The sequence below is a fragment of the Monashia sp. NPDC004114 genome (assembly GCF_053603855.1).
On the sequence record NZ_JBSGGK010000007.1, the window covers coordinates 168,727 to 224,721 of the forward strand.

Annotated in this window: 55 protein-coding genes (2 of these 55 cut by a window edge); 34 read left to right on the forward strand and 21 right to left on the reverse strand. The window is 70.6% G+C overall.

Annotated elements, in window-relative coordinates; all coding sequences use genetic code 11:
- Both mshB and ACWEOW_RS11435 read left to right on the forward strand, forming a co-directional pair.
- On the forward strand, positions 1–292 hold the 3' portion of the coding sequence (gene mshB, locus ACWEOW_RS11430) for an N-acetyl-1-D-myo-inositol-2-amino-2-deoxy-alpha-D-glucopyranoside deacetylase (protein WP_452269310.1). Its footprint begins 587 nt before the window's first position; 292 of the gene's 879 nt are visible here — the last part of the coding sequence; the start codon falls outside the window, past its left edge; the stop codon is at positions 290–292.
- A gap of 105 nt (positions 293–397) precedes the next feature.
- Positions 398–2,125: a VanW family protein gene (locus ACWEOW_RS11435; RefSeq protein WP_452269311.1), complete on the forward strand. Its 1,728-nt coding sequence runs from the start codon at positions 398–400 to the stop codon at positions 2,123–2,125.
- A 127-nt stretch (positions 2,126–2,252) separates the two neighbouring features.
- Here ACWEOW_RS11435 and ACWEOW_RS11440 read toward each other — a convergent pair whose 3' ends face one another.
- Positions 2,253–3,350, reverse strand: coding sequence for a GNAT family N-acetyltransferase (locus ACWEOW_RS11440; protein ID WP_452269312.1), 1,098 nt, complete (start codon positions 3,348–3,350; stop codon positions 2,253–2,255).
- Between the two features lie 66 nt (positions 3,351–3,416).
- Here ACWEOW_RS11440 and fdxA point away from each other — a divergent pair, with 66 nt between their 5' ends.
- The 4 genes from fdxA (at position 3,417) to ACWEOW_RS11460 (ending at position 6,726) form a co-directional block, all read left to right on the forward strand.
- Positions 3,417–3,743: a ferredoxin gene (gene fdxA / locus ACWEOW_RS11445; RefSeq protein WP_452269313.1), complete on the forward strand. Its 327-nt coding sequence runs from the start codon at positions 3,417–3,419 to the stop codon at positions 3,741–3,743.
- A gap of 8 nt (positions 3,744–3,751) precedes the next feature.
- Positions 3,752–4,876, forward strand: a complete 1,125-nt coding sequence (dapC, locus tag ACWEOW_RS11450; protein ID WP_452269314.1) for a succinyldiaminopimelate transaminase — start codon at positions 3,752–3,754, stop codon at positions 4,874–4,876.
- 116 nt (positions 4,877–4,992) lie between these two features.
- Positions 4,993–6,273 carry a citrate synthase gene (locus tag ACWEOW_RS11455; RefSeq protein ID WP_452269315.1) on the forward strand — a complete coding sequence of 427 codons (1,281 nt, stop codon included), beginning with the start codon at positions 4,993–4,995 and terminating at the stop codon, positions 6,271–6,273.
- 102 nt (positions 6,274–6,375) lie between these two features.
- Positions 6,376–6,726, forward strand: a complete 351-nt coding sequence (locus tag ACWEOW_RS11460; RefSeq protein ID WP_452269316.1) for a hypothetical protein — start codon at positions 6,376–6,378, stop codon at positions 6,724–6,726.
- 109 nt (positions 6,727–6,835) lie between these two features.
- Here the strand turns inward: ACWEOW_RS11460 and ACWEOW_RS11465 are convergent, their stop codons facing one another.
- Together ACWEOW_RS11465 and dapD are read right to left on the reverse strand one after the other, a co-directional pair.
- On the reverse strand, positions 6,836–7,711 hold the full coding sequence (locus ACWEOW_RS11465) for a hypothetical protein (protein WP_452269317.1): 876 nt from the start codon (positions 7,709–7,711) through the stop codon (positions 6,836–6,838).
- A 46-nt stretch (positions 7,712–7,757) separates the two neighbouring features.
- Positions 7,758–8,696: a 2,3,4,5-tetrahydropyridine-2,6-dicarboxylate N-succinyltransferase gene (gene dapD / locus ACWEOW_RS11470; protein ID WP_452269318.1), complete on the reverse strand. Its 939-nt coding sequence runs from the start codon at positions 8,694–8,696 to the stop codon at positions 7,758–7,760.
- A gap of 92 nt (positions 8,697–8,788) precedes the next feature.
- On the opposite strand from dapD, the gene dapE reads away from it, so the two are divergent.
- The 4 genes from dapE to ACWEOW_RS11490 are packed head-to-tail and all read left to right on the forward strand — an operon-like array spanning position 8,789 to position 12,710.
- Positions 8,789–9,916 (forward strand): succinyl-diaminopimelate desuccinylase, encoded by a 1,128-nt coding sequence (gene dapE / locus ACWEOW_RS11475; RefSeq protein WP_452269319.1) that lies wholly within the window; start codon positions 8,789–8,791, stop codon positions 9,914–9,916.
- 30 nt (positions 9,917–9,946) lie between these two features.
- Positions 9,947–10,717 carry an LOG family protein gene (locus ACWEOW_RS11480; protein ID WP_452269320.1) on the forward strand — a complete coding sequence of 257 codons (771 nt, stop codon included), beginning with the start codon at positions 9,947–9,949 and terminating at the stop codon, positions 10,715–10,717.
- On the forward strand, positions 10,714–11,499 hold the full coding sequence (locus ACWEOW_RS11485) for a hypothetical protein (protein WP_452269321.1): 786 nt from the start codon (positions 10,714–10,716) through the stop codon (positions 11,497–11,499). Before ACWEOW_RS11480 ends, ACWEOW_RS11485 begins: the two co-directional genes overlap by 4 nt.
- Positions 11,496–12,710, forward strand: a complete 1,215-nt coding sequence (locus tag ACWEOW_RS11490) for a hypothetical protein (RefSeq protein WP_452269322.1) — start codon at positions 11,496–11,498, stop codon at positions 12,708–12,710. The genes ACWEOW_RS11485 and ACWEOW_RS11490 overlap by 4 nt, the downstream gene beginning before the upstream one ends.
- Positions 12,711–12,745: 35 nt before the next feature.
- Here the strand turns inward: ACWEOW_RS11490 and ACWEOW_RS11495 are convergent, their stop codons facing one another.
- Positions 12,746–13,573 (reverse strand): enoyl-CoA hydratase/isomerase family protein, encoded by an 828-nt coding sequence (locus ACWEOW_RS11495; RefSeq protein WP_452269323.1) that lies wholly within the window; start codon positions 13,571–13,573, stop codon positions 12,746–12,748.
- Positions 13,574–13,714: 141 nt separating this feature from the next.
- Between ACWEOW_RS11495 and ACWEOW_RS11500 the strand changes: the two genes are divergently transcribed.
- A complete protein-coding gene (locus ACWEOW_RS11500) occupies positions 13,715–13,888 on the forward strand; it encodes a DUF3117 domain-containing protein (protein ID WP_076262632.1) in 174 nt (57 codons plus the stop codon).
- Positions 13,889–13,950: 62 nt separating this feature from the next.
- Here ACWEOW_RS11500 and ACWEOW_RS11505 read toward each other — a convergent pair whose 3' ends face one another.
- The 6 genes from ACWEOW_RS11505 to ACWEOW_RS11530 form a co-directional block, all read right to left on the reverse strand.
- Positions 13,951–14,676, reverse strand: coding sequence for an AfsR/SARP family transcriptional regulator (locus ACWEOW_RS11505; protein ID WP_452269324.1), 726 nt, complete (start codon positions 14,674–14,676; stop codon positions 13,951–13,953).
- Positions 14,677–14,808: 132 nt separating this feature from the next.
- Entirely contained in the window at positions 14,809–15,552 is a 744-nt protein-coding gene (locus ACWEOW_RS11510; protein ID WP_452269325.1) for a hypothetical protein, read from the reverse strand.
- A gap of 13 nt (positions 15,553–15,565) precedes the next feature.
- Positions 15,566–18,283: a nucleotide-binding protein gene (locus tag ACWEOW_RS11515; RefSeq protein WP_452269326.1), complete on the reverse strand. Its 2,718-nt coding sequence runs from the start codon at positions 18,281–18,283 to the stop codon at positions 15,566–15,568.
- Between the two features lie 87 nt (positions 18,284–18,370).
- A complete protein-coding gene (locus ACWEOW_RS11520; RefSeq protein WP_452269327.1) occupies positions 18,371–18,571 on the reverse strand; it encodes a hypothetical protein in 201 nt (66 codons plus the stop codon).
- Positions 18,572–18,646: 75 nt separating this feature from the next.
- Complete coding sequence (locus ACWEOW_RS11525; protein ID WP_452269328.1) at positions 18,647–18,838, reverse strand: hypothetical protein; 192 nt, start codon at positions 18,836–18,838, stop codon at positions 18,647–18,649.
- A 300-nt stretch (positions 18,839–19,138) separates the two neighbouring features.
- Entirely contained in the window at positions 19,139–19,762 is a 624-nt protein-coding gene (locus ACWEOW_RS11530) for an O-methyltransferase (RefSeq protein ID WP_452269329.1), read from the reverse strand.
- A 94-nt stretch (positions 19,763–19,856) separates the two neighbouring features.
- Between ACWEOW_RS11530 and ACWEOW_RS11535 the strand changes: the two genes are divergently transcribed.
- From ACWEOW_RS11535 to tatB, 5 genes are all read left to right on the forward strand, one after another.
- The gene (locus ACWEOW_RS11535) at positions 19,857–20,360 is read left to right on the forward strand and encodes a hypothetical protein (RefSeq protein ID WP_452269330.1); all 504 of its coding nucleotides are present in this window, start codon (positions 19,857–19,859) and stop codon (positions 20,358–20,360) included.
- 136 nt (positions 20,361–20,496) lie between these two features.
- A complete protein-coding gene (gene sigE, locus ACWEOW_RS11540; protein WP_452269331.1) occupies positions 20,497–21,153 on the forward strand; it encodes an RNA polymerase sigma factor SigE in 657 nt (218 codons plus the stop codon).
- A gap of 18 nt (positions 21,154–21,171) precedes the next feature.
- Entirely contained in the window at positions 21,172–21,843 is a 672-nt protein-coding gene (locus ACWEOW_RS11545) for a hypothetical protein (RefSeq protein WP_452269332.1), read from the forward strand.
- Positions 21,840–23,531 (forward strand): trypsin-like peptidase domain-containing protein, encoded by a 1,692-nt coding sequence (locus ACWEOW_RS11550; protein ID WP_452269333.1) that lies wholly within the window; start codon positions 21,840–21,842, stop codon positions 23,529–23,531. Before ACWEOW_RS11545 ends, ACWEOW_RS11550 begins: the two co-directional genes overlap by 4 nt.
- A gap of 59 nt (positions 23,532–23,590) precedes the next feature.
- A complete protein-coding gene (gene tatB / locus ACWEOW_RS11555) occupies positions 23,591–23,944 on the forward strand; it encodes a Sec-independent protein translocase protein TatB (RefSeq protein WP_452269334.1) in 354 nt (117 codons plus the stop codon).
- A 200-nt stretch (positions 23,945–24,144) separates the two neighbouring features.
- On the opposite strand, the gene ACWEOW_RS11560 is transcribed toward tatB, so the two are convergent.
- From ACWEOW_RS11560 to ACWEOW_RS11575, 4 genes are all read right to left on the reverse strand, one after another.
- Positions 24,145–25,287, reverse strand: coding sequence for an Mrp/NBP35 family ATP-binding protein (locus ACWEOW_RS11560; protein WP_452269335.1), 1,143 nt, complete (start codon positions 25,285–25,287; stop codon positions 24,145–24,147).
- Between the two features lie 152 nt (positions 25,288–25,439).
- On the reverse strand, positions 25,440–26,000 hold the full coding sequence (locus ACWEOW_RS11565) for a DUF1003 domain-containing protein (protein WP_452269336.1): 561 nt from the start codon (positions 25,998–26,000) through the stop codon (positions 25,440–25,442).
- Positions 25,997–27,301, reverse strand: a complete 1,305-nt coding sequence (locus tag ACWEOW_RS11570) for a magnesium transporter MgtE N-terminal domain-containing protein (protein WP_452269337.1) — start codon at positions 27,299–27,301, stop codon at positions 25,997–25,999. Before ACWEOW_RS11570 ends, ACWEOW_RS11565 begins: the two co-directional genes overlap by 4 nt.
- Before the next feature lie 18 nt (positions 27,302–27,319).
- On the reverse strand, positions 27,320–27,934 hold the full coding sequence (locus ACWEOW_RS11575) for a hypothetical protein (protein ID WP_452269338.1): 615 nt from the start codon (positions 27,932–27,934) through the stop codon (positions 27,320–27,322).
- 89 nt (positions 27,935–28,023) lie between these two features.
- Here ACWEOW_RS11575 and ACWEOW_RS11580 point away from each other — a divergent pair, with 89 nt between their 5' ends.
- Positions 28,024–29,097, forward strand: a complete 1,074-nt coding sequence (locus ACWEOW_RS11580; RefSeq protein ID WP_452269339.1) for an HpcH/HpaI aldolase/citrate lyase family protein — start codon at positions 28,024–28,026, stop codon at positions 29,095–29,097.
- Between the two features lie 5 nt (positions 29,098–29,102).
- The gene (locus ACWEOW_RS11585; protein ID WP_452269340.1) at positions 29,103–30,053 is read left to right on the forward strand and encodes an HpcH/HpaI aldolase/citrate lyase family protein; all 951 of its coding nucleotides are present in this window, start codon (positions 29,103–29,105) and stop codon (positions 30,051–30,053) included.
- A 55-nt stretch (positions 30,054–30,108) separates the two neighbouring features.
- On the opposite strand, the gene ACWEOW_RS11590 is transcribed toward ACWEOW_RS11585, so the two are convergent.
- From ACWEOW_RS11590 to ACWEOW_RS11600, 3 genes are all read right to left on the reverse strand, one after another.
- Positions 30,109–30,843 carry a class I SAM-dependent methyltransferase gene (locus tag ACWEOW_RS11590; RefSeq protein ID WP_452269341.1) on the reverse strand — a complete coding sequence of 245 codons (735 nt, stop codon included), beginning with the start codon at positions 30,841–30,843 and terminating at the stop codon, positions 30,109–30,111.
- A gap of 77 nt (positions 30,844–30,920) precedes the next feature.
- A complete protein-coding gene (locus ACWEOW_RS11595; RefSeq protein WP_452269342.1) occupies positions 30,921–31,859 on the reverse strand; it encodes a hypothetical protein in 939 nt (312 codons plus the stop codon).
- Positions 31,856–32,428: an RNA polymerase sigma factor gene (locus ACWEOW_RS11600; protein ID WP_452269343.1), complete on the reverse strand. Its 573-nt coding sequence runs from the start codon at positions 32,426–32,428 to the stop codon at positions 31,856–31,858. Before ACWEOW_RS11600 ends, ACWEOW_RS11595 begins: the two co-directional genes overlap by 4 nt.
- Positions 32,429–32,546: 118 nt before the next feature.
- On the opposite strand from ACWEOW_RS11600, the gene ACWEOW_RS11605 reads away from it, so the two are divergent.
- The 3 genes from ACWEOW_RS11605 (at position 32,547) to ACWEOW_RS11615 (ending at position 35,610) form a co-directional block, all read left to right on the forward strand.
- Entirely contained in the window at positions 32,547–33,401 is an 855-nt protein-coding gene (locus ACWEOW_RS11605; RefSeq protein ID WP_452269344.1) for an extensin family protein, read from the forward strand.
- An 18-nt stretch (positions 33,402–33,419) separates the two neighbouring features.
- Positions 33,420–34,829 (forward strand): proline--tRNA ligase, encoded by a 1,410-nt coding sequence (proS, locus tag ACWEOW_RS11610; protein ID WP_452269345.1) that lies wholly within the window; start codon positions 33,420–33,422, stop codon positions 34,827–34,829.
- A 112-nt stretch (positions 34,830–34,941) separates the two neighbouring features.
- Positions 34,942–35,610, forward strand: a complete 669-nt coding sequence (locus tag ACWEOW_RS11615) for a nitroreductase family protein (RefSeq protein ID WP_452269346.1) — start codon at positions 34,942–34,944, stop codon at positions 35,608–35,610.
- A gap of 110 nt (positions 35,611–35,720) precedes the next feature.
- Here ACWEOW_RS11615 and ACWEOW_RS11620 read toward each other — a convergent pair whose 3' ends face one another.
- On the reverse strand, positions 35,721–36,629 hold the full coding sequence (locus ACWEOW_RS11620) for a serine protein kinase RIO (protein WP_452269347.1): 909 nt from the start codon (positions 36,627–36,629) through the stop codon (positions 35,721–35,723).
- A gap of 245 nt (positions 36,630–36,874) precedes the next feature.
- Here ACWEOW_RS11620 and ACWEOW_RS11625 point away from each other — a divergent pair, with 245 nt between their 5' ends.
- From ACWEOW_RS11625 to ACWEOW_RS11645, 5 genes are all read left to right on the forward strand, one after another.
- On the forward strand, positions 36,875–40,207 hold the full coding sequence (locus ACWEOW_RS11625; protein WP_452269348.1) for a DUF7379 domain-containing protein: 3,333 nt from the start codon (positions 36,875–36,877) through the stop codon (positions 40,205–40,207).
- 58 nt (positions 40,208–40,265) lie between these two features.
- Positions 40,266–41,141 carry a caspase family protein gene (locus ACWEOW_RS11630; RefSeq protein WP_452269349.1) on the forward strand — a complete coding sequence of 292 codons (876 nt, stop codon included), beginning with the start codon at positions 40,266–40,268 and terminating at the stop codon, positions 41,139–41,141.
- A gap of 103 nt (positions 41,142–41,244) precedes the next feature.
- The gene (locus ACWEOW_RS11635) at positions 41,245–42,447 is read left to right on the forward strand and encodes an acyl-CoA dehydrogenase family protein (protein WP_452269350.1); all 1,203 of its coding nucleotides are present in this window, start codon (positions 41,245–41,247) and stop codon (positions 42,445–42,447) included.
- Between the two features lie 40 nt (positions 42,448–42,487).
- On the forward strand, positions 42,488–43,087 hold the full coding sequence (locus ACWEOW_RS11640) for a general stress protein (protein WP_452269351.1): 600 nt from the start codon (positions 42,488–42,490) through the stop codon (positions 43,085–43,087).
- A 168-nt stretch (positions 43,088–43,255) separates the two neighbouring features.
- Entirely contained in the window at positions 43,256–44,380 is a 1,125-nt protein-coding gene (locus tag ACWEOW_RS11645; protein WP_452269352.1) for a hypothetical protein, read from the forward strand.
- Positions 44,381–44,507: 127 nt separating this feature from the next.
- Here the strand turns inward: ACWEOW_RS11645 and ACWEOW_RS11650 are convergent, their stop codons facing one another.
- Positions 44,508–46,052 (reverse strand): aminopeptidase P family protein, encoded by a 1,545-nt coding sequence (locus ACWEOW_RS11650; protein ID WP_452269353.1) that lies wholly within the window; start codon positions 46,050–46,052, stop codon positions 44,508–44,510.
- A 99-nt stretch (positions 46,053–46,151) separates the two neighbouring features.
- On the opposite strand from ACWEOW_RS11650, the gene ACWEOW_RS11655 reads away from it, so the two are divergent.
- The 8 genes from ACWEOW_RS11655 (at position 46,152) to ACWEOW_RS11690 (ending at position 53,514) form a co-directional block, all read left to right on the forward strand.
- Positions 46,152–47,693: a threonine/serine ThrE exporter family protein gene (locus ACWEOW_RS11655; RefSeq protein ID WP_452269354.1), complete on the forward strand. Its 1,542-nt coding sequence runs from the start codon at positions 46,152–46,154 to the stop codon at positions 47,691–47,693.
- A gap of 109 nt (positions 47,694–47,802) precedes the next feature.
- Positions 47,803–48,336, forward strand: a complete 534-nt coding sequence (locus ACWEOW_RS11660; protein WP_452269355.1) for a MaoC family dehydratase — start codon at positions 47,803–47,805, stop codon at positions 48,334–48,336.
- A 168-nt stretch (positions 48,337–48,504) separates the two neighbouring features.
- Positions 48,505–49,452 carry a type IV toxin-antitoxin system AbiEi family antitoxin domain-containing protein gene (locus ACWEOW_RS11665; protein WP_452269356.1) on the forward strand — a complete coding sequence of 316 codons (948 nt, stop codon included), beginning with the start codon at positions 48,505–48,507 and terminating at the stop codon, positions 49,450–49,452.
- A 99-nt stretch (positions 49,453–49,551) separates the two neighbouring features.
- Positions 49,552–50,430, forward strand: a complete 879-nt coding sequence (locus ACWEOW_RS11670; protein ID WP_452269357.1) for a PHP domain-containing protein — start codon at positions 49,552–49,554, stop codon at positions 50,428–50,430.
- A complete protein-coding gene (locus ACWEOW_RS11675; protein WP_452269358.1) occupies positions 50,427–51,041 on the forward strand; it encodes a MarC family protein in 615 nt (204 codons plus the stop codon). The genes ACWEOW_RS11670 and ACWEOW_RS11675 overlap by 4 nt, the downstream gene beginning before the upstream one ends.
- Positions 51,042–51,123: 82 nt before the next feature.
- Positions 51,124–52,011 (forward strand): RecB family exonuclease, encoded by an 888-nt coding sequence (locus ACWEOW_RS11680; RefSeq protein WP_452269359.1) that lies wholly within the window; start codon positions 51,124–51,126, stop codon positions 52,009–52,011.
- A 1-nt stretch (position 52,012) separates the two neighbouring features.
- The gene (locus ACWEOW_RS11685; protein ID WP_452269360.1) at positions 52,013–52,657 is read left to right on the forward strand and encodes a maleylpyruvate isomerase N-terminal domain-containing protein; all 645 of its coding nucleotides are present in this window, start codon (positions 52,013–52,015) and stop codon (positions 52,655–52,657) included.
- 26 nt (positions 52,658–52,683) lie between these two features.
- Complete coding sequence (locus tag ACWEOW_RS11690) at positions 52,684–53,514, forward strand: ParA family protein (RefSeq protein ID WP_452269361.1); 831 nt, start codon at positions 52,684–52,686, stop codon at positions 53,512–53,514.
- A 3-nt stretch (positions 53,515–53,517) separates the two neighbouring features.
- On the opposite strand, the gene ACWEOW_RS11695 is transcribed toward ACWEOW_RS11690, so the two are convergent.
- Both ACWEOW_RS11695 and glmS read right to left on the reverse strand, forming a co-directional pair.
- The gene (locus ACWEOW_RS11695; protein WP_452269362.1) at positions 53,518–54,081 is read right to left on the reverse strand and encodes a pyridoxamine 5'-phosphate oxidase family protein; all 564 of its coding nucleotides are present in this window, start codon (positions 54,079–54,081) and stop codon (positions 53,518–53,520) included.
- 130 nt (positions 54,082–54,211) lie between these two features.
- On the reverse strand, positions 54,212–55,995 hold the 3' portion of the coding sequence (gene glmS / locus ACWEOW_RS11700; RefSeq protein WP_452269363.1) for a glutamine--fructose-6-phosphate transaminase (isomerizing). The gene runs 49 nt beyond the window's last position; only the last 1,784 of its 1,833 coding nucleotides appear in the window; the start codon falls outside the window, past its right edge; its stop codon occupies positions 54,212–54,214.

Sequence of the window (55,995 nt, forward strand, 5' to 3'; positions counted from 1 at the left end):
CGCCCTCCCGGTGGGCGAGCCCCCGCTCGTGCTGCCCGCGGCCAACGACCCGTTCCCGCCGTCGGTCGTGGCCGACGAGCTCGTGTCGCACGTCGTCGAGGACGCCGCTGCCCGCGCGGTCCAGAACGACGCCCTTCGCGCCCACGCCACCCAGGTCATCGTCGCGAGCGAGGACGTCCACGCCCTGTCGAACCGGATCGCCGCCCGCACGACGGCCCGGGAGGGTTTCCGGCAGGTCGACCCCCGCACCTGGGCGGCCACCGGGCAGCGTGGCACGAGCCTGCTTGCCTGAGCCGGCAACGAATCCGTCACGGCCGCTGTGTCGTGAGGTCCGTCGGCCCCATTCTGCGAGGCATCGGGTTACCGTCATGCGACCCGTCCCCTCCCCGGAGATCCCATGCCTGACTCGTGGCAACCTGAGCCCCGTCGAGAGAACCGTTCGACCGCGCTGCGCCTCCTTGTGGCCAGCCTCGTGCTCGGGGGCGGCTATGCGGCCCTGTGCATCTGGGCGTCCGACCACGTGCCCGCCACCGTCACCATCGGCGGCATCCACGTCGGCGGGATGTCGCCCGACCAGGCGGGAGCCGCCATCGAGCGCGGATCGCAGACGCTCCTCAGCACGCCGATCGCACTGAGCGTGCCCGGCCGTGAGGAACCCGTGCAGGTCGTCCCTTCCACGGCGGGCTTCACGATCGACATCCAGCGGTCCCTCGACGGGCTGACCGGTTTCACGCTGAGCCCGACCACGGTGTGGAGCAAGCTGACCGGCTCGGTCGAGGCGCCGCTGCTCACCAGCGTCGACGACGACCGCCTCACGGCATACCTCGGCACCCTGGCCCCGAAGGTGGCGGTCGCCGCCACGGAGGGCAGCGTGTCCTTCCCCGGTGGGACGGTCACCGTCGCGCTGCCTCAGCCCGGCCAGGCTCTCGACGTCGCAGGCACCAAGCTCGCGCTGCGCAAGGCGTTCCCGGACTCGGACTCCGCGACGGCCGCGATGCGTGCCGTCGACCCGGCCGTGAGCCCCGAGACCGTCCAGCAGGTCGCCGACGAGTTCGGGCGGACGGCGATGTCGGGGCCGGTCACCGTCGTGGCCGGCACGGCCAGGGCGCAGCTCAGCCAGGCGGAGTTCGCGCCGATGGTGTCCCTCGAGCCGGACGATGCCGGCAGCCTCCGGCCGGCCTTCGACGAGCTGGGGCTGGCCGCTCTCGTCGCGAAGAAGCTGAACGTCCCCAGCAACGCGGCGCAGGACGCCCGCTGGGTCTTCGCGCCGAACAACGGGCGGCCCCGGTTGGTGCCCTCGGTCGACGGCTCGGCCGTCGACCAGGCCGCGCTCGGCACGCAGGTCGCCGCCGCCATCGGCAGCGGCAACCGGACGGTCACGGTCAAACCGGTCGTGACCAAGCCCAAGCTCACCACCGAGCAGGCCCAGAAGGCCGGCATCACGACCCTCGTCGTCGACTTCAAGTCACCCTTCCCCACGAACGACAAGACCCGCACGAACAACCTTGTCGTCGCCGCACGCACGATCAACGGCACGTACGTGCCTCCCGGCGGCACCTTCAGCCTCAACGGCGTCCTCGGCGAGCGCACGGAGGACAAGGGGTATGCCGACGGGACCGTGATCATCAACGGCCGCCTCACGCGCGGCACCGGTGGCGGTGTGAGCCAGGTGTCCACGGTGATCTACAACATGGCCTACTTCGCGGGCGCCGACATCCTCGAGTTCACCCCGCACGCCTTCTTCATCCCGCGCTACCCCGAGGGGCGTGAGGCCACCGTCTACTGGCCCAGCATCGACAACAAGTGGAAGAACGACACGTCGTTCGGGATGCTCCTGCAGACGTGGGTCGAGGACGGCTACGTGCACGGCCGCGTGTGGAGCACCAAGGTGTGGGACATCACGTCGGTCAAGGGCCCGCGCCGCAATGTCGTCCCGCCGGAGCGGATCGTCATCGACGGCCTCAAGTGCTACCCGCAGCAGCCGAACCCGGGCTTCGTCGTCACCGTCACGCGCCAGTGGTACCGGCCCGGCTCGTCGGTGCTGGTGAAGAAGGAGTCGGTGACGACGCGCTACCGACCCGAGGACGAGATCGTCTGCACGAACCCCAACGCCACCCCGCCGTGACCTCCCGCCATGACCCTGGCCCTCGCCCCGGGCCCGCTTGACCCGCAACACACCGAGCAGTCGCCAACTTCGACGGTTATTTCCATCAGAGTTTGCGGCTGCTCGGTGTGTTGCCGGTCTGGGGCGCTCAGGTTGTGGGGGTGTCGGGCTTGGCCAGGTAGGTGTACTCGTGGTGCAGGGTGAAGCCGAGACGCTCCCAGAAGGCGATGCCGTCCGTGTTGTCGCCCGAGACCTGCAGGTAGATGGCCGGCATGTTGTTCTCGCGGGCGACCATGGCGATGGCTGACACGATCGTCGTGGCCAGGCCCTGGCGGCGGTGCTCCGGGTCTACCCAGAGCCCGAAGATGCCGGCCCAGCCCGGGTGGATCGCCATCCGGGCGATGGCCACGATCCGCCCGCTCTCCGGGTCGCGGACCGACATGAACAGCTGCCCGTCGCTGCCGGACAGCACGGCCTCGGTCACGCCGGGGACGAGCCGGCGCTGCTCGCCGTAGGCCATCAGCCACTCGGTCTGCAGCTGCGAGTCGGCGGTGACCGGCGCCGACTCGGTCGTCAGCGGCGGGATCGCAGACGAGAGGCCGGTCATGACGAGGACGCGCTGCCAGTCGTCCCGACCGCCGCCGACGGCGTATCCGCGCTCGAGCAGGGCGGCGCCAACCGGGTCCTCCTGCACGACGAAGCCCTGGTCGCCGTGCAGCTGGAAGAGCGTGGGAGCCTCGCGCTCGGCATACCAGTTCTCGACGTAGTCGATGGCGCGGTCGAGGGGCAGGCTCGGGTCACCCACGGGCAGAGCGGAGTTCGCGCGACCCGTGAAACCCTGCGAGGAGCGCAGCACCCAGTCGCCGAGACCCGCCCGGTCGGTTGCGACCCAGCCCTTGGCCATGACCTTCTGCAGGTCGTCCGCTGAGACGCGCTTGTGGGCCGGTCCGGCCACGCTCGCCGGCGGAGGGACCTCCTTGGCGGCGATGATGTCCGCGCGGATCAGCTTCACGCGCTCGGTCTTGGTGTCGACGATGAGGAAGTCGCGGTCGCGCGCGATGAGGTCACCCACGAAGTCGGTCGCGCGGGCCTCCTGGCCGGGCTCCAGGAGGTACCGGACGACGACCCGGTTGCCGATCGTCAGGCCCGCGGAGAGGCGGTGCCCGGGGGTGTCGACGAGGGCACCGTCGGCGCCGCTGGAGGGGTCGGTCTCATCGGAGGGGCCGTGCGTGGGCTCGCCGTTCATGTCCGGCATACTAGGCGTTGCAGCAGAATGCACCCGAACGCTCCACCAGCAGGAGGTCCCCTCCCCATGACCTATGTCATTGCCCAGCCTTGCGTCGACCTGAAGGACAGGGCCTGCATCGAGGAGTGTCCGGTCGACTGCATCTACGAAGGGAAGCGGTCCCTCTACATCCACCCCGACGAGTGCGTCGACTGCGGCGCCTGCGAGCCGGTGTGCCCCGTCGAGGCCATCTACTACGAGGACGACGTGCCCGAGCAGTGGGCGGACTACTACAACGCCAACGTCGAGTTCTTCAACGACCTCGGCAGCCCCGGCGGTGCCGCCAAGCTCGGTGTCATCGACAAGGACCACCCGCTCATCGCCGCGCTGCCGCCGCAGGAACACGACGAGTGAGCTGACGGGTGGGCGCCTCGCTGACTCCGCTCGACCTGCCCGAATTCCCCTGGGACCTGCTCGCGCCGTACAAGGCGCGGGCAGCGGCACATCCGGACGGGATCGTCGACCTGTCGGTCGGCACGCCCGTCGACCCGACGCCTGAGCTCGTCCAGTGCGCGCTGGCCGAGGCGGCCGATGCCCCGGGGTACCCCCTCACGGTCGGCACGCCGGAGCTGCGCGAGGCGATCTGCGCCTGGTTCGCGCGGCGGCGCGGCGTGCCGGGACTCGGCATCGACCAGGTGCTGCCGACCATCGGCAGCAAGGAGCTCGTCGCCTGGCTGCCCACCCTGCTCGGTCTGCGCGCCGGCGACGTCGTCGGCATCCCGGCGGTCGCCTACCCGACCTACGACATCGGCGCGCGAATCGCGGGCGCCTCTACGGTCGTGGCCCAGTCGCTGACGAGTCTCGGCCCGCTCACCGAGACGACGACGCCAAAACTGTTGTGGCTCAACAGCCCCGGCAACCCGAACGGCCAGGTGCTCGGAGTGGAGCACCTGTGCAAGGTCGTCCACTGGGCTCGCGAGCACGGCGTCGTCGTTGCGAGCGACGAGTGCTACGCCGAGCTCGACTGGCGCGAGGGGCAGCTCGGCACCACGACGCCGAGCGTGCTGCACCCCGACGTGTGTGACAACGATCATGACGGTCTCCTCGCGGTCTACTCGCTGTCGAAGCAGTCCAACCTCGCCGGCTACCGCGCCGCGTTCGTGGCCGGGGACCGGAGCCTGGTCTCGGCGATCCTCGAGGTGCGCAAGCACGCCGGCATGATCATGCCCGCACCTGTCCAGCACGCGATGGCGGTCGCCCTGGGTGACGACACCCACGTCGCGACGCAGCGGACGGCATACCGTCGTCGGCGCGAGCAGCTGCTCGCCGCGGTCACGCGGGCGGGCCTGCGGGTGGACCACTCCCTGGCCGGCCTCTACATCTGGGCGACCCGCGGGCAGGACTGCTGGACAACGGTTTCCGACTTCGCGGACTTGGGGATCCTCGTCGCGCCGGGCGCTTTCTACGGCCCTGCGGGAGCGCAGCACGTGCGCATCGCTCTCACGGCGACCGACGAGCGTGTCGAGGCCGCCTGCGCCCGGCTCTGAGACCCGCCGAAATCGCCGAATGGGACCACTTTTCTCCGGCGACCCGACGCTGGGGTAACGTCGCTGCCGGATATGTGTCCGGCGACGACGGCCGGAGCGACAGGAGGCGAGGAACAGTGACGAAGGCAGTGGACGCGACTCTCAAGGTTGCAGACAAGGAACTCACCTTCCCCGGTGTCGAGGCCGTCGACGGGAACGACGGGCTGGGCGTGAGCTCGCTGCTGAAGGAGACCGGCCTCGTCACCTACGACGTGGGCTTCGTCAACACGGCGTCGTGCAAGAGCGCCATCACGTACATCGACGGCGACGCCGGAATCCTTCGCTACCGGGGCTACCCGATCGACCAGCTGGCCGAGAAGTCCTCGTTCGTCGAGGTCTGCTACCTGCTCATCTACGGCGAGCTGCCGACCCCCGACCAGCTCAGCACGTTCGAGGACCTCATCCGCCGGCACACGATGCTGCACGAGGACCTTCGCGCCTTCTTCAACGGCTTCCCGCGCGACGCGCACCCGATGCCGGTCCTCAGCTCGGCGGTCTCGGCCCTCGGCACCTTCTACCAGGACAGCCTCGACCCGTTCGACCAGGAGCAGGTCGAGATCTCCACGGTGCGCCTGCTCGCCAAGCTGCCGACGATCGCGGCGATGGCCCACAAGAAGAGCGTCGGCCAGCCGTACATGTACCCCGACAACTCGCTCTCGTTCGTCGAGAACTTCCTCCGGATGACCTTCGGCTACCCCGTCGAGCCCTACCACGTCGACCCCGTCGTGGCCAAGGCCCTGGACCTGCTGTTCATCCTGCACGCCGACCACGAGCAGAACTGCTCGACCTCGACGGTCCGCCTCGTCGGCTCGGCCCACGCGAACCTCTTCAACTCCGTCTCCGCAGGCATCCATGCCCTGTCGGGTCCGCTCCACGGCGGCGCGAACCAGGCCGTGCTCGACATGCTCGGCCAGCTGCACGAGTCGGGCGACGACCCGAAGAAGTTCATGGAGAAGGTGAAGAACAAGGAGGGCGGCGTCCGCCTCATGGGCTTCGGCCACCGGGTCTACAAGAACTACGACCCGCGCGCCGCCATCATCAAGAAGGCAGCCGACGAGATCCTCGAGAAGCTCGGCCAGGACGACCCGCTGCTCGACATCGCCAAGGGCCTCGAGGAGATCGCCCTCGCCGACGACTACTTCGTCGAGCGCAAGCTCTACCCGAACGTCGACTTCTACACCGGTCTCATCTACAAGGCGATGGGCTTCCAGTCCAAGATGTTCACGGTGCTGTTCGCGATCGGCCGCCTGCCCGGCTGGATCGCCCAGTGGCGCGAGATGATGAACGACCCCGAGACCAAGATCGGCCGCCCGCGCCAGATCTACACGGGTCAGGCAGAGCGCAACTACCCGGCCTGACGCGTGTAGATCTGCCGCAGCGCCCTGACGGGACCCGTCCGGCATCACGCCGGTCCCAGGCCCTCGCCCCTCTCGGGCGGGGGGCCCCGGCATGATGGGTGGATGGCGAAGTACCACGTGAACGACGCCGCGGTGGCCCGTTGCCGCGAGCTCATCGACAAGAGGCAGTACGTCCTCGACAGCGACTGGGGCGACGTCCAGCCCGACGCCGAGGCGCAGAACGCCTTCCTCGAGAACCATTCGTGGGAGGACTATGCCGCCTGGCATCTCGGCCTGACGGAGGGCGCGAACGACGGGACGAAGGCGCGCTACGCCTTCGTCTATGGCGACTTGCGCCGGGTTCACCGGACGGCGCTCATCGCCTGCGTCTACCGCGCCTCGGAATGGCGCCACAAGGACGTCGAGCTCGCGGCGCACGACCTGCTGCAGTACCTCGACGGCGCGACTGGCTGATCGGCATACCGCTCGCGCCTCCCTGCCACGATTTGGGGGCCACGGGGCCGGTATGGCGGGGAATCGGGCTCGGGGGCCACCATTTGGGGGCCGCGGCGCCGGTATGGCGTTAGGCGAGGGTGATGGTCACCGTGGTGCTCGGCTGGCCCGCCGACCAGCCGTCGTCGCCGTGGTTCCGGTCCCACTGACGCTCGCCGATGCTGACGGCCGTCGCGCCGTACTGCTGGGCGCGTGCCACGCTCCAGTGGGCGACCGCCCAGGCGGTGGTCTGGTCGGGCGCGGTGACGGTGAGCTGGTGGTCGCCGGTGCGCGTCGAGGTGACGCCCATCTGCTCGGACAGGTCGGACGCCACCTGGCTCGGGGCGACGCTGCTCTTGGCGGCGTCCAGCCGGCAGGTCAGCCCGGCGGGGGAGTGGCCGGTGAGGGTGGAGGCGAGCACCCGGCCTTGACCTTCGTGGTCGCGGTACGCCTCCGGGTAGCCGCTCTTCTGCACCCGCTGGGCGATCTTCGTGATGTCCGCGTGCTCGTAGTCCTGGAACTTGGCGAGGGCGTCGTAGAAGCGGTTGGTCGCGTAGACGGGATCGAGGATCTGCTTCTCGGTGCCCCAGCCCATGCTCGGCCGCTGCTGGAACAGGCCCAGCGAGTCGCGGTCGCCGTATCGCAGGTTGCGGATCTTCGACTCCTGGAACGCGGTGGTCAGGGCGATCGTGGCGGCCCGTGGCGCCATCTCGCGCTTCATCGAGATGGCGGCGACGAGGGCTGCGTTGCCGGTCTGCTCCGGGTCGAAGGTCTCGGTCATGCCGGACGCCGTGATGGTGCACTGCGGGTTGACGACACTCGAGTAGAGGAACCGGGCGGCATACCAGACCCCGGCTCCGACGATGGCGAGCACGACGAGCACCGCGATGCCGCGCCCACGCCGGCGTCGCCCGGGGCTGGCGGCCCGGGCCTCGGCGAGCACGGGGCCCGTTCGGGTGTTCGTCATGAGGTCCTCTGGTCGGCTGGGACGTCAGCCGCGCGGACGGCTTCGGTCAGTCGTTGGCGTGCAGTGCGGCGTTCAGGGCGATTCCGGAGCCGGTGCGGGAACGAGCCTCGACGGCACCGGTCACGCTGTTGCGGATGAACAGGATGTTGCTGGATCCCGACAGGTCCCTGGCCTTGACCACCGACCCGTCGGGGAGCCTCACCTTGGTCCCCGCCGTCACGTAGAGCCCCGCCTCGACGACGCAGTCGTCACCGAGGGCGATGCCGATGCCGCCGTTGGCTCCGACCAGACAACGCTCACCGATGCTGACGCGTTCCGTGCCGCCGCCCGAGAGCGTGCCCATGATCGAGGCGCCGGCGCCGATGTCCGACCCGTCGCCGACGACGACACCCTGCACGATGCGCCCTTCGACCATCGAGGTGCCGAGGGTGCCGGCGTTGAAGTTGCAGAATCCCTCGTGCATCACGGTCGTCCCGGGCGCGAGGTGCGCGCCGAGCCGCACACGGTCGGCGTCGGCGATCCGCACGCCTGCGGGCACGACGAAGTCGGTCATCCGCGGGAACTTGTCGACGCCGTAGACCGCGACGTGACCGGCAGCGCGCAGGCGTAGCCGGGTCGCCTCGAACCCGTCCACGGCACACGCCCCGGCACTCGTCCAGACGACGTTGGGCAGCACGCCGAAGATCCCGTCGAGGTTGATGGTGTTGGGCCGCACGAGGCAGTGGGACAGCAGATGCAGGCGCAGGTAGGCGTCCGGCGCGTCCGCCGGGGCCGCGTCGAGGTCGACCTCCACCAGGCGCACCTCGGTGCGCACGCGGCGGGCCGGGTCGGTCGCCGCCAGGGACTCCAGCGCCGCAGCGAGCTCATCGGAACCGGCGTCGGACGGAGGCTGACCCAGCGCAGGCGCAGGGAACCACGTGTCGAGCGTCTGACCGTCCTGCGTCACTGTGGTCAGTCCGTATCCCCATGCGCTGCGCTCAGACATGGCCGCAAGGATAGGGCGACCCGCGGACCCGGCGAAACGCCGACCCACAGCCCGGACGGGTCGGACACCCCGGTGGAGATAGCCTTCCCGGTATGCCGTCCAGCCCCCAGTCCCCGGCCGCCCCGAGCGCTTCGGCCGCCGTGAGCGCCCCGACTGACGTCGCGCTCGACCTGACGAGCGACGTCACGACGCTCGCCGCGGCGGTCTGCGACATCGAGTCGGTCAGCCGCAACGAGGCCACGCTCGCCGACGCCGTCGAGGATGCCCTGCGTGGGCTGGACCACCTCGAGGTCACCCGGGACGGCAACACGGTCGTGGCACGGACGAGCCTGGGCCGCGACGAGCGCGTCGTGCTGGCCGGCCACATCGACACCGTGCCCCTCACCGCCGTTCCCAACTTGCCCACGCGTCAGGTGGACGGGCAGCTCTGGGGCCGCGGCACCGTGGACATGAAGGGCGGCGTCGCGGTGATGCTGCGGATCGCGGCGGAGGTCACCGAGCCCAGCCGCGACCTGACGTTCCTGTTCTACGAGTGCGAGGAGATCGACGGGCAGTTCAACGGCCTCGCACGCGTCGCGGAGACCCGGCCCGACCTGCTCGCCGGTGACTTCGCCGTCCTCCTCGAGCCGACCTTCGGCGCGATCGAGGGCGGCTGCAAGGGCACCCTGCGCGCCGACGTCACCACTCGGGGCGTGGCTGCCCACTCGGCCCGTCCGTGGAAGGGGCACAACGCCATCCACGACGCGGCGGCCGTTCTCGCCCGCCTCACGGCATACGAGGCGGAGACCATCGACGTCGACGGGCTCGACTACCACGAGGCCCTGCAGGCCGTCGCCATCAGTGGCGGTATCGCCGGCAACGTCATCCCCGACCGCTGCACCGTGACGGTGAACTACCGCTTCGCCCCCGACAAGAGCGTCGACGAGGCGTTCGCCCACGTAGAGCAGGTGTTCGACGGGTTCGAGGTCTCCCTCGGCGACGCCGTCGCCGGCGCGCGCCCCGGGCTGCACCTGCCCGCGGCCAAGGCCTTCATCGACGCGCTCGACGTCCCGGTCAGCGCCAAGGAGGGCTGGACCGACGTCGCCCGCTTCTCCGGGCTCGGCATCCCCGCGGTGAACTACGGGCCGGGTGACCCCAACCTCGCGCACATGGACGAGGAGAGCTGCCCGGTGCAGCAGTACGTCGACGCCGAGGCCGCGCTGCTGCGCTGGCTCGCCTGACCGCACGGGTAGGGCCTTTAAGGTGGCGCTGTGAGTGACGAGCAGGCGGACCTCGACCAGGTGACCGCGTACCGTGACGAGCGCCGCACGGGTCCCGTCACGCTGCGGCGCAACAAGGTGCCGCCCACGACGACGGACCAGCGACTCCTGCAGTCGTCGCAGCCGGCCGACTGGCTGCACGCGGACCCGTGGCGGGTGCTGCGCATCCAGTCGGAGTTCGTCGAGGGTTTCGGCGCACTCTCCGAGCTCGGGCCCGCCGTGGCCGTCTTCGGCTCGGCCCGCCTGCGGCAGGACGACCCGGCATACGCGCTGGGCGTTGAGGTCGGGCGCAGGCTCGCCGAGGCGGGGTATGCCGTCATCACCGGAGGCGGCCCCGGCGCCATGGAGGCCGCGAACAAGGGCGCCTACGAGGCCAAGGGAACCTCGGTCGGCCTGGGCATCGAGCTGCCCTTCGAGACCGGGCTCAACGAGTACGTCGACCTCGGCATCAACTTCCGCTACTTCTTCGCCCGCAAGGTCATGTTCCTCAAGTACTCCCGTGGCTTCGTCGTGATGCCCGGCGGCCTCGGCACGCTCGACGAGCTGTTCGAGGCGCTGACCTTGGCGCAGACCCAGAAGGTGACCGAGTTCCCGGTCGTGCTCATGGGTGCGGCGTACTGGCGCGGCCTGCTCGACTGGCTGCGTGACACCGTGCTCGAGCGCGGCATGATCGGCCCGGCCGACCTCGACCGCCTCGTCGTCACCGACGACCCCGAGACCGCCGTCAAGGCCATCCGCACCTACGAGGAGCCGTCCACGTGAAGTGGTTCATCCTGTTCGTCGGCGTCATCATCGTGTGCTTCGTCGTGGCCCTGATCCTCGGGCTCGCGAGCGGGGCGATGAGCCGGCCGACGTCGAGCCTGAGCCACGAGCCGTTGCCCGATGACCCGATCGAGGACGCCGACTTCGACGACCTCTCCTTCGACGTCGCCGCCCGTGGCTACCGGATGAGCCAGGTCGACGGGGTCGTCGACCGGCTGCGCAGAGAGCTGCGGGAGAAGGATGCCGAGATCGCGGTCCTGCGAGGTGAGCAGCCCGCCGAGCCCGATGCGGACGGGACCCGCACCGACGAGCTCCCTGCGTTCGACGTCGCCAAGGACCTGCCGAGCGTCGAGGTGGGCGAGGAGCGCCCCGAGGTCGACGCCCCAGACGACCGTCCCGCGATCGAGGCGCCAGAGGACCGTCCCGCGATCGAGGCCGCCGACAAGCCCATCGACGAACCGAGGGCCGAGGCTGCTGAGGAGCCGTTAGGCGAGGATGCTCAGGAGCCTGCCGCTGAGCCGGTCGCCGAGCCGGTTGCCGAGCCGGTTGCCGAGCCGGTTGCCGAGCCGGTTGTCGAGCCTGCTGAGGAGCCTGCTGAGGAGCCTGCTGAACAGCCCGCCGCCGAGGCTGCTGCCGAGCCGGCGGACGTGCCGCCAGCCAAGCAGCCCGCGGCAAAGCAGCCCGCCGCCAAGCAGCCCGCCGCCAAGCAGCCCGCGGCAAAGCAGCCCGCGGCCCGAGGCAGCCGGACGAGGCCCGCCACGCGCCGCCCACCCACGACATGACCGAGGCGCTCAACCTTCGCAACCGTTGGACGTTCGTCGGGTGGGTGCTCGCGATCTACGCCGTCGCGCGCGTCATCACCACGACGATCCTGCTGCTCGTCATGCAGCACCAGGCCCCCAGCGGGATGACCGGCGGCGACAACGTGCCGGTGTCGTACTTCCCGTTCACGGCGCTGTGGGACGGGCAGTGGTACTGGCGGATCGCCGACGGCGGCTATCCCGACATCCTGCCGATCACCGACTCGGGCAAGGTCGGCGAGAACCAGTGGGCGTTCTACCCGCTCTTCCCGTACCTGGCCAAGGCTGGCATGAGCATCACCGGCCTGAGCTTCCCCGCGGTCGCCTCCACGATCGCGCTCGTGTGTGGTTTCGGCGCGGCCGTGCTCATGGGACTGCTCCTTCGCGAGCGGATCGGGGACCCTGCGGCATACGTCGTCGTGGCCCTGTGGGCGAGCTTCCCGGCGTCGGTCACGCTGCAGCTCGCGTACACCGAGTCGCTCGCGATGCTGCTGCTCGTGGCGTACCTCTATGCGCTGTCCCGAGGGCGATGGCTGATCGCCACCGTCATCGCGCTCCTCATCGGGCTGTCCCGGCCGATCGCGCTCCCGCTGGGTCTGGTGACGCTCGTCGTGGTCGTCATGAGGTTGCGCACGCGGGTCGAGAGGCCGGTCGCCCGGGGCGAGTATGCCGCCATGGCCGCAGCGCTCGTGGGCTGCGGGGTCGCTGGCTTCCTGTGGCCCGCGATCGCCTGGTGGCGCACCGGTGTCAGCAGCGCGTACACCGACACGATGGCGGCTTGGCGGGGCTATGCGACCGTGGAGCCGTTCGTGCCGTGGCTGGACAAGGCGACGTACTGGCTCGGCCCGACCTGGGGTCCGTTCTGGCTCTTCGCGGCGGCAGTCCTGCTCGTCGTCGCCGTCGCCGGGCCGTGGGCCGGGGCGCTCGGAGCCGAGCTGCGCACGTGGTCGCTGGCGTACCCGGCATACCTGGCCGTCGTCCTCGACCCGTTCACCAGCCTGTGGCGCTACCTGCTGCCGCTGTTCCCGTTGGTGCCGATCCTCATCGGAGCGGGGTGGGCGGACCGGCGCGGGAACTCCTGGCCGCGACTGCTCATCGTCGGCGTACCGCTGCTCGTGCTGTGCGTGCTCGGGCAGTACTGGTGGACCGACGTCCTCTGGCGCTTCATCCCGCCGAGCGACTACCCCCCGTAAGCCCCGCCCGCACCGGACCCCGGCGTGGATCCGGGTCAGGTGCCGGTGAAGGTGGGCTTCTCCTTGGCCAGGAACGCGTCGACGGCGGCCCGGTGGTCGCTGCTCATGCCGGTCAGGGCCATCAGCTCGGCCTCGTTCGCGAGGGCATCGGCCAGGTCGGCGCTCGCGGAGTACGCCACCGCCCGCCGGATGGAGCCGTAGGCCAGCGTCGGCCCGTCGGCGAGCGTCCGCGCGAGCTCGGTCACGGCGGCGTCGAGCTCGTCGGCGGCGACCACTCGGGTCACCAGGCCCAGCTCGGCAGCCTCCTGCGCCGTGATCGTCCGGGGGAACATCAGCAGCTCCTTGGCGCGGGCCGGGCCGACGAGCCGGGGAAGTGACCAGGAGGCACCGGAGTCGCAGGACAGTGCGATCCCGGCGAAGGAGGTGTTGAGCCCGGCGACCTCCGAGGCGACCCGGAAGTCGCATGCGAGGGCGAAGCTCATCCCCGCACCCGCGGCGACGCCGTTGAGGGCCGCGACCACCGGCTTGTTCATCGTCACGATCGCCGTGACGATCTTGTTGTAGTGGTCCGTCACCGTCGTGGCGAGGGACGACGTCGGGTCGCCGAGGCTCTGGACGTGCTCCTTCAGGTCCTGCCCGACGCAGAACGCGCGGCCGTTTCCGGTCAGCACGACGCAGCGCACGGCCGCGTCCTCGGCCACCGACTCCAGGGCGGCGACCAAGGCGTCCTTGAGTGCGTTGTCGAGGCTGTTCATCGCCTCGGGGCGGTTGAGCCGGAGCCAGGCGATGCCGTCGGACACGTGGACGACGAGCGGACCGGCGGGCGTCTCGGACGAGTGTTCGGTGTGGGCTGACTCGCTCATGGGCGCCACTCTCTCCCAATCCGGTCCGCTGCGGAAGCCGCAGCACCGCAGCGTGCCCTCTGTCACATCCCCGGATTAGGTCTCCCACACGGCGCACGGAATAATGGGTCCTAAACCGAGGATTCCTAGGGAAGGGGAACCATGGCAGCAATGAAGCCGAGGACCGGCGACGGACCGCTCGAGGTCGTCAAGGAGGGCCGCGGCATCGTGCTGCGGATGCCCCTTGAGGGCGGCGGACGGCTCGTCGTCGAGATGACCCCCGACGAAGCTGCGGCTCTGCGTGACGCGATCCAGGGTTGTGACGGCGTCAGCTGACCCTTCCGCCTGATTCGGACCTGACGGCCCCTGACCACTCGGTCAAGGGCCGTCGCGCGTACCTAGGCAAGCAACGCCGTCATCTTGGGTGACGGCTCGAGACGCAGCTCGTCCCAGAGCCGGTCCCGGAACGCGTGGTAGGCGCGCACGGCATCGACGCGGTTGCCGATCGCCAGGTGCAGCGACACGAGAGTGGTCGCGGGTCCCTCGCCGAGCGGCTCGATCCGCGCTGCCACCTCACAAGCCGCGATGGCGTGAAGGGGAGCAGCGTCGGCGAGCCGGCCCGCGAGCATCTCCAGAGCGCGGGTCTGAGCACGCTGGATCCGTTCTCGCTCGACGAGCACCCAGTCGTCGAACTCCCCGAGCAGCAGCTCGGGCCCGTCGAGGACTCGCAGCCCGTCCACGGCACTCCCGGGCGAGACGACGTCACCTCGCTCGAGCCGGTCGCACCACTCGCGGACCACGTCGACATCCGACTCGAGGTCATCGGACAGCACCAGCGAGTCGCCGTCCGAGTCGATCAGGCCCGGCGCGAGCCGACGCACCGCATGCAGGGACTGCCGCAGGCTCGAACGGGCGTTGTGCTCGTCCACCTCGGGCCACAGCACCCCGGCGACATGACATCTGTGTCGCGAGCCGTGAACTGCGAGATAGGCGAGGAGCAGACGCTCGCGGTGGAGCATCCGCACCGTGGTGGTGCCATCCAGCAGCCGCCAGTCGCCGAGGAGACGTAGTCGCCATCGCGGACCGGCCGCTGTCGGTGGGCGTGTCGTAACTCCGAGAGCCATGACGAGCCCCCAAGCTCATGGTCGTTGGGTTCGTTGATCAGCCTCCAGTCAGAGGACCGTGGAGTCGCGCCTGATACGCACCTAGCCTGTGGAGGCCCTGAACGTCCGGTATGCCGCGGGCACCCCGGCCGGTCAGCTGCCCGTGTGCCGGTCGACGTTCACCGTCAGCGCGGTCGCCCCGATGTCGCGCTGAAGCGCGCGCCCGGCGTTGTCGAGCAGGTCGCTGCCACTGCCCGAAACGGCCGAGGGTCCCCGCTGGGGAGCAGCAGACCGGGACCGGGCGTCCGTCGATCCCGACCTGGGAGCCACGTCGCTCGTCTCGGCCTCGCCGCGTAGGTCGCGGACGAGCCGGCGCAGCAGCGACTGGGCAGCCTCGGACAGGTCGCTGCGCTTGCCGCCGACCAGGATGAACTGCACGGCCGTGGCCTCGCTCGTGCAACCGACACACGCAGCGTTGACGGCGAGCGACCGGTTGTTGGCCACGATCGGCTGCGAGCCGACGACCAGGACCACCTGGACCGACACGGCGGAGGCGCCGCAGCCGGTGCAGCTGTTCGCCCAGGCCACTGCGACGTTGTCGGCGCTGGTCCCGCCCCCGCCGATGGTGCGAACCACGTGGACAGCAGAGGCGTCCGCCTCGCACCCGTCGCAGCTCGCGGACGAGGTTGCGGTGGTCGTGACGCGTCCCGCGCGACCCACCTTGTCCCACGCGGTCAGCGACTCGCTGGCGGACGGCATACCAGGACTGGCCTGGGCGCTCGCGACGAGCTGGGCTCGCGAGTGGTCGCCGTCGGCCTGCGACGCGGGCTGGACGAGAACGAGCGCCGCCATGACGGCGACGCTCGCGATCCGGGTGGGTGTGGTCAGTGCTCGCATCCTTGCCTCCGTGTCACGTGCCAGTGTTGGCGAACCGGTCGGCCACAGCCGCGGCCACGTCGATGAACGCCTCCTGCGTGCTCGGGGACAGCCGCGACAGGAGGGTGCGCCCACCCGACTCGAGCGCCGCGTCCCAGGGGATCTCGGTGACGTGGGCGCAGCGGCGGGCGAAGTGCTGCTTGACGGTGCTGATGGTCTGGTCGTCGCTGCGCGCGACGGCGTTGATGACGACGACGGCCGATGAGACGAGGTCGGCGTAGCCGTGATGGTCGAGCCAGTCGAGCGTCTGGGCACCCGCGCGGGCTCCGTCGAGCGCGGGCCGAAGCACGAGCACGAGCTGGTCGGCCTCGCCGAGCAGGCCCTGGTTCGCGCTGTCGAGGATGCCGGTGCCCGTGTCCAGCAGGATCAGGTTGTAGTAGTGGTCGAGGAGGGAGACGACGCGCCGGTATGCCGGCCGGTCCAGGGCCTGGCTGATCGTCGCGTCGTCGTCGGACGAGAGCACCTCGAGCCGGGACTCCTCGCACTGCGAGGTGTAGCGCCGCATGGCCGAGAACGTGTCGATCGTGTCCATGTCCGCGAGCAGGTCGGTGACCGTGCGCGGGCAGTCGCCGGCGATGCGCCGGGCCAGGTTGCCGGCGTCAGGGTTCGCGTCGACCGCGACGACGCGGTCTCCGCGACTCTGCGCGAACGTCGCGCCGAGGCCGACGGTCACGGTGGTCTTGCCGACGCCGCCCTTGCGGCTCATGACCACGATGCGGCGGCTGCCGTCGATCGGGGCCCGGACCCGCTGGGCGATCTGGGCGCGGCGGAGCTCCTCGGCACCGGGGCCGGGGGCGACCCGTCCGCCGGTCGCTACCCGCACGGCCCGGCGCCATCCCGTGCGGGCCATCGTGCGGGGTTCGCCGAACAACGCCTCGTCGGTGAACTCGTCCGCCGACAGCGAGCTGGCCCACTCGTTCTCGCCCGCACCGGCGTGCTCGCCACGGGCCCGGCTCGCCGTCGCCGGATCGGCCTGGGCCGGGTCGGCCTGGGCCGGCTCGACCTGGGCCGGCTCGACCTGGGCCGGGCCGGTCAGCGTCTCTGGAGGCGCCTGCGTCGTGCCGGCGGTGTGGGTGGTGTCGGCGGCGTCCTCGGGCGATGGCGTCACGGGCGGTGGCGTCACGGGCGGTTGTGTCACGGGCGGTGGCGTCACGGGCTGAAGCAGGGCGGGCTCGGGGCGCAGGGGGTCCGGGAGCGCCGGTGCGGAAACGGGCTCGGGCCGTGGTCCGGCGAGTCCGTCGCGCGCGTCGTCGGGTCGCCCCGGCACCGCGGCCGGTGGTCTGTCGATCGTGCTCATGCGCGTCCGCCTCGAGTCAGCAGTCAGGCGCCGTCGCAGGACGCCCACCAGCAGCAGAACGATCCGGTAGAAGACCAAGGCTAGTCCCGCGAGGGGGAGCACGAGCAGGAAAGTGCCGATCGCACCAACGAGCACCGTTTGCACCGATGTGGACCTCCAGCCGCTCACCACGGCGTCCCACTGGACCCCGATCGCTCCGAAGGTGGTCGTCACGATGGTCGGCAGGTTGACGATCGTCCACACCAGGGCGATCCCGAGCAGCGGCACGACCGTGAAGACCCACGCCGTCACGGCCCGCCGCGCCGACGGGCGCATCTCCTTCACTCGCGGGTCGACCGGGCGGCCGGGCATGAGCGAGCGCAGCACCGGCTTGATGCGGGAGAACAGGTCCGGGATGCCCGTGAGGTCGGTCAGCACGAAGTACCCGTCGAACCGGACGGTCGGGATGAGCTGCTGGATCATCTCGATCTGCATGAGCAGGATGACGAGCAGCAGCAGCCCGCTGCCGGTCCATGCCTGCACGGTGCCGGCCACGAGCAGGCACCAGACGTTGAAGTAGAGGCCGCCGAGATCGGTCCTGAGCCGGCCCCTGCGGTCGAGGCGGTACGAGTCCGTGACATTGGTGAAGAACGCGGGGAAGAGCAGGTAGATGCCGACGCCGATCCGGCCCGGCGTCCCGCCGGAGGCGGCACAGCCCGCGGCGTGCCCGAGCTCGTGGATGACCGCCCCCAGCGTCATGATCCCGAAGAGCGCGAGCAGGAGCGTCGGGGTGGCCAGCACGGCGGACAGGGCCGACATGACACCGCCGTCGAGCAGAAGCCTCGCGTCCAGGGCCACGAGTGCGGCAAGCGCGGCGACGACGACGGCCGGGTGGAAGGCAGGGGTCAGCAGGCGGGCGAGCGGGCGGACCACCGCAGCCGGGATCAGCGTGCCGCGCAGCCCGAGGCTCAGCACCGGCCGGGCCACGCTGCGGTCGGCGTCGGAGGCCGCTGGCTCGGCGCCGACCTCGGTGACGAGCCGGAGCGGCATCAGCTTGGTGCGCAGGAGGTAGTCCAGGCCGTCCTCGGTGAGCATCCTGCCGTGGACGAGGCTGACCGAGCGGGCGATCTGGGCCAGGGTGCGCGCGGGGTCGACGCGTGACAGCACGACGTGCAGCAGCTCGGAGACCTGGATCACCTGGCCGTCTCCGCGGCGCACGAGGTACGGCGTCGTGGCGAGCCCCGACGCCGGCACCGGTCCGAGGAGTGCCACGTCCCGTGGGACGGCCCACCGCACCTCGGTGAGTGGCCGGTCGGTCTGCGCCGGTCCGACGGGCGTCAGGTGGCGCTCGGCCGGCAAGGCCTGCGTGCCCAGCACGCTCGGCGTGCTCACGCGGGAGGCGACGAGCTCGGACATGGTTTCCCCCAAAGCTTCAGGCTGCGGCATACCGTGCTGGCGCGTCCCCGTGCCTGGAGGGCACGCCAGCACGATCGGGTGAACAGGTCAGTGGATGACTGACGCGAGGACCTGGTGCGCATTGGCGTACGCACTGCTGTTGACCGTCGCGGCGTTGATCGCAATCGACAGGTTCACCCCGATGACCGGGGCGACGTTGATGTCGAAAAACAGCGTCTCCCGGTCCGGCAGGCACTCGACGAGCTCGTCGTCGATGTCCCTGAGCGAGATCGACGTCATGGTCTGCATGACATCCCCCTTCTACATGCGGAAGTCCGGTGCCCCGTCCCGAGTGTCGGCGGGACGGTGGCACCGGACAGCGGGTCAGTGCTGGACGACGCCGATGACCTGGGTCGCGTTGCTCTGGGCGTTCGCGAAAACGGAGGCAACGTTGAGAGCGAGCGACGAGTTGCTCGCGTAGATGCCGGCCCAGTTGTTGTTGAAGAAGAGCGTCTCCTTCTCGGGAAGCAGCTCGACGGTCTCGGACTCGAGCTCGGAGTAGCTGATCATGTTCATGGTGTTCACCTCCTTCCCTGCTGCCAACAAGTAGACCGAGAGGGGTGTGACGGGTCCGTCATCGTGCCGTCAGGCAGGCGTGAATCTTGCGTCATGCCGGCGTGAGGGCCGCGTGAGCCGCGCGTGACACGGGCGTGACTGAGGTGTGAGGTCCGCGTGATCGCCGCGTGACCGGGGCGTCAAGCGGGCGTTGTCCGCATTTCGCCTCGGCGCGCTTGCACTCTCGGATTCCCTTGGTGCCGTGGGCAATCCGAGGTCGGAGTCCGGCCAGGGGCTTGACGAGCCTGGACGGCTACGTGGTCAGCTCTTGACGGCGAGGAGGAGGCCGTCGCTGACCGGAAGCAGGGCGACCGTGAAGCCGGCGTGGTCGCGGATCGACTTGCCGACGTCGCGCAGGGTGCGGGTCTCGGCATCGCGGTTCGCCGGGTCGGACTCCTTGTCGGTCCACGTCATGGCAAGGGTGCCCCCGGTGCGCAGCAGCCGCGCGGCCTGGTTGAGGTACTCGGGGTACTCCTGCCGGTCCGCGTCGACGACGAACAGGTCGTAGGCGCCGTCGGTCATCCGCGGGAGCACCTCCAGCGCGCGCCCGGCGATGACCCGGGTGCGCTGGTGCGCGATGCCGGCTGCGGCGAACGCGTCTCGCGCCGCCCGCTGGTGCTCGGTCTCGAGGTCGATCGTCGTGAGTATGCCGTCCGGTGGCATCCCACCGAGCAGCCACAGTCCCGAGGCGCCGGCGCCCGTGCCGACCTCCATGACGGCCTTGGCCCCGATCGCCGCCGCGAGCAGCTGGAGCACCGCCCCGACGCCGTTGCCGACGGGCTCGGCGCCGAGCTCCTCACCCCGCAGTCGGGCCTGCTCGATGTGCTCGCTCGGGGTGACGAACTCCTCCGCGTGCGACCAGGCCGCAACCTTCTGGGTGCTCATGCGGGCCACCCTACTGTGCGGCATACGGCATCGACGGGACGCGCGTCGGGGCGCTCGGGACCTACGGCGTCCCGGAAGCGCCTAGGGTGCGGACATGGACGAACTCGACCTGCCGGCGCCCCAGCACCGCCGTCCGGCGGGCGTCGACGACGCGACGATCGAGGCTCTCGGGAAGCTGTCGGAGGCCTTCGAGGTCGTCGAGGACGCGCGTGGCCACCTCTACGGCTTCCATCGCCTGACCGGCACGGCCGACCTCGCCCTCGGTGAGGCCGTCGACCTGCTCCGGGCGGCCGGTCATGGAGAGCTCGCCGACGAGATCGAGACCGACCTGGTCGGCCGGAACGTGCTCGAGGGCCGCTGGACCTTCCAGGTCGTCGAGGAGTACGACGACGGCTACTACGAGACCTTCAAGCGGCTCGAGGCGCTGGCGCGCGAACGGCTCGTCGGGGGCCGCCGCCACCTGTTCGAGGCGCAGATGAAGGAGGACCGGCGCACCCATGGGCGCCGGCACCACGAGGCCGTGCCGGCCGAGCAGGCGGCCGAGCAGGCGGCCGATGCGGCCGAGGCGGGCGAGGCGGGCGAGGCGGGCGAGCGCTGACAGGCGGTCATCGGGGATCCACAGCGGATCCACAGGTTCCGATGTGCGCGCACATAACCGGATCGGCCACTCTGAAGGGGAACGAAACGAGACGCAATGGCGTTCTTGTCGTTGAACCCTTCCGTGAAAGGCCCCCGTGACCACCAGCGTGACGACCACCCCGCCCGCCACCGTGGCGCAGGCCGACTCTGCATGGACTCCTCCGACCTGGGAGGAGATCGTCGAGCAGCACTCGGCGCGCGTGTACCGGCTGGCCTACCGCCTCACGGGCAACCCCTATGACGCGGAGGACCTCACGCACGACGTGTTCGTCCGCGTGTTCCGGTCGCTGCACTCGTACCAGCCGGGCACGTTCGAGGGCTGGCTTCACCGCATCACGACCAACGTGTTCCTCGACAAGATGCGCCGCAAGCAGCGCATCCGCTTCGACGCCCTCCCTGAGGACGCCGCCGGCCGTCTTGCCAGCGCCGAGAAGGGCCCGGAGCAGACGTATCACGACGCCCGCTTCGACGACGACGTGCAGCGTGCGCTCGACGCCCTCGCGCCGGAGTTCCGGGCCGCGGTCGTCCTGTGCGACATCGAGGGCCTTTCCTACGAGGAGATCAGCGCCACGCTGGGCGTCAAGCTCGGCACCGTGCGCTCCAGGATCCACCGAGGGCGCGCCCAGCTGCGCGAGGCCCTCGCGCACCGCGCTCCCGACGTGGCTGCCAGGCCCGCCGCGAAGCCGGAGTCGCGCACGGGCCGCGCAGGCCTGCGGATCCCCGGACGCCGGGTCGCGGCAGGGACGCGCTGATGGTGCAGAGGTGACCCCGTGACGCCGCACCTGCGCAACCACGTCCGCGCGTACGTCGACCGCGCGCTGCCTCCTGCCCTGCTCCACCTCTACGACCGCCACGTCGTGTGCTGCACGATGTGCCGTGCCGCGGCGGACCAGGAGCGCCGGATCGTCGCGTCGCTGCGCTCCGACACGGGGGTGCCCATGAGCCTGCGGTCCTCCCTCATCGGGCTCGCCACGGCTCCGCCGGCGCCCGAGGTGCCGGCGCACAGCGGGCCACGGATCCCATTGCCCCCCATCGGCTTCCGTATGCCGTCCGCCCCCTCGTACGACCCCGTGCCGACGGTCTCCCCGGGTGCGCCCGCACTGCACCGTTCCCCGATGCGTGCTGCGGTCGTCGCCTCGATAGCGGCAGGTGCCTCGGTGGCGGCGGCCTGGGGCCTGGCCGTGTCCCCGGTCTCCGGTTCCGGCGGCACGTCGCGCCAGGTCCCCGTGGCGCACTTCGGCCAGAACTCCCTGACGGGCCTGAACGGGCACTCGCTGCCGGTGAGCCGCACGAGCTCCTCCAGCGGCACGATGTACGGCCCAGCCATGCCGGTGCGCGTCACCGTGTCGTACTGGGTCGTCGCGACCGGCACCGCGCACCGCGACAGTGACCTGGGCCCGGTTCGGTTCACCAGCGTCAGTTCGGCACAATCAGGTCCATGAGCGACGAGTCGAGGACGCCGGACCACGAGCCCGCTGCTTCGGAGGTAGCGCCCGAGGCGAGTCCCCAGACAGGGCCCGAGACGGGCCTCCAGCAAGGGCCCGAGCATGGGCCCGAGCGCGGCGAGCCCGAGCGCACCGGCATCATCGACCTGCACGACACGCGAGCCATCCCCTCCGAGCCCGCGAGCACCGCGCCCGGCCAGGACGACGATGCCTGGTTCGACGTGTTCGGCGACCCGGCCTCGACGGGGGTTCCGGCACGCGCCGACTCGTCGTGGGGCAGTGACCGCGCCGACGCGCTGGCCGAGGAGGCGCACCGTGCGGCGTACACGCCCCCGGTCGAGTCTCCGACGCCCGACTCGCACGCGCCGGGTTCGGTGAACCAGCCGGGTTCGCCGTCGGCCTCCGCCGGCGCCTACTACGCCGCGACGGCCGCCGCCGGCACGACCGCGCCGGCGGGGTCGACCGGGGCTCCAGGCCCGTATGGCACCCACGGTGCGTACGGCCCGACGGATGCCAGCGGCATACCCGGCTCTCCGGTGGCGCCCCCCGGTGGCGAGGTGCCCGGCGGGCCCGGTGTCCCACTGACCGACGAGACGGCGGCCTCACGGCCTCGGCGCCGTCGTGGGCTCATCGTGACCGGCGTCGTCGCCCTCTGCCTGTTGTCCGGCGTCATCGGCGGCGTCGCCGGCCACGTCGCCGAGGACCGCATCAACCTCGGCGGGACCACCCTGCCCACCCCGGGTCCGGGCGCCACGTCACGCCCGGCCGGGTCGGTGGCGAACATCGCGGCGAACGTGCTGCCGAGCGTCGTCACGATCAAGGTGGACGGCGGTAGCGAGGGCTCGGCGACGGGCTCCGGCTTCGTCATCGACCGCTTGGGCCACGTGCTGACCAACAACCACGTGGTGGAGGCGGCGCCCAACGGCGAGATCCAGGTCGTGCTGAGCACGGGCGACACCGAGAAGGCGACGGTCGTCGGGCGCGACGCGAGCTACGACCTCGCCGTGCTGAAGATCGCCCGCAGCGACCTCACCCCGCTGACCCTGGGCCAGTCCGACAAGGTCGTCGTCGGCGACCAGGTGATCGCGGTCGGCGCGCCGCTGGGCCTCGACCAGACCGTCACCACGGGCATCGTCAGCGCGATGAACCGCCCCGTGACACCCGGCGACGGCACCGAGGCGTCCTACATCAACGCCATCCAGACCGACGCCGCGATCAACCCCGGCAACTCCGGCGGCCCGCTGCTCGACATGACCGGGCAGGTCATCGGCGTCAACAGCGCGATCGCGCGGGTGCCCGGGACGTCCGGGTCGACCGGCGGCAGCATCGGCCTGGGCTTCGCGATCCCGAGCGACCAGGCGCGTCGCACCGCCGACCAGCTCATCGCCACCGGGAAGGCGACGCACCCGATCATCGGGGTCAAGCTCAACCGCACCTTCACGGGCGAGGGCGCAGAGGTCGACGACTCGGGCGACGCGGTCACCTCGGGAGGTCCCGCCGCCAAGGCCGGGGTCAAGCCGGGTGATGTCATCGTCGCGTTCGAGGGCAAGCGAGTGCGCACCCCCGACCAGCTCATCGTGTCGATCCGGTCGCGCGCCGTGGGCGACACCGTGACCCTCACGGTCCAGCGCGACGGGCACGACTTCGACCTGAAGATGACGCTCGAGGCGGAGCCGGCGAAGTAGCTCCCAGCGCGGGACCGTAGGATGGCCGCGCCGTAGGAACGCGTGGAAGCGAGGGTCAGTTGTTCGACATCAACGGGTGGGAGCTGCTCCTGCTCGGTGTGCTCGCCATCCTCGTGCTGGGGCCCGAGCGGCTCCCCGACTACGCCGCGAAGTTCGGACGGTTCGTCCGCCAGGCTCGCCAGATGGCCGACCGCGCCAAGCAGCAGCTCAAGGACGAGATGGGTCCGGAGTTCTCCGACATCGACTGGCGGGCCTACGACCCGAGGCAGTACGACCCGCGCAAGATCGTGCGCGACGCCCTCAGCGCACCGCCCGACGAGGAGCCGGTGGCGGACACCGCCGACAAGCCGGTCAGCGTGCCGCGTGGCCACGACCCGTCGTTGCCGACCCCGTGGGACACCGAGGCCACCTGACCCGGTCGGTCACTGGCTCGAGATCTTCCTCGTCGGATGTCGCGATCAGCCCCACTGGCCGCGGCCGTCCCGCCCGACGTAGCAAGTCCCCCGAGTCGCCCCTCGGCATGGTCGAGCCGGGCGCGAGCAGCGGACTTGATGTGTCCTGCGGGACGGCCCCCGGGTCCTTGGCCGAGCGCCCGCGAGCGAGCGGACTGCGGTCAGCGACCGGCGGGCGTGAGTCCGAGCGAGCGACCGGCGAGCCCCCGGGCGCGCGTGGCGAGCGTGCGCGCGACGCCGCGCAGGGCCACGGCGGCGGGGGAGTCCGGCTCCCCGAGGACGACCGGCATGCCGTTGTCACCACCCTCCCGCAGCCGGGTGTCGAGCGGGATCTGACCGAGCAGCTCGACCGGGGCGCCGATGCTGCGGGTCAGCGAGTCGGCCACGTCCCGGCCACCACCTGAACCGAAGATCTCCTGGCGTGTGCCGTCCGGCAGCTCGAGCCACGACATGTTCTCGATGACGCCCACGACCCGCTGATGCGTCTGCAGCGCAATGGAGCCCGCGCGCTCGGCGACCTCTGCGGCGGCCTGCTGCGGCGTCGTCACGACGAGGATCTCGGCGGTCGGGATGAGCTGCGCGATCGAGATCGCGATGTCGCCTGTGCCCGGCGGTAGGTCAAGCAGCAGCACGTCGAGGTCACCCCAGAACACGTCGGCGAGGAACTGCTGCAGGGCGCGGTGCAACATGGGGCCACGCCACACGACCGGCTGGTTGCCCGGGACGAACATCCCGATCGAGATGACCTTCACCTCGTGCGAGATGGGCGGCAGGATCATGTCGTCGACCTGCGTCGGTCGCTGCTCGACGCCGAGCATGCGCGGCACCGAGAAGCCGTAGACGTCGGCGTCGACGACGCCGACCCGCAGGCCCTGCTCGGCCATCGCGGCAGCCAGGTTGACCGTGACGGATGACTTGCCGACGCCGCCCTTACCGGACGCCACGGCATACACCCGCGTCAGCGAGCTCGGCTTGGCGAAGGGGATCTCCTTCTCCGGGGCCCCACCGCGCAGCTGCTGACGCAGGGTGGCGCGCTGCTCGTCGCTCATGACATCGAGTGCGACGTCCACAGCGGTGACGCCGTCGAGGGCGAGCAGGGCGGCTGTGGTGTCGCGGGTCAGGGTGTCTTTCATCGGGCAGCCCGAGACCGTGAGGAAGATCGCGAGCGCCACCCGCCCGGCATCGTCGATCTCGACCGACTTGACCATGCCGAGCTCGGTGATCGGCTTGCGGATCTCGGGGTCGTTGACCTTCGACAGGGCCGTGAGCAGCGCATCACGGCTGGGCACCACGGGGACAGACATGGTGTCCATCGTATGCCGCAGATCGGCCGCTCCCGACCACGCCCCCTGTCACTCCTGCCACACTCACGCGACCCTCGCGTCCCGCTCGCGCGACACCGGCAACACACCGAGCAGTCGCAAGGTTCGCCGGTTATTACCGCAGAAGCGTGCAGCTAGCCGGTGTGTTGCGGGGGCGTGTGGTCGTCGTCGAGGCGGCGGAGCAGGGCGCGCTCCTCGAGCTCGTCGAGCAGGCCGCGCAGCTCGGACCGGACGAAGTCGCGCGTGGCCTGCTCCCGCAGCGCCACGCGCAGCGAGGCCACCTCACGGGTGAGGAACTCGGTGTCGGCGAGGTTGCGCTCGTCGCGAGCCCGGTCCTGCTCGAGGGCGACCCGGTCGCGGTCCGCCTGCCGGTTCTGCGCGAGCAGGATCAGGGGTGCGGCATACGACGCCTGCAGGCTCAGCATGAGCGTGAGGAAGATGAACGGGTACTCGTCGAAACGCAGGTTCGGCGGGGCCAGGATGTTCCAGCCCACCCACACGAGCACGAAGACCGTCATCCCGATGAGGAACTGTGCCGTGCCCATGAAGCGCGCGAACTTCTCGGAGAGGACGCCGAAGGCCTCCTGAGACAGCGACACCTGCGGCAGGAACCGAGCGCGCTGCTCGCGAGGCTGGTCGAGCTTGTCGCCGCGCACGGCCCGGGCGCCGATCCGCCGCTCCGAACGCTCGCTCACGGGCGGACTCCGAGCTCGTGGCGCTCTTCGCGCCAGTCCTCCGGGAGGATGTGGTCGAGCACGTCATCGACGGTGACCGCACCGATGAGCCGGCCGTCGTCGTCGACGACGGGCAGCGAGACGAGGTTGTAGGTCGCGAGCGTCCGGGTCACCGTCTCGAGCGAGGCGTTCGCCGAGACGGGCTCCATCTCCTTGTCGATGATCGAGCCGATCGCCGCGTGCGGCGGCTCGCGCAGCAGGCGCTGGATGTGGACGAGGCCGAGGTAGCGGCCCGTGGGCGCCTCCAGGGGCGGACGGCATACGTACACCTGGGACGCGAGCGCCGGGGCGAGCTCCTCGCGGCGCACCGTCGCCAGCGCCTCGGCGATCGTCGCCTCGGGACCGAGCACGACCGGCTCGGTCGTCATCATGCCGCCGGCGGTGTTCTCGTCGTAGGTGAGCAGCCGCCGCAGGGGCGCCGCCTCGTCGGGCTCCATGAGCTGCAGAAGCTGCTCGGCCTGCTCGGGGGGCAGGTCTGCGAGCAGGTCGGCGGCGTCGTCGGGCTCCATGGCCTCGAGCACGTCCGCAGCCCGCTCGGTGTCGAGCCCGGCGATGATCTCGACCTGGTCGTCCTCAGGGAGCTCCTCGAGGACGTCGGCCAGGCGTTCGTCGTCGAGGGCGGCGGCGACCTCGGCCCGCCGCTTGGGGTTCAGGTCGTGGATGACCTCGGCGAGGTCGGCGACCTTGAGGTCGTCGTACGTCTCGAGGAGGCGTTCCGCACTCTGCGCGCCGGACTGCTCGTGCAGGCCCTGGACGTCACGGGTGTCGACGAGCATCGTCTTGCCCGACCGCCGGCGAGTCAGGCGTGACATGGCGCGAGATGCCGAGGACACCCCGGACGCCTGCCGGACGAAGACCTTGACGCCGAGCCAGTCGCGGCGCAGCCCCTGCTCGATCGCGAGGTCCTCGACGATCGCATCGCCGAAGCCCGCCTCGACCGCCTCAGGCGTCGTCACCTTGACCGTGCGGTCGAACAGCTCGGCGGCCACCAGCATCTCGTTGGTCCGCTGTTCGAAGCGGCGCATGTTGACCAGGCCGGTCGTGATCACGGCACCCGCGTCGATCGAGGTCACCCGCGTCATCGGCACGAACACCCGCCTCCGGCCCGGCACCTCGACGACCAGTCCGATCACGCGAGGCTCGGGCCGGTTGGCCGAGAACATCACCACGACGTCGCGCACGCGACCGACCTGGTCACCGAGCGGGTCGAAGACGCTCAGTCCCGTCAGGCGCGCGACGAAGACGCGGGTGCTGGCGCTCATGAGGCCCAGGCTATGCGGTCACGTGCCGTGCCGGCCGACGCCACGTCGCTGACGCTTCTTGCGCAGCTTGGCGCGCTCCCGGGCGGCCTTGACCGCGGCCTTGCGGGCAGCCTTGGCGCGCTTGCGCTCTGCGCGCTCCTCTCCGCGCCCACCGAGGTGCCACGGGCGCCACGCGGTCGTCGTCGCGGCCGTGCGGGCGGGGGCGGCCCGGTGGTCGCCGGCGTCGTAGGCGCCTGGCGACTCGAGCGGGCTGTCGAACGGCACGAGTGCGGTGATGGTGCACTCGGCGGCCCAGCGGGTCAGCGAGTCGTCGACGGCGTTGAGCCGCGAGGCCTTGAGCAGCTCGGCGGCACGCTGCCACTCGGGAGTGCCGGGCTCGAGGACGTGGACGTGCGCCCGGATCGTCAGCAACCGCCCGCCGGTGTCCTTGCTGCGCAGGATCAGCCGGACCTCCTTGGGCAGCCAGGGCAGCGGCTGCTCGCCCGGCCCGCTCACCACGAGGGCAGCGCCGTCGTCCCACACGTGCCAGGCCGGCCAGGTGCGGTCGTCGGCGACGTCGATCCAGAGCAGGCCGGACTTGCTCATGGCCTCGCCGAGGAGGGCGGTGAGGTTGGCGCTGGGCGGCTCGGTCACACCGCCACCATAGTGATTCCGACCTCATTGGTGGTGGGCGTGACTGCGGTCATAACCGGGTGCGCCGGGCCGTTGCTACGTTGACGCCCATGCGCAGCGCAAAGGACTTCTTCCGTCCCCTTGCGGTGGGCGCCCCGACACCGCTCACCGAGGTCCCGGCGCGTCCATCCCGGGTCATCCACTTCTTCGACCCGAGCAACGAGAAGATGGCGGCCAAGGTCCCCGGGCTCGTCGGCACCGTCGACGTGCTGCTCGGCAACCTCGAGGACGCGGTCAAGGCAGACCGCAAGGAGGCGGCACGGGCCGGGCTCGTCGCCATCGCCAAGGCCACGGACTTCGGGGAGAACACCCAGCTCTGGACGCGGGTCAACGCGCTCGACAGCCCGTGGGTGCTCGACGACCTGACCACGCTGGTCACCGAGATCGGCGACCGGCTCGACGTGATCATGGTGCCCAAGGTTCAGGGTGCCGAGGACATCCACTACGTCGACCGGATCCTGGCCCAGCTCGAGGCGCGTGCGGGTCTGACCCGCCCGATCCTCGTCCACGCGATCCTCGAGACCGCGCGGGGCGTGGCCAACGTCGAGGAGATCTGCGGTGCCTCGCCGCGCATGCAGGGGCTCTCGCTCGGCCCCGCCGACCTGGCGGCCGACCGCCGGATGAAGACGACGCGGGTCGGGGGCGGCCACCCCGGCTACCTCGTGCGGCAGGACCCGCTCGACGGGGACATCCAGGGAGAGCGCGCGACCTACCAGCAGGATCTCTGGCACTACACGATCGCCCGGATGGTCGACGCGTGCGCGATGCACGGGATCTTCCCGTACTACGGGCCCTTCGGCGACATCGCCGACGTCGTCGCGTGCGAGGACCAGTTCCGCAACGCCTTCCTGCTCGGCTGTGTCGGCACGTGGTCGCTGCACCCCGTCCAGATCGAGATCGCCAAGCGCGTCTTCAGCCCGTCCGCCGAAGACGTCCGCCACGCAAGGCGTGTCGTCGCGGCGATGGGGGACGGCACGGGCGCCGTCATGCTCGACGGCAAGATGGAGGACGACGCGAGCCTCAAGCAGTGCCTCGTCATCGTGGAGCTCGCCGAGCGCCTCGCCCGGACCGACCCCGCGCTCGCCGCGCTGTATGCCGCCGAGCCCGCCACGCAGGAAGGCTGAGTCCCATGGTCGCCGACCACACGGCATACGGGAATGACGCATCGGACCCTCGCAAGCTCGGGAGCGACCCCTCCCCGGCTCCAGGACGCGGGGCCGTGCGCCCACGCCGCTCGGTGCTCTACATGCCGAGCTCCAACGAGCGTGCCCTCGAGAAGGCGAAGACCCTGCCCGTGGATGCCCTCATCCTCGACCTCGAAGATGCCGTGGCCCCCGACGCGAAAGAGACTGCGCGCGAGAACGCTTGTGCTGCAGTGCAGTCCGGGGACTATGGCCGGCGCGAGCTGACGATCCGCGTCAACGGCATCGGCACCCAGTGGCACGACGCCGATCTTGCAGCGGCCTGCGCTGCAGGGCCCGACGCGGTGGTGGTGCCGAAGGTCGGGTCCGCGGACGAGGTGCGGTCGCTCGTCGAGGCGATGGTGGCGGCCGGGGCCCCCGAGCATGTACGCCTCTGGGCGATGATCGAGACGCCCTCGGCGATCCTGCACGCGGAGGAGATCGCGAGCGCGTCGGACCGCCTCGCCTGCCTCGTGCTCGGGACCAACGACCTCTACAAGGAGCTCGGCGCGACGTACTCGCCGGGACGCGCGGCGATCCAGACGTCGCTGCAGCTGGCTCTGCTCGGCGCGCGGGCCGCGGGGGTCGCGATCGTCGACGGTGTGTTCAACGACGTGAAGGACACCGACGGGTTCGTCGCCGAGGCTCGGCAGGGCAGGGAGCTGGGCTTCGACGGCAAGACCCTGATCCATCCGGGGCAGGTCGATCCGTGCAACGAGGTCTTCGCCCCGAGCGAGGCGCAGGTGCAGGAGGCGCGCGCGGTCATCGCCGCGTTCGAGGCGGCGGCAGCGCAGGGCTCCGGCGTAGCCACGCTGAACGGCCGGCTCATCGAGAACCTCCACGTCGACACGGCGCACAAGGTGCTCGCGACCGCCGAGGCCATCGCCGCGCTCCGCTGACCCCCGCGCTCCGCTGACCCCCCGCGCGGGTGACCCCCGCGCGGGTGAGCCTCGGTCAGGGCAGGCGGTAGACCGACACGTGTGAGCGCGACTCGGCGGTGAACTCTGCGCCCGACCAGTCGGCGTGCCGGGCCTCGAGCGCGAAACCGGCGAGCCGCCCCATGAGGTCGAGCTCGGCGGGCCAGATGTAGCGGTGCGGCGAGCGGGTCAGGCGGGCCTGCCTGGTCTCGTCGAAGGTGAAGTGGTGCGAGACGACGTGCTGCTGCAGCACGTCGTACGTGTCCAGCCCGATGTAGCCCGGCTGCAGGTCCCACACGGTCGCAGGCACACCGGGCGGCAGCCGGCGCAGCTCGGGCACCCAGAGCTCGACCACGAAACAGCCGCCCGGGACGAGGTGGCGGGCTGCGTTGCGGAAGCAGTCCACCTGCTCCTGCTGCGTCATGAGGTTGGAGATCGTGTTGTACACCAGGTACACCAGCGTGAACTCGCCGTGGGCGGTCGCGGTGGCCATGTCGCCGAGGACGACCGGGATCGACTGCGCGTCGGCCTTCTCCCGGAGACGGTCCACCATCGGCTGCGACAGCTCGATCCCGCTGACCGGCACACCGCGCTTCGCGAGGGGCACGGCGACCCGGCCGGTGCCGATCGCCAGCTCCAGCGCGGCACCCCCGGCAGCCAGTGCGGCCAGCCGTTCGACGGTCGGCCCGAGCACGTCGGGGGCGAACATCCCCGCGTCAGGCGTGTCGTAGCGCGCTGCGGTCTCGGCATCCCAGAGCTCGTCCTGCCACATGTCCTCGACCTTGCCGCCCGTCGCGGGGCGGGTCCAACGAATATCCGCCGCGCCGCCGCGGCGCCCCTTCGGACGGCTCAGAGCCGGCGGTCGAAGACCACCCTTCCGGCCGCATCGCGAGCCACGAGCCGTACGTTCGAGTCCTGGGTCATCGGCCGATACGGCAGGAACCCGACGAACACGGCCCCGTCGACACCAGGGAGGGTGAGCCGGTACGGCAGCGGAGTCAGGACACCGTCCTGCTCGAAGTCCACCGAGGCGACCCGCTCTGAGGTCGCCACCACCGGCCGGAGCACATCCCGGTACTCGTCCACCTCGTTGGTCGAAGGGTCCGACAGCGCCCCTTCGCCGAGGTCGTCGAAGGGGCCCGGCTTGGCGGTCGGCAGCGGGAAGGTCACGCACGTCGAGCTGCTCCCGCGGACCTGGTTGTCGTTGATGTCGCGGTTCGCGGGCCACACCATGACGCAGCCCGCGGGCCGGGCCTTGCCGTCGCCGTACGACCCTGCGTCCGTCATCGCCGGCGCGAGCAGGATGTTGGCCGGGCGCCCTCCGACGTGGACCGTGCCGAGGCCGATGGTCCGGCCCTTGGCCATGTGCGCCCACCGGTTCTGCCTGCCCAGCTTCGTCTGGTCGACGTACTGCTGGTATGCCGGCAGCGGGCTTCCGATGGTGAGCCCGGGCATGACCGGGCCGGTCGACGAAGCGCTCGAGGTCGTGCTCGCGCTCGCTGTCGATGTGGTGGCGGTCGACGTCGCTGCGGCTTGGGTCGTGGCAGACGAGACCGACGCGGTGCCGGAGCCGAAGGACGTGGTGTCCGGCCGGGCAGTCCACCAGCCCGTGGCGACCGCGGCGCCGGCGACAGCGACGACCGACGCGGCACCGAGGGTAGGGCGCAGCCACGGCCGGCGAGTGCCGAGGCGTCTCTCGGTCTGCTGCCACAGCGTTTCCAGGTCGACGTCGATCTCCTGCGCGGCAGTGTCGAGCAGGTCCCGGGTCAGCAGGTCACGGTCGGTCATCGGTCCTCCAGGTGGCGGTGCAGGTCGTCGAGCCCTCGGGACACGGCGGACTTCGCGGCACCGACGGTGGTGCCCATGAGCGTGGCGATCTCGGCATACGACAGGTCCAGCCAGTACCGCAGCACGACCGCCTCCCGGCGCCGCTCTGGCAGGTGGTCCAGGGCGGCGAGCACCCGGCTCGCCTCCGACGTGCGCAGCGACGCCTCCTCGGCGGACTCGGCGTGCCGTTCCGCGTCGCGGCGCTCCAGGCGGGTCCGGCGCCATCGGACCACCCGGCGGCGATGCCGGTCGCGGACGAGGTTGACTATGACGCGGTTGAGGTAGGCGCCGGCGTCGGCCAGGTCTCCGGTCCCACCCTGGTAGCGCTCGTAGAGACGGCAGAACGCGTCCTGGACGACGTCCTCGGGGTCGTCGGCGCCGAGCAGCGCGGCGAACCGCACGGCTCGCGTGGCGTGGGCGTCGAAGAGGCCGCGGAAGCCGGCCGCCCGGTCCGTCGGGTCGCTGACGATGACTCTCACACCTGGCACGACGCGCGAGTCGCCGAAAGGTTGCCCCGTGCCCCCTGTCATCCGGAGAGGGTATGCCGTTCGCCCCTTCGAGGCGCCCGAGCGACGGGTGGGTGCATGTGGCGGACAAGCGGCATACGGCTTCGGGAGAGACGGGGAGCGCCCGCGCGTTGGTCAGGGCATGGAGCGCTCTGAGAGGCCCCGCATCACCCGGCGCGGCCTCATCGTGGCGGGTGCCCTCGGCGTCGTCGCTGCGGGCGGCACGTATGCCGTCGCGCGAAGCGGGCTCGTCGAGCTTTCCGAGGTGCCCGGCATACCTGGACTCGCCGGCCCCCCGCCCCCCGAACTGCGCATCGACCCGCAGCCGGTCGACTACCGCGACCTCGTCGGGCGGCGGCGGATCGGCCGGGCGACCTACGTCTACGAGGTCACCGGGCGGCCGGCGACGTACTACGTGACGGACGCCTTCGGCCGGCGCCTCGACCGCTGGCTGGCGCTGCACGAGCGGTACATCGGCCAGGTGCCCGACGAGGTCCGCTCCTACGGCGCGTGGGTCCGCGGGGCCGCGACCTCGTGGCACAGCTCGGGCGAGGCGATCGACATCTCACGCCTGCGCGCCGGCGGCCGCGACCTCGTCTCGCTGCGCTACGACCAGTGGCGTGACGCGCCCGCGGCCGAGCTCCAGCGGCGCCTCCGGCTCTACTGGCGCACCGCCGCCGGGCTGCACCACGAGTTCGCGGACGTCCTCACCTACCTGTTCGACGACGCCCACGCGAACCACATCCACGTCGACATCGGACGCTTCGGGCCGGAGCAGCCCAGACTGATCCGCCGGTCCCACGCACAGGTCCAGGCCGTGCAGGCGATGTGCCGGTACGTATGGGGACGCACGGACGTCGAGATCACCGGGGAGCTGGACGACGCGACTCGCGAGGCCACCTCGCGCGTCCTCGAGGAGGCGGGCAGCCCTGATGCGCTGGCCGACTCGAGGGAGGCGTGGCAGGCGTTCCTCGTCGCGACGATGCGCGAGGCCTGACCCGTAGGATCGGTCGTCATGGCCCAGAGCGTGCTCACTCCACAGTCCGACGACTTCCCGCGGTGGTACCAGGACGTCATCGCCAAGGCCGAGCTGGCCGACAACGGCCCGGTGCGCGGCACGATGGTCATCCGGCCGTACGGCTACGCGATCTGGGAGCGGATGCAGGCCGACATGGACCGCCGGATCAAGGAGACGGGCGCTCGCAACGCCTACTTCCCGCTGTTCATCCCGCAGTCGTACCTCGAGCGTGAGGCGGAGCACGTCGAGGGCTTCAGCCCGGAGCTCGCCGTCGTCACGCACGCGGGCGGCAAGGAGCTCGAGGAGCCGGTCGTGGTGCGGCCGACGTCCGAGACGGTCATCGGGGAGTTCATGGCCAAGTGGACGCAGAGCTACCGCGACCTGCCGCTGCTGCTGAACCAGTGGGCCAACGTCGTGCGCTGGGAGCTGCGCCCCCGCATCTTCCTGCGCACCAGCGAGTTCCTCTGGCAGGAAGGGCACACTGCGCACGCGACGGAGCAGGACGCGCGGCAGTTCGCCAAGCGCATCCACGAGGACGTGTATGCCGCGTTCATGAGGGAGGTGCTCGCGATCCCGGTGGTCCTTGGCCGCAAGACCGCGAAGGAGCGCTTCGCCGGCGCGACGAACACGATGACGCTCGAGGCGATGATGCGTGACGGCAAGGCCCTGCAGATGGGCACCAGCCACGAGCTCGGGCAGAACTTCGCCAGGGCGTTCGACATCACCTACCTCTCGGAGCAGGGCCGCCAGGAGCTGGCCTGGACGACCTCGTGGGGGAGCACGACCCGCATGGTGGGAGGCCTCATCATGTGCCACGGCGACGACAACGGCCTCCGCGTGCCTCCGCGGCTCGCCCCTGTCCAGGTGCTCGTCATGGTCGTCAAGGCGGGCGAGGGCGTCGCGGAGGCGGCCGGCCAGGTCGTGAAAGACCTTGTGGCGCAGGGCATTCGCGCGGAGCTGGACGACCGGGTCGACACGCCGTTCGGCCGGCGCGCGGTCGACGCAGAGCTCAAGGGCATCCCGGTGCGCATCGAGGTCGGGCCGCGCGATCTCGCCGCCGGCACGGTGACGCTCGTGAGGCGCATCGCCGGAGGCAAGTCGCCGCTGCCGCTCGGGGCGCTCGTCACCGAGGTGTCCCGCGCGCTCGACGAGGACCACCAGGCTCTGTATGCCGCCGCGCTGGCTCATCGAGAGACGAACACCGCCGCTGTCGAGACCCTCGCCGAGGCCGCCGAGGCGGCTCGCACGGGCTGGGCGACGATCCCGTGGAAGCGGGTCGGCGACGAAGGGGAGGCCGTGCTGGCCGAGTCGTCCGTCACGGTGCGCTGCCTCACGATGCCCGACGGTTCCGTGCCCTTGTCTGAAGACGACCCGGACGTCCTCGCGGTGGTCGGGCGGGCCTACTGACGCGCGGCGAGCGAAGCGAGCCAAAAGCCCAGAGTGGGCCTTCCCACAGGGGAGTCGGGAAGAGGCAGGCGTCGGGCATGGTTGAGGAGTGCGTGAGGAGGGTGAGCGCGACATGAGCGACGAGACGGTGACCACCGAACGGCATACGCCGCCGGGTGTCTCGGCGCAGCCGGACATCCTCACTCCGCTGTTGCGCGAGCGCGAGAGCGTCATGGTCTACGACCGGTCGCACGTGCTGTCGCCGGAGTCGCTCCGGGCCATCCTGGAGGCGGCTCGCTGGGCACCGTCTGCGGGCAACTCGCAGCCGTGGGGCTTCATCGTGGGCCGGCGTGGCGACGATACCCACGCCACGATGGTCGAGCTGCTGTCCTCGGCGAACCAGGTGTGGGCGCCGAGCGCTTCAGCGATCATCCTGACGCTGCATCAGGTCGCGACCGACGAGGACCACGAGATCGCCTACAGCGACTACGCGATGTTCGACCTCGGCCAGGCGGTGGCCCACATCACCGTGCAGGCGAGGTCCATGGGCCTGCAGGTGCGCCAGTTCGGTGGCTTCGACCACCGTGCCGCGGCCGAGCGGTTCGCGGTGCCCCCGCACTGGGCGGTGACCACCGGGATCGCGCTCGGGCTTCCGGCCGGGCCCGACGGAGACCTCGAGATGCCCGACTGGCTGCGTGCGCGCTCGCGTCTGCCCAGGTCTCGACTGCCGCTCGAGGCCTTCGTGCACTCCGGCAAGTTCGGCCACCCCGCCGACTTCCTGGACGAGCCGCCGACGGGCTGATCCGCTGGGGCCGGCCCCACGGACATACCAAGTCCCGCGCGGCGTGGTGGCTCACGCCTCTCGGCCAGCCACGCAGGCACTTGGTGTGTCCGTGGGGACGGCGCGGTGATCTACCAGCGCGACGTCGCCGCGGCCATGAGGTCGCCGAACAGGAGTCCGTCGTCCACGGCATACCCCCGGCGGGTGAACCAGTCGCACATGTTCCGCGCGTCCCGCTCGAGGAACTCCGGGCCGTGCGGGTTGCCGATGATGTCGACGATCTGCGGCCAGTCGATGAGGACCAGCCGCGCATCGTCACCGTCGCCGTCGAGCAGGACGTTGTACGGCGAGAGGTCACCGTGTGCCCAACCGAGCTCGGCGAGCCGAAGCATCGCCTCGCGCAGCTGCTCGTAGAGCCTCGGGAGCAGCTCCGGATCAGGTCGGGCCTGGGCGAGCCGCGGCGCGGCCTGCCCGTCGGGAGTGCCGATGAACTCCATCAGCATCTCGTCGTCGGACATCTGCACCGGGTACGGCACCGGCAGTCCCTCGCCCCACAGCCGGACCAGCGTCTCGAACTCCGCGAAGGCCCAGAGTCCGCTGATCAGCTCCTTGCCGAACGAGGTCCGCGTGCGGATGGCCCGCGTCTCGCGCGACTTGCGCACCCTCCGTCCCTCGAGGTAGCCCGAGTCGCGGTGGAACATGCGGTGCTTGCTCGACCGGTACCGCTTGCCGGCCATGAGGACGTCCCGTTCCGGGGCGCCCGGCACCCACCTGCGGACGAGGTGGACGTCGGCCTCCTTGCCCGTCTTGAGGACACCGAGGTCGGCCTCGACGGCGCCGAGGTCGGTGATGACCCAGTCGGGTCGGGGCTTGGGACCGTGGGTCGCACCGTCCCAGCTGGACCAGCGCTCGCCCTCCGGAGGTGCGTCGGGCGCGCTGTCGACGGCAAAGTCCTCGACGCTGTAGTCGCGAGCCCGGCCGTCAGTCAGGCGAGAGTCGAATACCTCGTACTCGTCCTCGTGAAAAGCATTGAATGACAAAGGAACTCCAAGTTCGTAGCGATGTGGGCAGGCATGCCCGGGGCCGTGATCGACATGTCACCCTCCTTGGGTTCCCGTGCGCCGGCCTGATGCCGTCGCGGTCGTCCACGAGGGTGCCGCATCGCTCGCCTGCGACGCAAACGAATTACCGGCCCGCTTTGGGCGAATCCGTATCAGCGCGCACGTCTCCACCTCTACCGTGACAAGAGAGTCCGTCCAGCGGGTCCCCTCGGAGGGAGCAAGGTATGCCGGCCGCGTCCTTCGGCGGTGGAGCGGTGCGGGTGCGCACCCCCGAGACCTACGACGCCACCCGAGCCTCGACCGGCGACGACCGCCCGCGACACACGGACCGCGACCTGCCGCCCCTGCCTGCGGGAGGACCTACCGCTGCGCTGCTGGATGCCCTGGCGGACAACGACTTCACCGTCCTGGATCGGATCGACCTCACGCCCCGAAGGTCTCGGGACATCGACGGCAGGCCACCCTCGAACCGCAGGGGCACGGTCCAGGTCGACGTCGACGTCGCCCCCGGTGATGACGCGGTCGTGCTGCTCGAGCGTGACGGCGTCTACTCCTGGCAGCTGCCCAAGGGCGGCCCCGTCGACCGCTCCATCGACCCCGGCCCCCGAACCGTCAGCTTCGACATCCCGGTGCAGCCGATGCGCCCCACACGTCCAGCGCCCCACTCCCAGAGGGCTGGACGCGAGCGAGAGATCACCCCGTCGGACGGGGACAGGTCTCGTGACCGCGGGCTGCTGGGCGACCTGGTTCATGGGGCGGTGCAAGCCATCGTCATCAAGTTCGTCGCGCCGGCGGTGGTCGGCAAGGTCATCGAGGTTCTCGAGTCAAAGATCCGCACAGGACTCGTGCACATCACCGGCGGCTCGCTCGACCACTGGAAGCCGATCCAGTCGATCGCCGAGGTGCCGCTCGACACGGACTGGACGCCACGGGTGCTGCTGCTCGTCCACGGCACGTTCTCCTCGACCGTGAGCGGCTTCGGGGCGATGTCGGTAGCGGCGGATGCGAGCCGCTTCGTCGACACCCTCGTCTCTGCCTACGACGCCGTCATCGGCTACGACCACCGCACGCTCAGTGTCGATCCGGAGAAGAACGCGCACGACCTGCTCGACCTGCTGTCGGCCGGGGGAGACGGCCGGCCGCTGCAGATCGACGTCATCACGCACAGCAGAGGTGGGCTCGTCACGAGGTCGCTCGTCGAGACGGTGCTGCCGCAGTCGTCCTGGCAGGGCTCGGTCGACAACATCGTCTTCGTGGCCGCGACCAACGGCGGCACGCATCTCGCCGACCCGAAGCGCTGGCACGACCTCGTCGACCTCTACACCAACCTCGTGATGGTCGGAGCGGTCGGCCTCGCGCTCGTGCCGGGCGCGGCCGCGTTCACGGCCGTCGTCGGCGGTGTGGTGCAGGGCGTCGGCGCGCTGGTGAAGTTCCTCGCCTCGTATGCCGCTGACGCCAGGGCGGTGCCCGGGCTCGCTGCGATGGTGCCCGACGGGCCATTCGTCACGAAGATCAACACGATGCAGCCGGGCCAGCCGCAGCCGGGCACGAGCTGGTACGTCGTGTCGTCGGACTTCCACGTCTCGCTCCTCGGCGGTCACCCGGTCCCGGCGGAGTTCCCACGCGAGCTCGCGGCACGGCTCGCCGAGGGCTTCCTGGACGGGCTCTTCGAGGGCCCCAACGACCTCGTCGTCGACACGGCGTCGATGTCGGCGATCGGCCTGCCGAAAGGCGGTTTCGTACGGGACACGTTGGCGCTGGGGACGAACGACGTCACCTACCACGTCAACTACTTCTCGAACGCCTCGGTCCTCGGCAAGATCTCCCAGTGGCTGCCGCTCGGCCTCGGTGCCGGTGAGGACGATGGCACGTCCCTCCCAGCGTGGATGACAGCCGGCGCGGAAGGGGCACCAGAGGCGTCCCCGGAGGATGCGCTTGCCGGGGCACGCGCCGAGGACGACGTGGCCGAGGGTGCGTCGCGCGGGGGCGGTGACCGAGGCGTGGAGATGGCCGAGCCCCCGCCGCCCGCGGGCGTGGAGCCGGTCGCGCCGCCTGCGGCCACCGCCCACCTCGCGGCGGAGATGCCCGAAACCGTCACTCCTGCAAAGGAGTTCACGATCCGAGTTCGCCTGGCGCGGGTCGCGATCGAGGCGACTGAGGGAACCGTCCACGTCGACCAGCAGGTGCGAGTCGATGCGGAGCGCCCGGTCAGCGTCCAGGTCTTCGGCAAGGACAACGTCGAGGTGCTCGAGCGGGACAGCAAGGTCTTCGGCCTGCCCGGCGGCGACTGGGCGGCCGAGCTGACGTTCCGAGCCAGGGCGATCGCGCCCGGCCCGGTCGCCGTCGAGGTCGTGCTCCGCCAGGGCTGGGTTCCCGTCGCGACCGTCCGGTTGCAGGCCACCGCGGCCCAGGACGGCATGCGCGCACCCACCCCGGTGACGGCGTCGGTCCACACCGGCATCGAGGCTCCCGAGCTCGACGGCGTGGCGTGCCTCGACATCAGTCTCGGACGACGGGCCACGGGCGAGCTCGTCTACAGCTACGCGCTGCGCCTCGAGCCCGACGACGTGCGGTTCTTCGAGTCGCCTCCGATCGTCGGACGCGACGACTTCGTCCGCGCCCGGATCGCCGAGGTCGAGAGCGTCATCAAGGACACCCTTTCCAGCCCCTCGGCCCGGCTGAGGAAGCTCCAGAACATCGGTTCCATGCTCTTCGGGCAGTTCTTCCCGGAGGACATGCAGGAGTACCTCTGGACGCACCGAGACCTCGTGCACGACCTCATCGTCTACACCGACGAGCCCTACGTGCCCTGGGAGCTAGTGCACCTCAAGCCGCCTCGCGGCAAGCGCGGCGCGACCCCGCTGTTCCTCGCCCAGGGTGGCCTGGTCCGGTGGCAGATCGGAAGCTTCCCGCCCAAGCAGCTGAAGGTCCGCACCGGCCGGGCGCGCTCGATCTGCCCCGTCTACGCCGACCCGTCGATCAGCAACGACGCGGGAGTTCTCGAGGCCGAGTACCTCAGACAGCGGTTCGGCGCCAGGGCGGTCACCGCCACCCCGAACGGCGTCGAGCGGCTGCTGCGCGGCGGCAACTTCGACCTGCTCCACTTCTCGGGCCACGGGGCCGCTCGCACCGACAACATCGCGGACGCCCAGGTCCTGCTCAGGGGCCGCAGGCGCGGCAACGTCGTCATGAACGAGTTCCTCTCTGCCACTGACGTCTCGGAGAACCTCGACTGGGCCGATCCCTCCGTCGGCGGCCCGCTCGTGGTCCTCAACGCCTGCCAGACGGGACGGGTGGGGGAGCTCTTCACCACCGTCGGCGGCTTTGCCACGGCGTTCCTCAACGCCGGCGCCTCCGCGTTCGTCTCGTGCCTGTGGTCGGTGCACGAGGAGCCCGCCAGGGTCTTCGTCGAGAGCCTCTACGAGGAGCTGCTCAAGGGCACCCCGATCTCCCGCGCGAGCGCCGTCGCCCGGGCTGCCGCCCGCGAGGCCGACGACCCGACCTGGCTGGCGTACGTCGTGTACGCGAGACCCGACGCCGTGCTGGCGACGGGGTGAGACGGCATACGTCCCAGGCGAAGCCAACACCGCACGAGATCGAGAGGAAGGAACTCGCATGGCACAGAAGGCGCTCTGCGTAGGGATCAACGAGTTCGCGTCGCTGCCGCAGACCAGCTGGCTGAACGGCTGTGTCAACGACGCCAAGGACGTGGCGGCCGCGCTGAAGAAGTACGGCTTCACTGCGCGGACCACGACGGTGCTCACCGACGCCGACGCCACCAAGAAGAACGTCATGGCGGCGCTCGACTCGATGGTCGGCACGGCCAAGGCCGGCGACCACCTCGTCTTCACGTTCTCCAGCCACGGGACCCAGGTGCCCAACGAGCCCGGTGGCGACTACGAGCCCGACGGTCTCGACGAGGCCTTCGCCTGCCACGACATCCGGCAGAAGGGCGACCAGTGGGACCGCGACACCGTCGTCGTCGACGACGAGCTGCACGACCTGTTCGGGCGGCTGCCGCAGGGTGTGCTCCTCGAGGTGGTGCTCGACACGTGCCACAGCGGTACCGGCCTCAGGGACCTCGACGAGATCATGCAGGCCCAGCTCCTCGGTCGTAAGCCTCGCTACCTGCCCCCACCGACGCCCACCGGTCTTGCGCAGGCTCGCTCGATCCGCGCCGCGACCGGCCCGCGCACCGTCGACCGCAAGGCCCTCGTCGAGCTCACCAAGAGCCGCTCGACCGCCTCCAAGCCGGTGTTGTTCGCCGCGTGCAAGCCGGACCAGACCGCGTCGGACGCCACCTTCAGCGGGAGGTCGAACGGCGCGTTCACCTACCTGTTCCTCAAGGCCATCAAGGACAGCCCGACCAGCACCCGCAGCGACCTCCTCAAGACCGTGACCGCGGGGCTCAAGGACGGCGACTTCAGCCAGAGGTCGACGCTCGAGGGTCCGGCCAAGGCCAAGAGGGTCGCCTTCGGCCAGCCCTGGTGACGCCGCTCGTGGACCACGCGAGCCGGTGACTGACACCACAGGTGTCCGTACTCACATCCGAGCGCGCTGACTGCACGACGGAGGCGGCGGCATACTCTCTCGCATGTCCCGCCTCCAGCAGACCGACGGCCTCACCGAGGAGCAGACCGAGCTGGTCAAACTCGTCCGCGAGTTCGTCGACGAGCAGATCATCCCCGTCGCCACGGAGCTCGAGCACCGCGACGAGTACCCGCAGGCGATCGTCGACGGCATGAAGGAGATGGGGATCTTCGGGTTGATGATCCCGGAGGAGTACGGCGGGCTCGGTGAGTCGCTGCTGACCTACGCCCTGTGCGTCGAGGAGATCGCGCGCGGCTGGATGAGCGTCAGCGGCATCATCAACACCCACTTCATCGTCGCGTACATGCTGCTGCAGCACGGCACCGAGGAGCAGAAGCAGCGCTACCTGCCGAAGATGGCGACCGGCGAGATCCGCGGCGCGTTCTCGATGAGCGAACCCGGCTGCGGCTCGGACGTCTCCGCCATCAAGACCAAGGCCGTGCGCGACGCCGACTCCGTGGGCTGGACGATCAACGGTCAGAAGATGTGGCTCACCAACGGAGGGTCGGCGAACCTCGTCGCGGTGCTCGTCAAGACCGACACCGGCGCCGAGTCCGTCTACCGCAACATGACGACCTTCCTCGTCGACAAGGAGCCGGGCTTCGGCGAGACCGCGCCCGGCGTCACCGTGCCCGGCAAGATCGACAAGATGGGATACAAGGGCGTCGACACGACCGAGCTGATCTTCGACGGCTACCGCACGTCGGATGCGCAGATCCTCGGCGGTGAGCCGGGCCGCGGCTTCTACCAGATGATGGACGGCGTCGAGGTCGGCCGCGTCAACGTCGCCGCGCGCGGATGCGGCGTGGCGCGACGCGCCTTCGAGCTCGCCATCGCCTACGCCCAGCAGCGAGAGACCTTCGGCAAGAAGATCGTCGACCACCAGGCCGTGCTCTTCCGCCTCGCCGACATGGCGGTCAAGGTCGAGGCGTCGCACGAGATGATGGTCAAGGCCGCCCGCAAGAAGGACTCCGGCGAGCGCAACGACCTCGAGGCCGGGATGGCCAAGTACCTCGCCTCCGAGAACTGCGCCCAGGTCGTCGAGGACTCCTTCCGCATCCACGGCGGTTACGGCTACTCCAAGGAGTACGAGATCGAGCGGCTCTACCGTGAGGCGCCGATGCTGCTCATCGGCGAGGGCACCGCCGACATCCAGCGGATGATCATCGGCCGCCGGCTCGTGGAGGACTACAAGCTGCGGGCGTGACCTCCAGTCCCAGCGTCCTCGCAGGTGCGAGGATGTCCGCATGAGCCTGCAACCAAAGGGTCCGGGGGGCCGAGGGCGCCAGGGTTTCGCGACGCTGTCGCTGGAGTACCCCATGTCGCTGGGGACCTTCGACAAGTACGAAGATGCGCAGAAGGCGGTCGACACTCTGTCCGACAAGCACTTCGCGGTCGAGAACTGCCTCATCGTGGGCACCGACCTCAAGCAGCTCGAGCGGGTCACGGCGCGGCTGTCGTGGGGCCGCGTCGCGCTGGGAGGCCTGCTGTCGGGCATCTGGCTGGGTCTGTTCGTCGGCCTCATCCTGTCGCTGTTCGCCCGGCCGTCGAACCCGTTCAGCATGATCATCGCCGCCGCCGTGTACGGCGCCGTGTTCGGCCTCATCTGGTCGCTCGTCGGCTACGGCTTCACCCGCGGGGTCCGTGACTTCTCGTCGGTGAGCCAGGTCGTCGCGACGAAGTACGAGGTGTTCTGCGAGCACAAGTTCGCCCAGGAGGGTCGCGAGATCCTCACGGCGGCGGGCATCACACCGGGCGGCAACGTCAGCATCGGCATCGCGCCGGTCAGCCCGGAGCCCCCGGTGAGCCGTTCGGACGCGCCGCGCCCGCCGGGCTCGGACATCTGAGCGGGGGTATGCCGCCCGGCTCGGGATGCAACGTTTCGTGACCCTCCCGGGTCGTTCCTGGTGAAGCACGGGCTGCTGGGAGGGAGCGTCATGTCAGGTCCTGGGGTCACGCGACGCTCGGCGACGTCTCGGTGGGTTCCGACTCGCTGGGTTCCGTCTCGCGGGGTCATGGGCCGCGGGGTCATGGGCCGCGGGGTCTTGGGCCGCTGGGTCATGGGCCGCTGGGCCGTCGGCGCCGTCGCGGGCATCGCCGCGATCGCGCTCGCCGGGTGCGGCAGCGCGCAGGCGCCCGGCACCGGGAGCACCACCGCACCGGTCACGAGCGCACCCGTTCGACCGGTCAGCGACCAGCCGACCGCTCCGGACGGCGCACTCGACTGCCCCGCTTCGCTCACCTCGCCCGAGGGCATGACGGTCCCGCAGCAGCCACAGGGCAACGTCGACGGCAACGCCCGCCTGCTGCCCGACCGGGCGGCCACGTCCATGGTCGTCTGCGCCTACCCGGTCATGGACATCGCCGCGACCCAGCCACTCACTCCACCGTTCACGCTGACCCAGCGCACCGTCGCCTCGCCCGAGCAGCGCCGCAACCTGACCGACCTGCTCGCCTGGGCGCCGCGGTGGAACGGCCAGCCTCAGGTGTGCACGATGATGGCCGGCAACGAGACGGCATACCTCGTGGGGTCCCGCTACACCGACGCGATCGTGTGGGTGGCCGCGAAGGACGACCCGAACTCGTGCTCCCACTCCACCAACGGTGACTTCGGGTCGGGGGAGGCGCTCGGCGTGACGATCCACGCGATGTTCGGCGGCGGCAAGCCGGCGCAGACCCCGACGGACCCGTGCTTCGGCTCGTTGACGGGGCGCCTCGGCGACGACCAGAGCCTGGCGCCCGAAGGGGACCCGAACGTCACCGTATGCCGTATCGCCGCCGACAGCACCTACCACGCCACACCTCTCGCCGCCGAGCGGAGCAAGCAAGTGGTGGCCGAGCTGCGCGGGCTCAAGTCCGAGCCGACCGGGCACACGTGCGAGGGCTCGGGAAAGGTGTCCTCGTCGCGGTTCACGCTTCTGCTGAGCTACGACGCCGGGCCGCAGGTGCGGATCCAGGTCGACCCGGAGTGCGCGCCGCAGGTGCTCGGCAACGGTCTTCAGGCGGACGAGGCGTCATCGCTCGTGCGGCTCGTCGAGCAGTGGAGCGCGCCGATCCCGGGCCCCGACCCGAACGGCTCCGTGTCGTCCGGACATGCGGGCACGGTGACCACGGCGACCGTCCCGGCGCAGACGAGGTAGCCGCACGCCCCCTCCCAACGCAACACACCGAGCAACCTGCAAGGTCTGCGGTTATTTCCGTCGGACTTTGCGGTTGCTCGGTGTGTTGCTCGGTGTGTTGCGGTGTCTCGAGGTGTGAGGTGGGGGATCAGGGTGTGGTCGTGGGCGCCCAGATGCCGGCGATCCACTTCTCGACAGCTGCGCTGCTGCGCGGCATCGCGGCCGAGAGGTTCTCGCAGCCGTCGTCGGTGATGAGGATGTCGTCCTCGATGCGCACCCCGGTGCCCCGGAACTCCTCGGGGACGAGCTCGTCGTCCGCCTTGAAGTACAGGCCCGGCTCGACGGTGATGATCATGCCCGGCTTCAGCTCGGCGTCGGAGTACTCCTCGCGCGTGGCCAGAGCACAGTCGTGCACGTCGATGCCGAGGTGGTGGCTCGTGCCGTGCACCATCCAGCGGCGGTGGAACTGGCCGTGCTCAGCGTCGAGTGTGCCTTCCACATCGACGCCCTCGGGCAGCAGGCCCCACTCGTGCAGGTGCTCGGCGATGACCCGGATCGCGGCGGCGTGGACGTCGCTGAACTTGTTGCCCGGCTTGCACGCCGCGATGCCGGCCTCCTGCGCGGCATACACCGCGTCGTAGACCTGGCGCTGGGCGTCGGTGAAGGTGCCGCTCACGGGCAGGGTGCGGGTGATGTCGGCAGTGAACAGCGAGTCGACCTCGACGCCGGCGTCGAGCAGGATCAGGTCGCCGTCCTTGACGTCTCCGGTGTTCTTGATCCAGTGCAGCGTGTTCGCGTGGTCGCCGCTCGCGCAGATGGAGTCATAGCCCACGCCGTTGCCGTGGTGGCGTGCGTGCAGGCCGAAGACGCCCTCGACCCAGCGCTCGCCACGGCCCCGGCGCACGGCCTCGGGCAGGTCGGCGATGACCGCGTCGAACCCGTCGTGGGTGCCTTCGACTGCCGAGCGCATCTGCTCGATCTCCCACTCGTCCTTGACGAAGCGCAGCGTCGACAGGAAGGCGGCCAGCTGCTCGTCCGCCTCGCGCTGCCGGTCGACCCGCTCCTCCGACTCGGTCTGCGACTCCGCGGCCGCGTCGCGCACCCGGTCGACCCGGGCCGCCACGTCGGTGTCGGCGTCGCGAACCACGCGGACGGTCACCGAGCCGGCATCCTTGGCGATCGCGTCGCCGAACTCGTCGATGTGGCGGGCCGTGAGGCCGAGCTCGGACTCGATGTCGGCCAGCGTCGGGCGAGCCCCGACCCAGAACTCGCCGTAGCGGGAGTCGCCGAAGAACTCCTCGGTGTCGCGGTCGGCCAGGGGCCGGAAGTAGAGGACCGGCTCGTGCCCGGCGTCCGCGCCGTCGGCGTCGGGACCGGTCGGCTCCAGCACGAGCACGGCATCGGGCTCGCGGTCGCTGCCGAGGCCCGTGAGATGGGCGAAGGCGCTGTGCGGCCGGAAGACGTAGTCGGTGTCGTTGCTGCGCACCTTGAGCCCGCCCGCCGGCACCACCAGGCGCTCACCGGGGAAGGCGGCGCTCAGGGCGTCGCGTCGTCTGGCTGCGTAGTCGGCGACCTCGGCCCGAGGGGTCACCTCGGTGCTGCGAGGCGCCCACCCGGTCGCGACGAAGGCCCGGAACTCGTCGGTCGTGGGCCGTCGGCGGCTGGGGGAGGTCTGCTGCTTCTCGCTCGTCACCCGGTCATGGTGTCACGAACCAGAGGACCCGCCGAACGGGGCGGGTCCGGCTGCGGCACCCGGCCGCCCCGACCGGGACGGGCGGCATACAGTCGGGGGGTGGCCCGCACCGACCGCCCGAACCGGCCGAGCAGCGCGCGAGCGGCCCTTCCCTCGCTCCGCGCAAGCACCCGGCGGGCCATGCGCCCGAGCGGGCCGCCGACCGACGAGATCCCGATCTGGACCGCTCCCGACGGCGTCGAACGCGACACCGCCCGGGCCGTCATCGACCTCGCCATGCGGGCGGGCGTCGCGATGCTGGCAACCGGCGCCGCGGCTGCGGACGTCACGGCTACGGTGCTGATGCTCACGAGGGCGTACGGCCTCACGTCCGTGCACGTCGATGTCACCTACACCTCAGTCACCGTGTCCTACCACCGTGGCCCGCACGCCGACCCGATCACGGTCATGCGCATCGTGCGGTTCCGCGTGCAGGACTACACCCGGCTCGAGCGGCTCCGCGACCTCATTGTCGAGCTCACCCGCGCGCCGCTCGACGTCGACGAGGCCAGGGTGCGGTTCGACTCGGTCATCACCTCGCCGCATCGCTACCGACGCTGGCTCGTCACGGTGGCGGGCGGAGCGCTCGCAGCGGGTGCCGCCGGACTCGTCGGCGCCGGACCGTTCATCATCCTGCTCAGCTTCCTCACCGCGACGGTCGTCGAGCGCGTGCTCACCTGGCTCAGCTCAGCCGGCGTGGCCGCGTTCTTCGCCCAGTGCGTGGGCGCAGCCATCCCGACGGTCGTGGCGACGCTTGTCGTCGTGGCCCAGTCATGGGGGGTGTCGTTCGTCGGCGCCGTCTCGCCCTCGCTCGTCGTCGCGTCCGGCATCGTGCTGCTGCTGGCGGGTCTGTCCATCGTGGGCGCGGCGGAGGATGCCCTCGAGGGGTACTACGTGACCGCCGGCGCCAGGACCTTCGAGGTCGTCGTGCTCTCGCTCGGCATCGCCGTGGGCATCTCGTTCGTCCTGGCGATCGGACAGCGTCTGGACTACCCGATCGCGATCGCCACCCGGACCCGTCTCAGCGACGACATCCTCGTCCAGGTCGTCTGCGCGGTCATCATCTCGGTGGCGTTCGCGGTGATGTCCTACTCCAGTGGCCGGGCAGTGGCCATGGCCGGAGCAGCGGGAGCGGCCGGCTGGTTGGTTCTCGGCATCAGCGAGCTGGCCGACTTCGGGGCGGTCGCCGCGTCGTCCACGGCGGCGCTCGTCGTCGGTTTCACCGTCCGCCCGATAGCGCGGCGCCTCAACATCTCGGCGCTCGCCGTGACGACCGCGGCCATCGTGCCCCTGCTGCCGGGCCGGATGGCCTACGAAGGCATCTCGCAGATCGTCACCAACCCCGACGGGAACGGCCTCGCCCTCGGCCTGCCGATCCTGCTCCAGGCGTTCGGGATCGGACTGGGCCTGGCCGCAGGGGTCTCGCTGGGCACCTACTTCGCCGGCCTGATCTTCGCCAAGCGTCAGGGCAGCCATCCGCGGCCCGCAGCGGGGGCGACTCTGCCGGCCGACCCCGACCCGCGAACCGTCGCCAGTCGCGCTCCGGTCCTCTCCGACACCGGCGAGATCTCTCAGGTCCGCGCGACCGACGCGTCGGCGTGAGCAAGCACACGGCATACGGACGTGTTCGTATGCCGTGTGCTCGGGCAGGCTGGCACCTGACGTTGACGGTTGGCCGGGTCGCCCGGTCCGGTTGGCAGGAGTGTCGGTCATGCAGTTCGGACGCAGCTACGAGGAGTTCGAGGTCGGTGCGGTGTACAAGCACTGGCCCGGCAAGACGGTGACCGAGTACGACGACCACCTGTTCTGTCTGCTGACCATGAACCACCACCCACTGCACCTCGACACGCACTACGCCGGCGAGACGACACAGTTCGGCCAGAACGTCGTCGTCGGCAACTACGTGTACTCGCTACTGCTCGGGATGTCCGTTCCAGACGTCTCGGGCAAGGCCATCGCGAACCTCGAGATCGAGTCGCTTCGGCACGTCGCGCCGACGTTCCACGGCGACACGATCTATGGCGAGACCCGGGTCCTGGACAAGTGGGAGTCGACGTCGAAGGACGACCGCGGCGTGGTGCACGTCGAGACGGTGGGCTACAAGCAGGACGGCCAGGTGGTCTGCATCTTCAGGCGCAAGGTCATGGTGCCCAAGCAGAGCTACCTCGATGCGCGCGGTGGCGAGCAGCCCGGTCGCCCGACGCCCGTACCTGACAAGAACTGGCCCGGCCCCGAGACCCCCTGACACCGCAACACACCGAGCAGTCGCTAACCCTGACGGTTATTTCCGTCGAACTTCACGACTGCTCGGTGTGTTGCGGGGTATCCACATGGGGGCCGAGTTCAGTTGAGGTTGTCCCCAGGCGATCGTCGATCCGCGCAACGTCGGGCGTATGCCGTCCACCCTCCTGCCATGGACAGGCGAATTGCCGCTCTGGCGGGCGAACAGGCCGGCACGTTCTCGGCAGCAGAAGCGCGGAGGCGCGGCATCGACGGGGGTGTGGTGCGCCGGGCCCTGCGCGAGGGTCAGCTGATCCGGGTTCGCCGGGGCGCGTTCGTGTCCGGGCAGTACTGGGAAGCAGCCGACCCCGACTCGCGCTACCGGCTCAGGGTCATGGCGGTCGCGCGGACTCGCCCTGGTGACACCGTCAGCCATCACTCGGCGTTCGCGGTTCGTCGTCTGCCACTGTGGGGGTACAACGAGCGGCGCATCGACGTCCTGAGCGACGTCGAACAGGCGGTCGGACGCTCTGGACTGTGGATCCACCCGCGAGGGTTGGTCCGGCCGGAGGTCGTCGACGGCATACCGGTGGAGCCGATAGCCCGGTCGGTCGTCCGTGCGGCGTTGACCATGGGCCTCGAGTGCGCAGTGGTGGCCGGTGACGCCGCTCTGCACGCCGGGCTCGTAACCCAGGCGCAGCTGGTCGATGAGGTCGCGCGTCTCACACCGCACGAGGGACGATCGCGCGCCTTCGATGCCGTGCTCCGGATGAACGGCGCGTCCGAGTCAGTAGGTGAGTCACTCACGCGCCTGGTCCTGGACGATCTGGGTCTCACGTATGAGTGTCAGGTGATGGTTCGCGAGCCGAGCGGCGCGGTGGTCGCTCGGGTCGACTTCATGGTCGAGGGTGTCGTCCTCGAGTTCGACGGCCGGGTGAAGTACCAGCGGCCACGCGACCCCGGCGACGGCCAGGCCGCGGACCCAGAGCAGGTGCTGTGGCTGGAGAAGCAGCGCGAGGACCGCATCCGTCGGCTGGGCCATCCGGTCGAGCGCGCGATCTGGGACGACCTCGACCGGCCCGGCCTCCTCGGGGCCCGGATCCGATCCGCACGACCTCGCAACACACCGAGCAGTCGCTAACCCTGACGGTTATTTCCGTCGATTTTGGCGGCTGCTCGGTGTGTTGCAGGGGAGTAGGCGACTTCCGGGTGTGTTGCGGGGAGCCCCTAGTCTTGGGCCGTGACGTCGACGGGAGAGCATGCCGAGCAGGTGATCGACCTGCACACGCACTCGAACGCGTCTGACGGCACCGAGACCCCTACGGAGCTGGTGCAGGCCGCGGCTGCAGCCGGCGTGGACGTCCTCGCGATCACCGACCACGACACCGTGCGGGGCTGGGCCGACGCGGCCGACGCCGCCGCCCGGACGCGCGTCACGCTGGTGCGCGGCATCGAGATCTCGTGCTCGTGGCGCTATGCGTCCATCCACCTGCTCGGCTATCTCACCGACCCCGACGACGACGCGCTGATGTCCGAGCTCGCCAGGGCGCGCGACTCCCGTGCCACCCGGCTGGAGCGGATGGTGGAGCTGATGGCGGCGGACGGCATACCCGTGACGTACGACGAGGTGCTCGCGCAGGTCGCCCCGGGCGCCACCCCCGGCAGACCGCATATCGCGGACGCCCTCGTGGCCAACGGCACGATCGCCCACCGTGACGAGGCCTTCCGCGACTGGCTCACCAACGACTCGCGCTACTACGTGACGCACTACTCGCCGGACCCCGTGCGCGCGGTGGAGCTCGTGCGCGCGGCCGGGGGCGTGCCGGTCATCGCGCACCCGTTCACCCGCACGCGCGGGGCCGGCGTCACCGACGACCTCGTCGAGCGGATGTCTGCCGCAGGCCTCTTCGGCCTCGAGGCGTACCACCGCGACCACGGACCGGCGGAGGTCGAGCGCGCCCAGCGGCTGGCGCGGCGACTCGGTCTCGCGCTGACCGGTTCGAGTGACTACCACGGCGAGGGCAAGGTCAACCGTCTCGCCGAGAACACCACTGCCCCAAGCGTTTTCGAGGAGATCGAGGCGGTTTCCAGCGGAGTGACCGAGGTGCTCCGCCCGTGACCTGGTTCGACAGCACGATCTTCCTCAGCACCTTCATCACGCTCATCGTCATCCTCGACCCGCCCGGCGCGGTGCCGATCTTCCTCGCGCTCACCGCGTCGCTCACGCGCGTCCAGCGCAACGTGGCGGCCCGGCGGGCGTCGCTGGTCGCGGTGCTCGTCATCGCGATGTTCGCGTTCTTCGGACGCCGGATCCTCGACTACCTCCACATCTCGATCGCCGCCCTGCAGGGTGCGGGCGGCCTGCTGCTGCTTCTCGTCGCGCTGCAGCTGCTCACCGGCAGGGAGTCCGATGCCGTGGCCGACGCCGGCGTGAACGTCGCTCTCGTCCCGCTCGGCACTCCGCTGCTCGCCGGGCCGGGCGCGATCGTGGCCACGATGCTGGCCGTCCAGCGCGCCCAGGACGGCGGGCAGTATGTCGCCGTCGCAGCCGCTCTCGTCGCGGCGATGTTGTGTGTCTACCTCGTCCTGCGGTTCGCCGGCCAGGTGCGCCGGCTGCTGCGCGAGAGCGGCACCATGCTGCTCACACGGATCGCGGGCCTGCTGCTGTCGGCCATCGCCGTGCAGATGATCGCGAACTCTGTGCGCGCGTTCGTCACCGGCGAGGGCTGACCGTATGCCGCGTGGCCGGCCGGGCGCGACGCGCTGGGGACGGCTCCCCGACGTTGTCGCAGCGTCCACCTAAGGTTGTCGGGTGACGATCGGACAGCCCGTGCAGACGAGCTTCGCCGGCATGCCCACGCCGCTCTACTCCGGGTCTCCGTCGCGCCTGCTCGCGTGGCTCGACTGCCCCCGTCGCTACCGCATGCAGTATCTCGACCGCCCGCGGCCCGAGGCGCGTCCGCAGCGGGCCCACACCTCCGTCGGCATCGCGACCCACAACGTGCTGCGCGACTTCTGGGACCTTCCCGTCGGCTCGCGCACGCCGGCCGGCGTCGCGGAGCTGGTGCGCACGTCGTGGATCGACGTCGGCTTCCGCAACCCCGAGGAGTCGGCGGCCTGGCGGCTGCGGGTGCGCGACGCCGTGACCGAGTACCTCCGGCGCACCGACCGCGAGCGCCAGCCCGTGGGGCTCGAGCGCAGCGTGTCGCTCAAGACCGACGAGATCGCGATCACCGGACGGGTCGACCGGCTCGACGACCGCGCCGGCGAGCTGGTCGTCGTCGACTACAAGACGGGTCGCCAGGTGCCCAGCGCCGACGACGCCCGCACGTCTCTGCCGCTCGCGCTGTATGCCGTGGCGGCGGGTCGGATGTTCCGCCGCCCCTGTCACCGGGTGGAGCTGCACCACGTGCCGACCGGCACGGTGGCTGCGCACGTCCACACCGACGAGTCGCTCGGTCGCAAGGTCGCCGAGGCCGAGTCCATCGCGACCGACCTGCGTCGGGCCGATGCCGACTTCGACGCCGTGGGCGTCGAGTCACCGCGCTTCCCGCCACGTCCGTCGACGCTGTGCACCTGGTGCGACTTCCGGGCCCATTGTCCCGAGGGGCAGCAGCAGGGTCCGGAGCAGTCCGACTGGGCGGGCCTCGAGCCCTCGAGCTACCCCTCGCCCGAGCCGACCGCCAGCCAGCAGGAGTGACATGCCCGCACGACCCGACCTGAGGCAGGCCTTCCTCGCCGCGACCGACCACGTCATCGCGATCGTCACCCTCGACGAGGTCGCCGCGGCCTGGGACGAGCCCAGCGCCCTGGCCGACTGGCGCGTGGGCGGCCTGGTCGCGCACCTGGCCAGCCAGCCCGTCACGGCCGCGAGCCTGCTCGACTCGACCCCGGCGAGCGACCCGATCCCGCTCGAAGAGCACTATGCGCGTGCCGCCTGGGTCACCGCGAGCCTCGACGACGAGATCAACGTCGCGATCCGCGAGGGCAGCGACGAGAAGGCGGAGGCCGGCCGGGAGGAGGTGCTTGCGGCGGTCGTCGGCGCGCGGAAGGCGCTGCCCGAGCTGCTCGCCACGGCACCGGACGACCGAGCGGTGCTCATCCCGTGGCAGGGCTGGTCGCTGGCTCTCGACGACTTCCTGGTCGGGCGGATGATGGAGATCGTCGTCCATGGCGAGGACGTGGCCGCCAGCCTGGGCGTGCCGGCACCGACGCTGCCGGCCGCGGTGCTCGACCCGGTTCTCGGGCTGCTCGCTCACCTTGCCGTCAGGCGCCACGGGCAGGCTGCTGTGGTGTCCGCGCTCACCCGCACGGAGCGGGCCCCTGCGACGATCTCGGCTTTCTGATCGCCCGACCTGACAGACTGGCCGACATGGCGAACCGCACGCCTCTCGGCGACCAGCCTGCCAGTCAACCCTCCACGACAGTCGGCACCGCCCCTTCACCCGCGACGGCCATCGCTTTCGCGAACCAGAAGGGTGGCGTCGCCAAGACCACCTCCGTCGCGAGCATCGGAGCCGCACTGGCCGAGCGTGACCTGCGGGTCCTGCTCATCGACCTCGACCCCCAGGCGTGCCTGACCTTCTCCCTCGGGGTCGACCCGGACACGGTCGAGGTCTCGGTCCACGACGTCCTGACCGGCGGCACCGACCTGGCCGCAGCCGTGCTCCAGTGCGACGAGGGCATCGACCTGGTCCCCTCGACGATCGACCTCGCCAGTGCCGAGGCCACCCTCCTTTCCAGACCCGGCCGTGAGTTCGTCCTGCGGACGGCGCTGGAAGCCAGCCGGGCGGCATACGACGTCGTGCTTCTCGACTGCTCGCCGAGCCTCGGAGTGCTCACGCTCAACGCGCTCACCGCGGCCGATGCGCTCATCGTGCCGATGCCGTGCGAGATGCTCAGCCACCGTGGCGTCGGGCAGCTGCTCGACACCGTGGCGGACGTGCAGAAGATCCTCAACAAGGACCTCGAGGTCTGGGGCATCCTGCCGACGCTCTACGACGGGCGCAGCAACCACGCGCGCGAGGTGCTGGCCGATGTCGGCCAGCGCTACGACCTGCCCGTGCTCGAGCCGCCGATCCCGAAGACGGTGCGGTTCGCCGAAGCGCCCGCGGTCGGGCGCTCCATTCTCACGACCGCGCGCAGCTCGAAGGGCGCGCAGGCATACCGCGACATCGCCGCCGGCCTGGCCGCCCGGCTCTGAGGCTCAGCCGGACGGGGCTGGATCGCCGCTGTCGAGCGCGGGCAGCCCGTCGATCGACGTGGCGTTCTTCTCCGAGCGGTAGCGGGCCAGGCCCTCGGGGCCACGGTTCTGCGACCACGAGGTCAGCAGGTCGCGGTCGCCGTCGTACGTCATCAGCGGCACGGCATACCCGCAGGAGTCGGAGACCCGATCGACGGCCACCACGACCACCCCGCGGGTGCCGGGGAACTCCTCGAACCGCTTTGCCCACGAAGCGAACTCGTCGTCGTCTGGGGTCAGGTAGCGCCCACGGCCATGCAGCCGCACGATGTTCGGAGGACCGTCGAACGCGCAGAACATCAGCGTGATCCGGCCGTTCTCGCGCAGGTGGGCCACGGTCTCGGAGCCGCTCCCGGTCAGGTCGAGGTAGACCACGGTGTGCTCGTCGACGACCCGGAACGTGTCCAGCCCCTTCGGCGAGACATTGACGTGTCCCTCGGCGTCGAGCGGCGCAGTGGCCACGAAGAAGAGGTGCTGGCTCTCGATGAACGTGCGCAGGCGCCCGTCGATCGACTCGTGGAGCTTCATGGCTGCCTCTCCCTTCGTCGCCCCGGGTCGGGCGTCGCCACCCAGACTAGGAAGCGCGCGCGGTCGACACGCGGCGCGGCCGAACCGTGGACGGACGCGCGCTGCGACCCAAAGCCCCGAGGCGAGGTCGTCACTCGACCGTGACCGACTTCGCGAGGTTGCGCGGCTTGTCGATGTCGAGCCCCAGAGCCTGCGCGGCGTGGAACGCCAGCAGCTGCATCGGGATCATCAGGAGGATGGGGTCGAGCTCGACCTCGTTGCGAGGCACGTCGATCCGTCGCGCGCTGACGGCGCCGAGGTCCACCCCGGGATGCGTCACCGCCACGACGCGCCCACCCCGGGCCAGCACCTGCTCGGCCGCGGCGATGTTGCGGTCGGTCAGCTCGTCGTCGGGGATCACGGCCACCGTCGGGCGGGCGGGCTCGATGAGCGCGAGCGGTCCGTGCTTGAGCTCGCTGGTCTGATATGCCTCCGCATGCCGGTACGAGATCTCCTTGAGCTTCTGGGCCCCCTCCCGAGCGACCGGGAAGCCGCGGACGCGACCGATGAAGAACAGGCTGTCGGCCTGGGCCAGCTCGTGCGCGATCTCGGTGATGCCTCGCTCGCCCTCGAGCACGGTGGCGATGTCCGCCGGCAGGCGCTCCAGTCCGGCAAGGATGCGCTTGCCGTCCTCCACGGAGAGGTCGCGGACGCGCCCGAGCAGCAGAGCGAGCAGGGCGAAACCGACACCCATGTGGGTCAGGGCCTTGGTCGAGGCGACGGCGACCTCGGGACCCGCGTGCAGATAGATTCCGCCGTCGCACTCCCGGGCGATCGTCGAGCCGACCACGTTGACCAGGCCCACGACCTGACCACCCTTGCGCTTGATCTCGCGGACGGCGAAAGCGGTGTCGGCCGTCTCCCCGGACTGGCTGACCGCGACGTAGAGGGTGTCGGGCTCGATGATCGGGTTGCGGTAGCGGAACTCAGAAGCGGCCTCCGCGTGTGCCGGGATCCGGGCCAGCTCCTCGATCATCAGCGCGCCCAGCTCGCCCACGTAGAACGCGGAGCCGCACCCGAGGATCTTCACCCGGCGGAAGGCGCGCAGCTCGCGCGGGCTGAGGTTGAGGCCGTCGAGCCGGGCGGTGCCGAACCGCAGGTCGAGGCGTCCGCGAAGCATGCGCGAGACCGTCTCGGGCTGCTCGGCGATCTCCTTGGCCATGAAGTGGCTGTGCTCGCCGAGCTCGGCGGCCTCGTCGGCACTGTCGATCGTGGTCGGCGTGCGCCCGGTGTCGTGGGTGTCGCGGGTGAAGGTGCGGTAGCCGCGCGCGCTGACGACCGCCAGCTCGCCGTCGTCGAGATGGATCACCGACGAGGTATGCCGCACCAGGGCCGACACGTCGGAGGCGACGAACATCTCCTTGTCGCCCACCCCGATGATGAGCGGCGACCCGTTGCGGGCCACGACGATGCGGTCCGGAGCATCGGCATCGATGACCGCGACGGCATAGGTCCCGACGACATGCTCGAGCGCCTCGAGCACGCGCTCCTCGAGCGTCGCCTCGGCCGAGCGCGCGACCAGGTGCGCGACGACCTCGGTGTCCGTGTCTGATGCGAAGGTCACACCCTCGCCGAAGAGCCGCGAGCGCAGCTGGGCCGCGTTGTCGATGATCCCGTTGTGCACCACGGCGATGCGGCCGTCGGCGCTGGTGTGCGGGTGGGCGTTCGGCTCGGTCGCCGGTCCGTGGGTCGCCCATCGGGTGTGTCCGATGCCTACCTGGCCGGCGAGCCGCTTGGGCAGGGCCGCCTCGAGCTCGCGCACCCGCCCGACGCGCCGCACCACGGTCGCGCCTGCTGTCTGCGCAGACGACCCGAGCACGCCGATCCCGGCCGAGTCATACCCGCGGTACTCGAGGCGGGTGAGCCCCTCGATAA

Bases quoted from the DNA above. Each gene is read 5' to 3' on its own strand.
- ACWEOW_RS11435 (WP_452269311.1), top strand. From the start codon at position 398: ATGCCTGACTCGTGGCAACCTGAGCCCCGTCGAGAGAACCGTTCGACC.
- ACWEOW_RS11440 (WP_452269312.1), bottom strand. From the start codon at position 3,350: ATGAACGGCGAGCCCACGCACGGCCCCTCCGATGAGACCGACCCCTCC.
- fdxA (WP_452269313.1), top strand. From the start codon at position 3,417: ATGACCTATGTCATTGCCCAGCCTTGCGTCGACCTGAAGGACAGGGCC.
- ACWEOW_RS11460 (WP_452269316.1), top strand. From the start codon at position 6,376: ATGGCGAAGTACCACGTGAACGACGCCGCGGTGGCCCGTTGCCGCGAG.
- ACWEOW_RS11465 (WP_452269317.1), bottom strand. From the start codon at position 7,711: ATGACGAACACCCGAACGGGCCCCGTGCTCGCCGAGGCCCGGGCCGCC.
- dapD (WP_452269318.1), bottom strand. From the start codon at position 8,696: ATGTCTGAGCGCAGCGCATGGGGATACGGACTGACCACAGTGACGCAG.
- dapE (WP_452269319.1), top strand. From the start codon at position 8,789: ATGCCGTCCAGCCCCCAGTCCCCGGCCGCCCCGAGCGCTTCGGCCGCC.
- ACWEOW_RS11490 (WP_452269322.1), top strand. From the start codon at position 11,496: ATGACCGAGGCGCTCAACCTTCGCAACCGTTGGACGTTCGTCGGGTGG.
- ACWEOW_RS11495 (WP_452269323.1), bottom strand. From the start codon at position 13,573: ATGAGCGAGTCAGCCCACACCGAACACTCGTCCGAGACGCCCGCCGGT.
- ACWEOW_RS11500 (WP_076262632.1), top strand. From the start codon at position 13,715: ATGGCAGCAATGAAGCCGAGGACCGGCGACGGACCGCTCGAGGTCGTC.
- ACWEOW_RS11505 (WP_452269324.1), bottom strand. From the start codon at position 14,676: ATGGCTCTCGGAGTTACGACACGCCCACCGACAGCGGCCGGTCCGCGA.
- ACWEOW_RS11510 (WP_452269325.1), bottom strand. From the start codon at position 15,552: ATGCGAGCACTGACCACACCCACCCGGATCGCGAGCGTCGCCGTCATG.
- ACWEOW_RS11515 (WP_452269326.1), bottom strand. From the start codon at position 18,283: ATGTCCGAGCTCGTCGCCTCCCGCGTGAGCACGCCGAGCGTGCTGGGC.
- ACWEOW_RS11520 (WP_452269327.1), bottom strand. From the start codon at position 18,571: ATGCAGACCATGACGTCGATCTCGCTCAGGGACATCGACGACGAGCTC.
- ACWEOW_RS11525 (WP_452269328.1), bottom strand. From the start codon at position 18,838: ATGAACATGATCAGCTACTCCGAGCTCGAGTCCGAGACCGTCGAGCTG.
- ACWEOW_RS11530 (WP_452269329.1), bottom strand. From the start codon at position 19,762: ATGAGCACCCAGAAGGTTGCGGCCTGGTCGCACGCGGAGGAGTTCGTC.
- ACWEOW_RS11535 (WP_452269330.1), top strand. From the start codon at position 19,857: ATGGACGAACTCGACCTGCCGGCGCCCCAGCACCGCCGTCCGGCGGGC.
- ACWEOW_RS11550 (WP_452269333.1), top strand. From the start codon at position 21,840: ATGAGCGACGAGTCGAGGACGCCGGACCACGAGCCCGCTGCTTCGGAG.
- ACWEOW_RS11560 (WP_452269335.1), bottom strand. From the start codon at position 25,287: ATGTCTGTCCCCGTGGTGCCCAGCCGTGATGCGCTGCTCACGGCCCTG.
- ACWEOW_RS11570 (WP_452269337.1), bottom strand. From the start codon at position 27,301: ATGAGCGCCAGCACCCGCGTCTTCGTCGCGCGCCTGACGGGACTGAGC.
- ACWEOW_RS11580 (WP_452269339.1), top strand. From the start codon at position 28,024: ATGCGCAGCGCAAAGGACTTCTTCCGTCCCCTTGCGGTGGGCGCCCCG.
- ACWEOW_RS11585 (WP_452269340.1), top strand. From the start codon at position 29,103: ATGGTCGCCGACCACACGGCATACGGGAATGACGCATCGGACCCTCGC.
- ACWEOW_RS11590 (WP_452269341.1), bottom strand. From the start codon at position 30,843: ATGTGGCAGGACGAGCTCTGGGATGCCGAGACCGCAGCGCGCTACGAC.
- ACWEOW_RS11595 (WP_452269342.1), bottom strand. From the start codon at position 31,859: ATGACCGACCGTGACCTGCTGACCCGGGACCTGCTCGACACTGCCGCG.
- ACWEOW_RS11600 (WP_452269343.1), bottom strand. From the start codon at position 32,428: ATGACAGGGGGCACGGGGCAACCTTTCGGCGACTCGCGCGTCGTGCCA.
- ACWEOW_RS11605 (WP_452269344.1), top strand. From the start codon at position 32,547: ATGGAGCGCTCTGAGAGGCCCCGCATCACCCGGCGCGGCCTCATCGTG.
- proS (WP_452269345.1), top strand. From the start codon at position 33,420: ATGGCCCAGAGCGTGCTCACTCCACAGTCCGACGACTTCCCGCGGTGG.
- ACWEOW_RS11615 (WP_452269346.1), top strand. From the start codon at position 34,942: ATGAGCGACGAGACGGTGACCACCGAACGGCATACGCCGCCGGGTGTC.
- ACWEOW_RS11625 (WP_452269348.1), top strand. From the start codon at position 36,875: ATGCCGGCCGCGTCCTTCGGCGGTGGAGCGGTGCGGGTGCGCACCCCC.
- ACWEOW_RS11630 (WP_452269349.1), top strand. From the start codon at position 40,266: ATGGCACAGAAGGCGCTCTGCGTAGGGATCAACGAGTTCGCGTCGCTG.
- ACWEOW_RS11635 (WP_452269350.1), top strand. From the start codon at position 41,245: ATGTCCCGCCTCCAGCAGACCGACGGCCTCACCGAGGAGCAGACCGAG.
- ACWEOW_RS11640 (WP_452269351.1), top strand. From the start codon at position 42,488: ATGAGCCTGCAACCAAAGGGTCCGGGGGGCCGAGGGCGCCAGGGTTTC.
- ACWEOW_RS11645 (WP_452269352.1), top strand. From the start codon at position 43,256: ATGGGCCGCGGGGTCATGGGCCGCGGGGTCTTGGGCCGCTGGGTCATG.
- ACWEOW_RS11660 (WP_452269355.1), top strand. From the start codon at position 47,803: ATGCAGTTCGGACGCAGCTACGAGGAGTTCGAGGTCGGTGCGGTGTAC.
- ACWEOW_RS11665 (WP_452269356.1), top strand. From the start codon at position 48,505: ATGGACAGGCGAATTGCCGCTCTGGCGGGCGAACAGGCCGGCACGTTC.
- ACWEOW_RS11685 (WP_452269360.1), top strand. From the start codon at position 52,013: ATGCCCGCACGACCCGACCTGAGGCAGGCCTTCCTCGCCGCGACCGAC.
- ACWEOW_RS11690 (WP_452269361.1), top strand. From the start codon at position 52,684: ATGGCGAACCGCACGCCTCTCGGCGACCAGCCTGCCAGTCAACCCTCC.
- ACWEOW_RS11695 (WP_452269362.1), bottom strand. From the start codon at position 54,081: ATGAAGCTCCACGAGTCGATCGACGGGCGCCTGCGCACGTTCATCGAG.